Consider the following 56,527-nt stretch of genomic DNA (forward strand, 5'->3'; position numbering starts at 1 on the left):
CGAGCAGCGCGATGTCCTGCGGCGTGGTGACGATCACCGCGCCATCCACCGGCACCTTCTGCGCCAGCGTCAACTGGATGTCACCGGTACCCGGCGGCATGTCGATGAACAGGAAGTCGAGATCGTCCCACAGCGTCTGGTTGAGCAGTTGCTGGAAGGCACCGGAGACCATCGGCCCCCGCCATACCATCGGCTGATTGATATCGACCATGAACGCCATCGACATCGCCTGGATGCCGTGCGCCGTCACCGGCTTCATGCTCTTCTCGTCGATCACTTCGGGTCGGGTGTTTTCCGGCAGGCCCAGCATTCGGGCCTGGCTGGGACCGTAGATATCGGCGTCGAGAAGGCCCACGCGGTAGCCCTCCGCTGCCATGGCCAGCGCCAGATTGGCGGTGACGGTCGACTTGCCGACCCCGCCCTTGCCGGAAGCGACGGCCACGATATGCTTGATGCCCTCGATCACGAATCTCTCCTTGCAACGGTCACACCATGATTTGGCGCCCAGTATAACGAGACGTGGGGCCGATACCCTAGCGGCGCGGTCGGAATTGCTGGCGCGCCACGCCAGCAGTACCTGCGGGCAGGTGGTAGAGTAACCCGAGACCCGCCCGCGCTCGGGCGCCCCGTGACAGCCTGGAGACACAGGGATGTGCCCCACGACGCTCGCCGGCCAATCCGCGGCTCACGCCACCGCGACCTCTTCCGCCGTGATGCCCTCGCCCGCCACTCCCTGGTGGCGCGCCCCGTTCGCGGCGCCAAGGGCCGGCGGCCGGATCGACGCCATCGACCTGGCCCGCGGTTTCGCCGTCGTGCTGATGATTCTGAGCCACGGCATCAAGGGGCTGCTGCCGTTCGATCAGTTCCCCGACTGGGGCATCGTGCCGATCCATCTGATCACCAAGTTTTCCTCCTCACTGTTCGTGATCGTGTTCGGTATCGCCCTGGCCGTGGTCTTCCTGCCCCGCGTGGGAGAGACGGACTGGCCGCGCCGACGCTGGAGCCTGATCAAGCGGGGCGTGGTCGTCTGGATCTGGTACAAGATCCTCACGATCGTCGAGATGAGCCATCTCTATCCGACGGCAGATATCCTCGACGCGCTTCGGTATCAGCGCTTTCCCAGCTTCGTCGAGATACTCGGTTTCTACGCCATCGCCCTGCTCTGGATGCCGTGGTTCCTCTCCGCATGGAAGCGATTTCCCGGCTGGCTCCGACTGGCCAGCCCGATCCTGATGGCCGGGTTCGGCCTCTGGCTCGCTCGCGAGTTCGATTTCTGGGAACTGCCGCAGCTCAAGGCGCTGGTGGTCGAGCACCCGGACTACTACGTCTGGGGGCAACTGACACGCGGCCCCCTGGTGCTGCTGGGCCTGCTGATCGGGGAGTGGATGCTCTACGGCTTCGCCAGCCCCGCTGTCCGACGGGTTCTGATCGCCTCGCTCGTCGCCACCTCCGCGACGCTGTTCGCGCTGTTCTTCTGGCTCGCGCTGCCCACCCTCGACGACACCCTTGCGGCCCTGGCCCGTAACGTTGGGAAGCACCCGCCGGCGCTCGACTTCATGCTGTTCAGCCTGGGAGGGGCCCTGGCACTACTGGCAATCGCCGTGGTCGGCGGAAAGACGCTGGCGACATGGCTCAGGCCGGTGACCCTGATCGGCAGCGATGCCCTGCAGGCGTTCATCTTCCATATCAGCGTGATCTTCCTGCTGTTCCGCATCGCGCTCGGCTACTGGCACAACATCGACTACTCGACGGCTCTCGGCCTGACGCTGGCCCTGATCGTCGCCACGGCCGGCTGGATCCGACTGGTCCACTGGCTGACATCGAGACGGGGCGCTTCATGATCCCTCATCGCCGACGACGGGTACTGATCGGGTGCCTCAGCGTCCTGCTCTGGGCGCCGCCGACCCTGGCCGACGCCTGGCAGGCTCGGCTCGAGAAGCAGCTGGCGGTGATCGATCAGCGCTATCACGACCGCACGGGCACCGGGGAGATCGGCGTTCACGTTCGTCGACTCGATGACGGAGAACGAGTCGGATGGCGCGACGCGGAGCGCTGGTATTGGGCCTCGCTGGTCAAGGTCCCGGTGGCGGTGGAGTTGCTCGACCGGATCTCCAGGGACGGTGCCGATCTCGATGACACCATGACACTTCACGCCAGCGACTATGTCGACGGCGCGGGTGCCACCAACTGGGCCGCGCCCGACACCAGGATCCCCCTGCGGACCCTGCTCGAGCGAATGCTGATCGACAGCGACAACACCGCGACCGACATGTTGATGCGACGAGTGGGACTGGAAGCGGTCAATCGCCGGGCGAGATCGTTGATGGACGAAGGGATCGGCCCGATTACCACCCTGATCGACGTGAGACGACATCTCTACGGCATCTTCACGCCCAGGGCACAATCGCTGACCGGCAGGCAACTGATCGACCTGCGACAGGCCGACTTCGGCGAACCGCGCCTGATCCGGCTCGCCCAGTTGACCGATAGCCGACGGGAGCAATTTCCACCGCTCGATCTCGCCGCAGCTTACCAGCGCTATTACGCCACCGGGCTCAATTCGGGTCGGCTGGATCGCTACGCGGACATGCTGGAGAGGATCGACGAGGGCGAGGCGCTGCCCGCCGCAGCCACCGCCACCCTGCTGTCGATCATGCAGCGTGCCGACACGGGCCATCGGCGCCTGGCCGCCGGGTTCCAGCGGCAGTGGCCCTTTGCCCAGAAAACCGGAACCCAGTATTCACGCTTCTGTGATGCCGGCATCCTAGCCCCCGGGACACCGGGGGCGGTCGTCATCGTCAGTTGCCTGCGGGACGCACCCTCGCGGCGGGAGGCCGAGCGCACCTTCCAGGCCATCGGCCGCGCGGTCGAATCCAGCGGCGTGCTGGCGCACGAGGGCTTCGCGGAAGACTGAACTTCCGTCACCCCCGCTTCAGTTCCTCCTGCACCGCCAGCTTGGTGCGAATGAAGTCACTGTGAGTCACATAGAGCAGATCGGCCAGGCGGCGAATCCGGTGCTCCTCCAGCGCCGCCAGCTCATGGTCGGCGTAGGCCAGACGCCACATCGCGGCAATCAGCGCGACACGCTGATCGTAGTCGTAGCGCTCGTTGAGCAGCGAGACGTACTGGAAGTGGTCCACCGCCTCATCGACCTGTCGTTGCGCCTGCTCGACCAGTTCGTCGACGGCGACCTCGTCCAGCGAAAACTGCGTCATCAGCATCTGACGCAACATGGCCAGCTCCTCGGGATCGGTTTCGTAGTCGGCGCGCAGGATCTCGCTCAACAGCGCGGCGACCGCCAGTTGCGTCGTGATCACGTCCCGGCCGTCGGACTGCGGCGTGGCGAGAACGCGTTGAAAGAACTGCTGAACGGTGTCGAGCATTGGTCAATCCCCCTGCGGTGAACGGCGAACAATCGGGTAACGTTTTGACACCGATTGTCCCAAAGGTTCTTCCGGGCGGGCCGCGCCGACAAAAAAACCCGCAGCCAGGGGCTGCGGGTCCGATACGTCGTCAGCACTCTCGCGTCGGACTGGATGCCGGGCTCGTCACGCCCCGTGGGCTGCGAGGAACTCCTCGGTCAGCTTGAGTTCGCTGTTGGAGTTGACGCCGATCCCGCGAGTGGTCACGTTCCTGGCGATCTGCTGCGCTTCATCGAGGGAGTGCATCTCCGCCGTGCCACACTGATAGATGTTGAGTTCGGGGATCGACTTCTGGTCCGTCAGCGCCAGCACGTCTTCCATCGCGGCATTCCAGGCCGCGCCCACGGTCGCCTCGTCGACCTGTCCGATCAGGCTCATGTAGAACCCGGTACGGCAGCCCATCGGCGAGATGTCGATGATCTCGACGCCGTCGCCATTGAGATGCTGGCGCATGAAACCCGCGAAGAGATGCTCGAGGGTGTGAATGCCCCGCTCGGACAGAATCTCTTCGTTGGGAATGCAGAAGCGCAGGTCGTAGACGGTGATGTCGTCACCGCCCGGCGTCTTCATCTGTTTGGCGACACGCACCGCCGGTGCATTCATCTTGGTGTGGTCGACCATGAAGCTGTCGAGTAATGGCATGCCTTGCCTCCTTGTTGACGTGTCCGGACAGATATCTACTTTAGCACGCTAACCGGCGCTGTCATGCGCCGGCGCCCCGCGCTCACCCGTCCAGTTCGGGATAATGACGGAATATGCCGCCCTGGTTGAAATCGAGCCGCCGATCAGAGGTGAGATAGGCGGAGAGCGTCGGTCGTTGACCGACACGATCGACCAGTGCGGTCACTTCCGGTATTTCCGGTTCCAGTCTCTCCATCGCCCGCGGAAACGCATAACGCAGCCCCGTCACCACCTGAAACAGTGATAGATCGACATAGCTGTGCGCCGTCCCCACCAGATAGGGTTCGTCACCGGCGTTGGCCGCCAGCACACGTTCGAAATAGTGGAGAAATTTGGGCAGACGCTCCTGCACGAAGACCCGGGCACGCCGCTTCGCCTCGTCCTGCTGGTCCTCGTAGTAGAGCGAACTGCCGACCGGGTGGTGGGTGTCGTGAATCTCGGCGACGAAATCCGTCAGCGTCAACTGCAGTCCATTGGCCCAGACACGAGCGGACTCATCCTCCGGCACCAACTCCAGCCGGGGGGCGAGAAACTGCAGGATGTTGGCGACGTGGGAAATGACAAGCCCATCGGCCTTCAACACCGGCGGCGCGAAATGCGGCTTTCCCAGGTCGCTACCGTGGATGAATTCGCTGACGGCACCCGCGCCGCCCCCCTTGTCGGGGGACCGCTTGCCGACATCGATATAATCCGCGCCAGCATCCTCCAGCGCCAGGCGGACGAATTCGCCACGACCGGGAATGCCCGGCCAGTAGTAGAGCTCGTAGGTCATCCGTTTCCCTCCCCTTTTCGGCACCGTTCGCGTGCGTGCCGGCTGTTGGGTACATGGCGACGCGATCGTCGGCAGACAACCCCAGGCGAGCGTGATCCACCGATCGAGCACGACCCTCAGCATAGGCCAAAAAAAGCTCGAACCCGTTAGGGTTCGAGCCTCTTGTACCGTCCCACTGGCGACGACCCGCGGGCAGCCGGCCGAAGGCCGAGGACTCAGTGGCTCAGCGACACGCCACCGCCTGGCGCAGCGTGCTCTTCACCCACAGACGCTGACCGTCCGGCGTCTTGCCTTGATCGTTCCATTGTTGGGTGGTCTGGACACAGAACGAGCCGAGATCCTCGACGGCTGGGGCAGCGGCGTCGGGGCGCTCGCCACCGATCCGCAAAACATCGGTATTGTTCGACTGGTAATTGGGCGCGAAGGTGTTGGAGGCGCAACCGGCCATCGCCATGACCAAACCAGACGCCATCAAGATACGGCGAAATGCCATCGTGAATGAATCCTCGAGGGGCACCCGGCACCGCGCATCCACGTGCCCGGTTGCCTGGCGCAGCACCGGCACGATTGCCGGCAGCGCGTATTTAGCACCGTGTCCCAAGGCTGTCAATCGGCATCTGGCGTCAACGGCCCAAGGCGGGGATGGAGCATCGAGAACGTTCAGAAAAGCCCCAACTGGCGACCGGTGAGCTTTTCGAAATCCTCGCCCACGAACGGCAGGATGCCGTCGGCGACCGGTTGCAACTGACGACTGACGTAGTGTTCATAGTCGATCGTCGAACGCCGATTCTCCAGCGGCTCCGGGCCGGCGACCGTGATCACGTAGCGTATCCAGCCGCCATTCTGGTACTGGAGCGGGCGCGCCATCTGGCGATTGAACTCGTCTGCCAGGCGTGCCGCGCGCACGTGGGGCGGAACATTGCGCTGGTAGTCGTCCAGCTTGCGCCTGAGTCGCTTGCGATACACCAGTTGATCGTCGTTCTCCCCGGCCAGTGTCCGCTGCACGATCTCGCGCACGTAATCGCGGTAGGGTTCGTCGGCGAAGATCCGCCGGTAGAGCTCCCGCTGAAATGTCCTCGCCAGCGGCGACCAGTCGGCGCGCACCGACTCCAGCCCCTTGAACACCAGTCGCTCGCTGCCGTCCGCCTCGCGGACCAGGCCGGCATAACGCTTCTTGCTGCCCTCTTCGGTACCGCGAATGGTCGGCATCAGAAATCGGGTGAAGTGCGTCTCGAACTGAAGCTCCAGGGCGCTGTCGAGCTGGAACGCCTCCTGCAGATGGCGCTGCCACCAGGCGTTGACTCTGGCCACCAGCCGAGTGCCGATCGTATTCGCGGCGTCGGCCTCGTGCGCCCCGCCCAACCATACGAAGGTCGAGTCGGTGTCACCATAGATAACGGTATAACCCTCGGCTTCGATCAACTCCCGGGTACGGCGCATGATCTGGTGGCCGCGCATGGTGATCGACGAAGCCAGCCGCGGGTCGAAGAAGCGACAGCCCCGCGAGCCGAGCACGCCGTAAAAGGCGTTCATGATGATCTTCAACGCCTGGGCCAGCGGTGCGTTGCCCTCGCGCTTGGCCGCCTCGCGCCCCTCCCAGACTTGCGCCACGATCGCCGGCAGCGCATGTCGGGTGCGCGAGAAATGGGCTCCCAGGAAACCGGGCACGGCCTGCTCGGGCGAGGGGTCGGCGAGCCCCTCGACCAGCCCCACCGGGTCGATCAGAAACGAGCGGATGATCGAGGGATAGAGACTCTTGAAATCGAGCACCAGTACCGAGTCGTAGAGTCCCGGGCGCGAATCCATCACATAGCCACCCGGGCTGTCGTCGCCGTCGCGACTGCCCAGGGTCGGGGCAACGAAGCCGAGCCGATGCATGCGCGGCAGGTAGAGATGCGAAAATGCGGCGACGGAGCCTCCGCTGCGATCGGCGGAGAGCCCGGTGACGCTGGCCCGCTCGAGCAGGAAGTCGATGATCCGGGTATGCGCGAAGATCCGCGTCACCAGCTCGCAATCCTTGAGGTTGTAGCGCGCCAGCGCCGGCTTGTCCTCGGCGAACATCCGATTGATGTCGGCCATGCGCTGGTAGGGATTGTCGATCGCCTTGCCCTCGCCCAGCAGGGTCTGGGCAACGTTTTCGAGGCTGAAGGAGGGAAAGCTCCAGGTCGCCGAGCGTAGCGCTTCGATACCGTCGATCGCCAGCCGCCCCGGAATGGTGACGAAATAGTGATTGGGCTGGTGGCCATGGGCCCGCCACTCCACCGGCGCTCCGCCTCTCCCCAGCCGCAGGGCGACATTCAAGCGATCGGCGTGACGCTGCAACTGGCGCAGGTCGAACTGAATCACGCTCCAGCCGATGATCGCATCCGGGTCGAAGCGCGCGAACCAGGCATTCAGCGCGTGCAGCAGGTCGGCGCGGGAGTCGCAGTAGATAAGCTCGAAGTCGCGCTCGCGATCCGCCTCGCTGCCCGCCCCCGCCGGCGGGCCGAGCATGTAGACGATGCGCTGGCCGCAGCCGTGCAGGCCGATCGAGTAGAGCTCGCCGCGCTCGCTGGTCTCGATGTCCAGCGAGCAGAGCCTCAACTGCGGCCGATAGGCCGGCGCCGGCTTCAATTGGGCATCGATCAGCGAGCCGTCGGCCGCCTGGGTCGCCATCACCTCGACCGGCGCGGTGATGAAGCGCTCCATCAGATAGCGGTCCGGTGGCCGGATATCGGCCTCGAACAGCTCGACACCGGCGTCGGCGAGACGTCGCTCCAGGTTCATCAACTGACGATGCTGCCGACAATAGAGACCGAGCACCGGCCGGGACTCGAAGTCCTTGAGATCGAGTTCACGCAGTTCCACATCGCGCTCATGGCGAATCGAGCGTTCGGCCCTCTCGCGCTGATCGGCCGGGAGGAAAGCCACCGATGTCTGTGGCGGCAGGCGCACCCATTTCGGCCCATCGTCGGTGGCCAGCCAAAGCGACACCTCGGTGCCGGCCGGCGTATCCTGCCAATGCCGGGTCAGGATGAAGCCCCGTTGCGTCACGCTATTCGATTGCACGTCGGTCGACATCCGTTCCATTCCGTTCGAAGAGCCCTCAGAAGGAGAGCACCCACGGCAGCGCGAACCCGAGATAGACCGGTATCAGCAAGGGTGCGGCCAGTGTGGTGATCAGTACGGCGATGGCGCCCTTCTCGGGGCGAATCTCCAGTTCCATGGCGATGACCACGACATTGGCGGCCATGGGGACGGCGCCGATGAGCAGAAAGGCCAGCGCCAGCGAGTCCGAGATTCCCACGCTCATTCGCAGCAGCAGCACCATCAATAGCGTCGCCAGCGGCCAGACGACAAAGCGCACCACCACGCAGCCGGCAACGAATCGCAGGTCGAACTCCCGCCACGTCACGCGTCCCAGGGTCATGCCGATGATCATCATTCCCAGCACCGTGAAACAGTACTTGAAGTAGTCGAGCCCATCGGCAACGACATCCGGTACCTGCCAGCCCAGCGCGCTGACCAGCATGCCGGCCGCGAAGGCGTAGATCAGCGGCAGCCTTGCCAACCGGGCCAGGCTCTCTTTCACCGAGAAACGTCCCCGGGCGCTGACATAGAAACCCACCGTGAACTCGTAGAGCGAAACCCCCAGCATGCAGAAGAGATAGAGCGTCACCCCCTCTGGCGGCAGCAGCACCAGCGCGATCGGGAACCCGAAGTAACCCGTGTTGCCGGTGCCGGCGGAAAAGGCCAGCAGCGCCCGCTCCTGTTCGGCGAAAAAGCGGCTGGCCACCCCGTTGACCACGACGCATAGGCAAGTCGCCAGCAACAGCACGCTGGCCGTCAGGACCAGCTTGTCGGCGCTGGGCTGCCCCTGGGTCAGGCCATGGAAGAAAGTCAGCGGTGAAATGATGTAGACGAGCAGCGTCGCTATCGGCCGCGGATCGACCCTCAACCGTCGTGCCGCCAGCCAACCCAGCGCCACGAAGAAGAGCAGCATCCAGAGCGACTGGGAGAGATCGATTTCGGCCATCCGGGATTCCTTTAGCGACAGTCGGCGGTAACGATTTGGCCGCTAACTGTAGCACTGGAAGGCATCGTCGGTCGGCCCGGAGCGAGAGGATCGAACGCCGGCCACGCCAGCCATCAGGGGCTGAGCTCGAGACGCTCGTCGACCCGCTTTCCCGCCACGAATCGCAGAGGGTAGCGAGCACCGTGCCTGGGGCCATATACCCAGCGCTCGACCCTTACCGCGCCTTCGATGAGATGGCCGCCGCGGCGCTGCGGCAGTTCGATCACACGCGACGCCGGTGCTCCGCATTTTTGCAGGACCTGTTCGGGGGTATCGCCGTTGGCGGTCAGCCCACCCTGGCATCGCATCGCGATCACGGGATTCGCGACACTCAGCGACAGGATCACCAAGCCGATCGACGACGCCTGGCGGCCACCCCGCATGCCGGCTCGACGACCAGAGCGGGCCAAGGTCATTGGCCATGCGTCTGAGTGGTGAAACCTGGCAGGCGCTTCTGCGTCGAGGCCACGATGCAGAACAGCAGGAACACCTGGAACGGCAGCCGCCAGAACAGCACCCACTCCGGGACCTGAGGAAAAAGCTCGGGGTGCAGCCACATGTAGACGTTGGCCGGCGTCACGCAGATCGTCAGTACCACCAGCCCCCAGCCAGCCAACGCACGAAAGCGTGGCAGCAAGATACCGACGGCGCCCAGCAGCTCGAAGAACCCGCTGATCAGCACCGCCGCCTCGGGCCAGGGCAAGCCCGGTGGAATGATCGATGCGAAGGCGTCCAGCATCACGAAATGACCGATGCCGCCGATGGCGAACCAGAGGAAGACAAGGCCAAGACCGGCCGTACGCCACATGGGCTTATGAATCATGATCGCTCCCTGAACACCTCAATACCGTGAACAAAAAAAAGGCTCCAGATTGAAGCTCACTACGCTTGCTCGTTACCGCGTAAAGACTGCAGCAGCATCAATGCACTAGCCTTGGCCAGCCATACATCTCGCGAGTTGCGCCCCAGATCTCGCTCGAAGCGACCTGCCATTTCCCGGTAGCAATCGAAAAATCCCTGGCTTTTTTTCGCGAAAGCCTCGCCCAGACGGCGCTCCATACGCTGTACCGTCTCGCGCAGCTCCCTCTCGGAACGATCACTGGTGAATGGCTCGGAAGATGCTAGCCAAGAGGTATCGACCTGAGACCATTCACTCCTGAGCACTCCGTAACGGACGGAGTCGTAGTATTCGCCTTGATAATAGCGAACCTTGCGTAGGCGCCCTTCCAGACTAAAGCCGAGCTTTTCGGCGCAGGCCATCATGCCTGGGTTGCCGGACCAGGTCGTCAAGCCAATTCGCTCGACATCGAATCGGTCGAAGAGATTCGTGATCCATAAGGAAAGTGCACGGACACCGATACCTTTACCCCAGACGGAGGAGTCGTAGATCACGATACCGGCCTCCAACCATCGGGTTGCTTCGCACTCCCAGCAGAAACTGACTTCGCCTACCGGGCGCCCCTCCAAGAAGATGATCTGGGCGTCATAGCCGGCCAACAGCCGCTTGAAGCGTCCTTCCAGAAACTCATTCAACGAGGGGCGCTGATAACCGAAGTCGGGGCCGTTGAATCGAGTCCAGGTTTCATCCGAGGTCATCAAGTCGTACAGCGCGGCCCCCGATCCTGGTTCCGCGACACCCAAGGTGACATCCCGCATTGCGCCCTCCTCTTGTTTTTATCAAAGACGCCGCCACCCCATGCGGCGCTCAAGCGCGGCACCACACCCATGTACCCCACTTCAGGTGCTACAATCGGCGACCAAGTTTTCAGCCTATCCATCCCGCGGCGTCGATGCCATCGGTTCGCCGCGGGTTTCGTTACGGGAATGTTCCAGTCGCCATGTCGAACAACGCCTCGCTTTCGCGCCAGATCCTCGTCACCAGCGCGCTGCCGTACGCCAACGGCTCGATCCACCTGGGCCACCTGCTGGAGTACATCCAGACCGATATCTGGGTGCGCTTCCAGAAGAGCCGCGGCCATGAGTGCCACTATGTCTGCGCCGACGACGCCCACGGCACCGCGATCATGCTGCGTGCCGAGCAGGAAGGGATCACCTCCGAGCAGCTGATCGCCAAGGTCAGCGAGGAGCATCAGGCGGACTTCGCCCGGTTCGGCGTCGCCTTCGACAACTACCACTCGACCCATTCCGAAGAGAACCGCCTCCACAGCGAGCGCATCTACACCGCACTGCGCGATGCCGGCCACATCAGCACCCGCGACATCGAGCAGATGTACGATCCGGTCAAGGGGCTGTTCCTGGCCGATCGCTTCATCAAGGGCACCTGCCCGAAATGCGGCAGCGAGGACCAGTACGGCGACAACTGCGAAGTCTGCGGCGGAACCTACACACCGGCGGAGCTGATCAACCCGGTGTCGGCGATCAGCGGCGCAACGCCGGAAGTACGCACCTCGACCCACTACTTCTTCAAGCTGCCCAATTTTGAAGAGTTCCTGAAGCAGTGGACGCGGTCCGGCCGGGTCCAGCCGCAGATCGCCAACAAGTTGCAGGAGTGGTTCGAGGCCGGGCTCAACGAGTGGGACATCTCCCGCGATGCGCCCTACTTCGGCTTCGAGATTCCGGACGCGCCGGGCAAGTACTTCTACGTCTGGCTGGACGCGCCGATCGGCTACCTGGCCAGCTTCCAGAATCTCTGCGACCGTGAAGGTCTCGATTTCGACAGCTACTGGAAGGCGGACTCCGATGCCGAGGTCTACCACTTCATCGGCAAGGATATCGTCTATTTCCACGCCCTGTTCTGGCCGGCGATGCTCGAGGGCGCCGGCCTGCGCACGCCGACGGGGGTCAACTGCCACGGTTTCGTGACCGTCAACGGGGCCAAGATGTCGAAGTCCCGCGGCACCTTCATCAAGGCCCAGACCTACGCCGAGCATCTCAACCCGGAGTATCTGCGCTACTACTTCGCCGCCAAGCTGACCTCTCGGGTCGACGATCTCGACCTCAACCTCGAGGATTTCGCGGCGCGGGTGAACTCGGACCTGGTCGGCAAGGTGGTCAACATCGCCAGCCGCTGTGCCGGCTTCATCAACAAGCTGGGCAACGGCCAGCTCTCGGCGACCTGCGCGGAGCCGGAGCTCGTCGCCAGGTTCATCGCCGCCGGTGACGAGATCGCCGCCGACTTCGAGGCGCGTGAATTCGGCCGCGCCATGCGCAAGGTGATGGAACTCGCCGACGAGGCCAACACCTATATCGCCGACAAGGCGCCCTGGGTACTGGCCAAGGAGGGCGGCCGCGAGCAGGAGGTGATCGATATCTGCTCGGTGGGCATCAACCTGTTCCGCACGCTGATGGTCTACCTGCAGCCGGTGGTACCGGCGATGGCCGAGCAGGCTCGCGTCTTTCTGCAGGTCGAAAGCCTGAACTGGGAGAGTCGCCAGCAGGTGCTCGAAAGTCGCACCATCGGCAAGTTCAAGCCGCTGATGACCCGGGTCGAGAGCGACAAGATCGACTCGATGATCGAGTCTTCCAAGGAAGTGCTCGAGGAGGAGAAGAAATTGACTGGAAAAGCCCCCGCCGATGCCGAGTCGGGCGACGCGCCCGCCATCGAACCGATCGCCGACGAGATCACCTTCGACGACTTCATCAAGGTCGACATGCGGATCGCCGAAATCAAGAAGGCCGAGCAGGTCGAAGGCTCCAGCAAGCTGCTCAAGCTGACCCTGGACCTCGGTGGCGAGACCCGCACGGTCTTCTCCGGCATTCGCAAGGTCTACGCCCCCGAAGCGCTCGAAGGCCGGTTGACGGTGATGGTCGCCAACCTGGCGCCGCGCAAGATGCGCTTCGGTGTCTCCGAAGGCATGGTGATGGCCGCCGGCGATGAAGACGGCATATACCTGCTGTCGCCGGATAGCGGCGCCAAACCGGGTCAGCGTGTGACCTGAAGACCGGGCCCCGGCCAGCGTGACACTTGCCCACGAGCGCGCGACCCCGGTCGCGCGCTTTGTTGATCACGGACGAGCCGTCTGCTGCTGCGAGATGGCCGAGGTTGGGAGCGGCCACTTCGAGCGTCTATAATGGCCGGCTTCGAGCGCCCCGCGCCGCCCATCTGAGGCGGCGAGCAGGCCCTGTGTGCCAATGGAGAGTCATCGCTTGTCTCACCCCGCCACGATCACCGTCGAGCTTATCGACGCCGAACTGCCCCAGACCCAATGCGGCAAATGCGGCCATGACGGCTGTCGTCCCTATGCCGAGGCGATCGTGGAGGGAGAGGCCGTCAATCGCTGCCCGCCCGGCGGGGAAGCGACACGGGATCGACTGGCCGCGCTCACGGGCCGTCCGCCTCTCGAATTGATCGAGCCGCCACAGGCTCCGCTGCTGGCCGTGATTCGAGAAGCCGAGTGCATCGGCTGCACCAAGTGCATCCAGGCATGCCCCGTCGATGCGATTCTCGGCGCCGCCAAGCAGATGCATACGGTGATCGAGTCGGAATGCACCGGCTGCGAGCTGTGCGTGGCGCCCTGCCCCGTCGACTGTATCGACCTCGTCGAACATCCACGCTGGGCGGAGGCGAACAGTGATGCCGAACGGCAGCAGTATCTCGACTGGCGCGCCCGCAACGGGCGCCAACGCTTCGAGGCCCGCAACCGACGCCTGACCCTCAAGGCCGAACGGAAACGTCACAGGCGCGAACAGCGCCGCGCCGCAGCGGCACGGCAGGTGACCGAGGCGCCCGCGACATCACGTGAACGACCTGCCGATATCGACGTTACCGCTCTGAAGGCACAGATAGCGACCCTGACCGCGCGTCGAAAGCGCCTGCAGCGCCAGTTGGATAACGCCGAAGAGGCACGGCGTCCCGCGCTTCTCGAGCGCCTGGCGGGATTCGAGGAACAGCTCGACACCTTGAAGCGGCAACTCGAAACCGTGCCATCACCGAATCGGCACGCCGCACGCGATCACTGTCATATCGCCCTGGCGGCGGCGGAACAGGCGCTGCGCAAGGCGCGACAGGAGCTGGAGCATTACCGACGTCAGGGCGACCAGGCGGGCATCGCGGAGGCCCAGGACAAGATACGCGAGGCGGAACGGCTGATCTCCCTGGCCAGCCGATCGCCCGCCAACCAGCCTGCCACTGGCGCGGGCGACCATCATGGAACGAGCTCATGAATGCCACCAAGCGAGAGCAGATCTTTGCTCGCCTCAAGGCGCACAACCCCGAACCGACCACCGAGCTGAACTGGTCGACGCCGTTCGAGTTGCTGGCGGCGGTACTGTTGTCGGCCCAGGCGACGGACGTGGGCGTGAACAAGGCCACGGCAAGGCTGTTCCCGGTGGCCAATACGCCGCAGGCGATCATCGATCTCGGACTCGACGGGCTGAAGGCCCACATCAAGACCATCGGCCTCTACAACACCAAGGCCGAGAACCTGATGAAGACCTGCCACATCCTGGCCGAGCGCTACGCAGGAGATATCCCGCGCACCCGCGCCGAGCTGGAAGCGCTGCCCGGCGTGGGACGCAAGACCGCCAATGTGATTCTGAACACGGCATTCGGCGAACTGACGATGGCGGTCGACACGCACATCTTTCGAGTCGCCAACCGCACCCGCATCGCCAAGGGCAAGAACGTGCTCGAAGTGGAGCAGAAGCTGCTGCGCCATGTTCCCAAGGCTTATCTCAAGGATGCCCACCACTGGCTGATCCTGCACGGCCGCTACACCTGCCTGGCGCGCAAGCCGCGCTGTGGTAGCTGCGTGATCGAGGATCTGTGCGAATATCCCGACAAGGTCGAGATCGGCTAGTACCGATGACGGCGGTCAGGGGCTCGACTCCGGCTCCCGGCCGCTGTCCACGCTTTCCTGCTCCTGTGTCGGCACCGCCTCCTCGCCCATGGACTCGGGCGCGGTGGGCGCGGCCTCCGGCAAGCTGCTGCCATCGCCGTTCGCGGCACCGTCCGGGGCAGGGGCAGAGGATGTCTCCGCTTCCGGGGCCGTGACGCTCATTTCGGTCGCCCCGTCACGGCTGTAGACGATCTTGCGTGTGCCGCCATCGCAGCTGCCGACCACCTCGGCGCCAGCGAAGGCCTCCCCCTCCTTCACCACGCCATCATCGACCTGGGCGTTGTCGACGATCTCGAGCAGGAAGTGGCGAGCACCATTATCGCGGATGGTCTGATCGATCTGTGCCTTGAGCCTTTCGCAGGCCAGGCGCGTCTCGGGTTGCTGGTCGAACGGCGAATCGCCCTGCTGCGCCTGGGCCCAAGCGAGCGACGATGCCAGGCAAGCACTACTCAACCCCGCCACGACGGCGAACTTCCAGGTAATAACACGCATAGACACTCCTCACCCCATGGCAATGCACGAACCGCGGCCAGGACCGCCAATTCGCGCGGGAAGTACCGAGCCGATCATCCCGTCTCACCCGACGGGGAGCCGGAAGGTCTCACAACCGAAACTCGCCGCCTCTCTCGATCGCTCTCTGATAGGCCGGGCGGTCGCGCATATTCTGCAGCACTTTCTTGATATTGGGACGTCCGGAGAGGTCGGCACGACTTTCGGCCGCCAGCAACGGAAAACTCATCTGAATGTCCGCCGCGCTAAACTCATCGCCCGCGAACCACGGGTGCTGACGCAGTTCACTCTCCCAGTAATCGAGATGCATCTCGAGCTGGGGGTCGAGGAACTTCTGTCGGACCCCATTGGCCAGAAGCCTGCCGATGGGACGAATGACCGCGGGTACGGGGGGCTTGCCCAACTTCGAGAAAACCAGCTTCATCACCAACAGCGGCATCGCCGAGCCTTCGGCGTAATGTAGCCAGTAGGTGTAACGCAGCCGCTCCGGCGTACCGGCCTCCGGTACCAGGGCGTCACCGTCATAGCGGGAGACGAGATATTCGATGATCGCGCCGGATTCGGCGACGGTGTAGGCGTCATCGGTGATGACCGGCGACTTGCCGAGCGGATGGATCCGTTTCAGCTCCGCGGGCGCCAGCATGGTCTTGGGATCGCGTCGGTAGGTTCGGACCTCATACTCGACACCCAGCTCCTCCAGCAGCCACAGGATACGCTGCGACCGGGAATTTTCGAGGTGGTGAACAGTGATCATGTCAACGCTTCCTTGCCGGTTTCTTCGACTCTCCCGGCCGCCTGGGTTTGCAGCGGCCTCCGGGAACGCTCTTAACCATAGGAAGTTATCGTTGAAGCCGCCACTGACGAAAACGGCGCCCTGCAGGCGCCGTCATCGAGATCGATAGAAGGTCGTCAGTGCTGCTGCTCGAACATCTCGTCACCGACGTCATCGATATAGCGCTGACTCTTGGTGATCGTCAGTTCCACGCAACCATCTTCGCCCGGTACCACGTCCGAACGCTCGAAGCGTCGCTCCAGGGTCTCGCCGCCATCGACCGGTTTGCGAATCCACCCACTGACCCGATACTGGCCACCGGCATCCTGCGGCTCGGGCACGATCAGAAACCCCTTGTACTCGACCGGCTCGCGCTCCTGCTTGGGCGTGGTGGATCTGGCGTCGCCACCGCCCAGCAGCCCGGAAAACAGTTTCTTGAACATACGTTGCTCCCGATTCGGATGCCGACATCGCAGATATCGGCATCGGGGGTTGGGTCGGACAGCGCTAGCTCGCGGAGCGGCCCTTGCCGGCCGCGATCCGCAGACGCAGCGCGTTGAGCTTGATGAAGCCTTCTGCGTCCTTCTGGTCGTAGGCGCCGGCATCATCCTCGAACGTGGCAATCGATTCGTCGAACAGCGACTGCTCGGACTTGCGCCCGACCACCGTCGCGCTGCCCTTGTAGAGCTTCATCCGCACCACGCCGTTGACGAAGGTCTGGGTCTCATCGATGGCAGCCTGGAGCATGCGCCGTTCCGGACTCCACCAGTAACCGTTGTAGATGGTCTTGGCGTACTTGGGCATCAGCTCGTCCTTGAGATGTGCCGCCTCGCGGTCGAGCGTCAACGACTCGATGGCGCGATGCGCGCGCAGCATGATGGTCCCGCCCGGCGTTTCGTAGCAACCGCGGGACTTCATGCCGACATAGCGGTTCTCGACGATGTCGAGACGGCCGATGCCATTGTCGCCACCCAGCTTGTTGAGCTTGGCCAGCACCTCGTGCGGCTTCAGCGGTTCGCCGTCGATGGCGACGACATCGCCCTTCTCGTAGGTCAGCTCGATGTAAGTCGGCTGGTCAGGCGCGGCTTCCGGCGCCACGCTCCAGCGCCACATCTCTTCTTCCGCCTCGGCCCACGGATCCTCGAGAATGCCGCCCTCGTAGGAGATGTGCAGCAGATTGGCGTCCATCGAGTACGGTGACTTCTTCTTGCTCTTGGAGAAATCGACCGGGATGTCATTGTCCTCGCAGTACGCCATCAGCTTCTCGCGGGAGTTGAGGTCCCACTCGCGCCACGGCGCAATCACCTTGACCCCCGGCTTGAGCGCGTAGGCGCCCAGCTCGAAGCGCACCTGGTCGTTGCCCTTGCCGGTCGCCCCGTGAGAAATGGCGTCGGCGCCGGTCTCGTTGGCGATCTCGATCAGACGCTTGGCGATCAGCGGGCGCGCGATGGAGGTGCCCAGCAGGTACTCGCCCTCGTAGATGGTGTTGGCCCGGAACATCGGATAGACGTAATCGCGAACGAACTCTTCCCGCAGGTCCTCGATGTAGATCTCCTTGACCCCGAGCGCCTGCGCCTTGGCTCGCGCCGGCTCGACCTCTTCGCCCTGACCGATATCGGCGGTAAAGGTGACCACCTCGCAAGCGTAGGTTTCCTGCAGCCACTTCACGATCACGGAAGTGTCAAGGCCGCCGGAATAGGCGAGGACGACCTTTTTGACATCGGACATGCGACAGCTCCTTAGCAAGTTTGAATTGATGAGCAAGGTATGTGGTTCGTTGACGTGCGGCAATCGGCGAACGGTGCGGTCGGAAATTATAACGCTCCCGGCCAGCCACGAACACCGAGCGACGGGACGCCAATGACCGAAACTGCTAGACTCTACGCGGTTTCAGGACCACGGTTTCCTCTACACATTACCACTACCACACCAAGGGAATGGGAGTCATTGCATGTCGGACGCCAGCACGAAAGAGCTGATGGCGCAGCGTTTTCGCGGATATCTCCCGGTCGTGGTAGACGTCGAAACCGGCGGGTTCAATTCGGCAACGGATGCGATCCTGGAAATCGCCGCCGTGCCGTTGACGATGGACGATCAGGGCAACCTGCTGCCACTGGATACCATCGCCTTCCACGTCGAGCCTTTCGAGGGGGCCAACGTCGAACAGTCCGCCCTGGATTTCACCGGCATCGACCTCTCCAGCGCCTTCCGCAAGCAGATCGCCGTCAGTGAGCGTGAAGCGCTGGACGGAATCTTCAAGCCGATTCGCAAGACCATCAAGTCCCACGACTGCTCCAGGGCCATCCTCGTCGGCCACAACGCCTCATTCGACCAGGGGTTTCTCAACGCCGCGGTCAATCGCTGCAATATCAAGCGCAACCCCTTTCACCCCTTCTCCAGCTTCGACACCGCGTCGCTGTCGGCCCTGGCCTACGGCCAGACGGTCCTGGCGCGAGCCTGTCAGGCAGCCGGTATCGAATTCGACAACTCCTCGGCCCACTCGGCGAGCTACGATACCGAACGCACGGCGGAGCTGTTCTGCGCCATCGTCAACCGCTTCAAGGATCTGGGCGGCTGGAATCTGGCGATGAAGGAGCAGGGTCTCGACGACGTCTGAGCGCTGAAACGAAAGGCGCCCGTCCTGGGACGGGCGCCTTTCACGGCAACGACAATCTGCGACGTGCCGACTCAGCTGTCGCTGGAGGCCTCGGCAGCCTTGGCCGCAGCAGCCTTGACCATGGGCTCCAGCTCACCGTTCTGGTACATCTCGACGATGATGTCGCAGCCGCCTACCAGCTCGCCGTCGATCCACAGCTGGGGAAACGTCGGCCAGCTCGCGTACTTGGGCAGCTCCGACCGGATATCCGGATTGTCGAGGATGTTGACGAAGGCGAACTTCTCGCCGCATGCCATCAACGCCTGGACCGCCTGGGCAGAGAAGCCGCACTGGGGCAGCTGGGGCGATCCCTTCATGTAGAGCAGGATGGCGTTGTCACTGATCTGCTGCTTGATCGCTTCGATGGTATCGCTCATGAGACGTCCTGTAGCGGGAAGAGAGAGCCGCTGGCCCACCCTTCGCGTGTGCGCGAATATAAAAGACCGTAAGACCATTCTACTGATGACACCGACCGAAAACACCCCCGCCGATCCGTGAAGGCATTCCACGGCGTTGCGCCGCTCACGGGGTCTGGTTAGGATGATTGGCTTTCGCACGGATCGACGCTGGCCACCGACGCCCGCCCAGGGCGCGGCTTTCCCATCGCATCGATCCTGGCGCCGTCTAGCGAGACGCCCCACCGGGCGCCCCGCCCGCGGCGCTTTTTTCTTTTTCTGGTGGCAGTCGCCATGGCGGGCATGGCCACCGATCGAGTTTTCAGTGCGGCGCGCCGGGATGATGCCGCATGCCTTGAAGCCCATGTCTCAACGTCAAGACACGACAGGAATCCACCCATGAGCGCACGCCACTTTCTGACCCTTCTGGATCTCTCCGCCGAAGAGCTCGATTACCTGATCCAGCGCGGGATCACGATCAAGAACCGGCTGAAGACCAACGGTCCCGTCTACACGCCGTTCAGCAATCGCACCCTGGCGATGATCTTCGAGAAGTCCTCGACGCGAACCCGGGTCTCGTTCGAAACCGCCATGGCACAGTTCGGCGGCCATGCGCTTTTCCTGTCATCGCGGGATACCCAGCTCGGCCGCGGAGAACCGATCGCGGATACCGCGCGGGTACTGTCGGAAATGGTCGATGCGGTGATGATCCGGACTTTCTCTCACGCCGGCCTCGAGGCGTTTGCCGCCGCCAGCGCCGTGCCGGTGATCAACGCCCTGACCGACGACTATCACCCCTGCCAGCTGCTGGCCGACGTCATGACCTGGACCGAGTGCCGTGGGCCGGTCAAGGGCAAGACGGCGGTGTGGATCGGTGACGGCAACAACATGTGTCACTCCTGGATCAACGCCGCCCGGCAGTTCGATTTCCAGCTGCGCATCTGCTGTCCCGAGGGCTACGAGCCGCGCGAGGATATCGTCGCGGCCGCCGGCGACCGGGTCACGATCCTGCGCGACCCACGCCAGGCCATCAGCGGTGCCGACCTGATCACGACCGATGTCTGGGCCTCCATGGGTCAGGAGGAAGAACAGGCCAAGCGCGAGCGGGACTTCGCCGGTTACCAGGTCACCGAAGCGTTGCTGGATCAGGCCAACGAGGAGGCGATCTTCCTGCACTGCCTGCCGGCACATCGCGGCGAGGAGATCAGCACCACCTTGCTCGACGACCCACGCGCCGTGGTGTGGCAGGAAGCCGGCAATCGCCTCCATGCCCAGAAGGCGCTGATCGAGTTCCTGTTGCTGGGTCGGGTCGACTGAGCCGGGCCGACTGAGCCAACACGCCCTCATCACCGCCGGCCCTGACGCTGGCGGCGATGCCGGCTCCGCAGCGAGCCGGCCATTCAACGCTTCTTCGCCGCCTCTCCGCCGTCTATTCCCCCTGTACCGCCCGCCGTGCCAGGCGACGTCGGCGCGCCTGACGCCAGGCCAGCAGCGACACCGCAATCAGCGCGAGCGCCGCCAGCGCCCCCAGGGCCTGCCCCAGATCCCCGCTCAGGGCGGACTCTCCCAGGACCACGAAGGCCACCCCGTAAGGCCCCGTGGTCAGCAGCGCCACCGTGAGATAGATCGAGCGCGGCACACCGGCCACGCCGAGGGCGTAGTGCTTGATGAACATCGGCACGCCCGGCACCAGCTTGATCAGGAAGGTGACCCGCCAAGCGCTACGGCGATCCGCATCGAGCTCTCCCAACGCGGGAAAGCGCCGCTGGAGCAGCTGTCGCAGACGCGGGCGCAGGCGACTGTGCGCGATGGCATAGCAGAGCAGCAGATTGCACAGCGTTGCCAGCGCGGCCACGGCGAGGCCGCCGGCCACGCCAAAGCGCAGCCCGGCGACGATGAAGAAGGGGGTCATCGGCACGCCCAGTGCCGGCAGCACGATCATGGCAAGGGTGAACGGCAGCAGCTGCAGCTCCTCGAGCCAGCCGTGGGGCACGCCGCCGTACGCCGCGAACAGCACGCACAGGGCGACGCCGAGCCCCGCCGCCAGGGCCACCCGCCACCAGCGCCAGGCGGGTTTCATGGCGCGCTGCCGCCGCGGCAGAGAGCGCTGCCGCGTGGCGGCGACATCGGATCGGGCATCATCGGGGAAAGCGGAATCGGCATGTGTCATGCCTCCCGATGTAAAGCGACAAGCATGACACGCAGATGACAGCCGATGGCATCACTCGAGGTTGTCGAGCCCTTTCTCGGCCATCGCCACGGCCCGGAACAGCGCCCGGCGCTTGTTGAGCGTCTCGTTCCACTCGTCGTCGGGATTGGAATCGGCGACGATGCCGCCACCGGCCTGGACGTGCAGCTCGCCATCCTTCAGCACCGCCGTGCGGATCGCGATCGCCATGTCCATGTTGCCGTGCCAGGAGAGATAGCCAACGGCACCGGAATAGATACCACGCTTGACCGGCTCCAGTTCGTCGATGATCTCCATCGCCCGGATCTTGGGTGCGCCGGAGAGCGTGCCGGCCGGGAAGGTGGCACGCAGCACGTCCATCGCCGACATGCCTTCGCGCAGCTTGCCGGTGACGTTGGAGACGATGTGCATGACGTGGGAATAACGCTCGATCGCCATCTTGTCGGTGAGCTCGACCGTGCCGATTTCGCTGATGCGGCCGATATCGTTGCGGCCCAGGTCGATCAGCATCAGGTGCTCGGCGATCTCCTTGGGATCGGCCAGCAGCTCTTCCTCCAGCGCCTTGTCCTGCTCGGGCGTGGCGCCGCGGGGGCGCGTGCCGGCGATCGGGCGGACGGTCACCTCGCCCCCCTCCAGACGGGTCAGAATCTCGGGCGATGATCCGATCACGTGATGGTCATCGAGATTCAGAAAGAACATGTAGGGTGACGGATTGAGACTGCGCAGCGCCCGATAGAGATCCAGCGGCGGCGCCTGGTAGGGAATCGACATGCGCTGGGACGGCACGCACTGCATGACGTCGCCGGCCAGCACGTACTCCTTGATGGTCGCCACCGCGTCCTTGTAGCCCTGCTCGCTGAAGCTGGCGTGAAAGTCGTCCTCGGCGACGTCCGCACGGCCGGTACCCGGACTCAAGGTGTTGAAGGTCGCGCTGCGCAGCTTCAACTCCAGGGTCTCGAGTCGCTCGACCGCGTCGGCATAGGCGTGGGGCGACTCCGGGTCGGCATGAGTCCACAACTGGAGCCGGCCGGAGAGATTGTCGAAGACCACCAGGTCGTCGCACACCATCAGCAGGATGTCCGGCACGCCGATGGGATCGGGCTTCTCGGCAGCGAGCGCAGTACGCAGTTTCGGTTCGATATAGCGAATGGTGTCGTAGCCGAAGTAACCCACCAAGCCGCCGTCGAATCGTGGCTGGTCGTCCAGGTCAGGCACCTTGAACTTGGCCTGGAACCGCTCGATCCAGGCCAGCGGGTCCTCGACCTGACTGGCGCCGACCTGTTCGCCATCGACGATGTGCCGGACGGTCAGGCCCCGCACCTCGATACGCTCCCGACTCGGCAACCCGATGATCGAGTAGCGCCCCCACTTCTCCCCTCCCTGCACCGATTCGAGCAGGAAGGTCCAGGGCGCATCGGCCAGCTTGAGATAGGTCGACAGCGGCGTATCCAGGTCGGCCAGCACCTCGCGGGTGACCGGAATACGGTTGTAGCCGGCTTGCGCCAGCTCGGCAAAGCGATCGGGGGTCATCATGGGACCGGGCTCCAGCAGTGAGAATCAGCAATCGGCAAACGAAACGGTTCGACTGACGATCACCATCGCCAACGCGTCACGTGGCGTATCAACACGCTGGGGCTGGAAAGACGTTGGATATCCGGTCGCATGTCAAAGCTCGGTCGAGGGAAAACGGAAAGGTCGGGAGCTGCGCAAGAACGGCGCCACAACCGCCATGGCGCCGTTCAGGAAACCCTAAACGAGTTCCCCCAGCGATTCAACCACGCCATCCGGGTGGCTCGAGGCCACTGGCTCGCCATGGTTGTAGCCATACGGCACCGCCAGCGTGCGGAAGCCGGCCCGCCTTCCCGCTTCCACGTCGTGACGCGAATCCCCCACCATCAGGCACTGCGCAGGGGCGACGCCGAACTGCGCCGCCAGATGGAGCAGTGGTGCGGGATGGGGTTTCTTCTCCGCCAGCGAATCCCCGCCCAGCGTCAGGCGAAAATAGCGACGCAGCTCAAGCGCGTCGAGAATCGGGTCGATGAACGCCGCGGGCTTGTTGGTGACCAGCGTGACAATGATTCCTTTCGTCTCGAGGGATCCGAGGGCCTCGCGGACACCGGGATACACCCGGGTGCGCTTGCAGGGCGCGGTGTGATACGCCCGCAGGAAGCCGTCATGGCTAGCCGCTACCCGGTCCGCGTCCGGCTCCTCGCCCAGCACGCTGGCCAACGCCCGCTCGACCAGCTTGTACGAGCCGTTGCCCACCCAGTCGCGCACCTTGGCCTCGCCCACCGGCACCAGGCGCTGCTCGCTCAGCATCGTGTCCACCGCCGCCGCCAGATCGGGCACGGAGTCGATCAAGGTGCCATCGAGATCGAAGGCGACCAATCGGATGTCCTGAAGCGATGGGTGCATGACGGAATCCTCGAGTGAACGGGTGGAGAGGTGACACATCGCGTAGCAGCTTACCCAAAATGGCGTAAGTTTACGCAACCCACGGATGCCAAGTGTCGACGATCGGCGTATCCTCGGGCACATCTTTCGTCGCATCGACGGGTGCTCATTTCCGTGAACGTGCAGTCTCGCAATCCGATGTCGTCATCACTCGGCTCTCGGTGTGCCTGCCTTTCACCAGCCATCCTCTCCGAGCCCCCTCGAAACGCCCGGCCCGACGACCCCGGTTTCCCCGGCTGTACCCTTCTCATTTTTCCGATTTCTCGATTGGAGTTTTCCCATGACCACACCACGCATTGTCGTGGTCGGTGGCGGCGCGGGCGGACTCGAGCTGGCAACCCGCCTGGGTCGCAAGCTCGGCAAGTCCCAGCGCGCCGACATCGTCCTCGTCGACCGCAACCCCACTCACATCTGGAAGCCGCTGCTGCACGAGATCGCCACCGGCACCCTCGACTCCGGGCTCGACGAGGTCTCCTACCAGGGCCACTCCAAGAGTCACGGCTACCGCTTCCAGCGGGGTACGCTGAGCGCCATCGATCGTGACAACCGCACCCTCACGCTGGAGCCGATCCATGACCAGGACGACGCCGTCGTGCTGCCGGCCCGTGAGCTCGAGTACGACTACCTGGTGCTGTCCGTCGGCAGCGTCTCCAACGATTTCGGCACGCCCGGTGTGGCCAAGCACTGTCACTTCATCGACAGCCCGCAGCAGGCGGAGAGTTTTCGCCGCAGCATGCTCAATACCTTCCTGCGCTACAGCGATCCGGAGCGCCGGACACACCCCAAGCTGACCGTCGGTCTGGTCGGCGCGGGCGCCACCGGCGTCGAGCTGGCCGCCGAACTCTTCGGCGCCTCCCGGATGCTGCACAGCTACGGGTTCACGGCGCTCGACAGCGGCAAGCTCGAGGTCCACCTGATCGAAGCGGCACCGCGCATCCTGCCGGCCCTGCCGGAGCGGATCAGCCGTGCGGTTCACGGTGAGCTCGAGCGACTCGGGGTCAAGATCCATGTCGATACCCGGGTCACCGAGGCCAACGCCCACGGTTTCATTACCGCCGACGGCGAGCCGCTGGAGACGGACCTCAGCGTCTGGGCCGCCGGCATTCGCGCGCCGGAATTCCTGTCGCAGCTGGGGCTCGCCACCGAGCGCAACCACCAGGTCAAGGTCCACGAGACCTTGCAGAGCCTCGACGACGAGCGCATCTTCGCCTTCGGTGACTGCGCCTCCTGCCCGCAGCCCGGCGACAAGCGCGTGCCACCCCGGGCCCAGGCCGCCCACCAGCAGGCGACCCACTGCTACCACAATCTGCGTGCCGCCATGGATGGCAAGCCGCTCAAGCCGTTCGTCTACCGCGATCGCGGCTCGCTGATCTCGCTGGCCCACTTCGAGGCGGTCGGCAGCCTGATGCGTGGCGCCTCGGCGCGCAGCCTGTTCATCGAGGGCCGGCTGGCCAAACTGTTCTACGCTTCCCTCTACCGGATGCACCAGATGGCGATTCACGGCATCTTCAAGACGGGCATGACGGTCATCGTCGATGGCCTCAACCGCTACATCAGGCCGAAGATGAAATTGCACTGAGGCATCGACCCCGAAACGTCAGCGGAGAGAGATCATGGATCGTTTCTATAACGCCCCGGGCGACGTCGTCGACGAGATTCTAAGGGCGGTGGCGGCGACCGCCCCAGTGCGGGTCGCCGAGCCGGAAAGCGGCCTGCGGATCCTGATTCGGCACGATTGGGACAAGGCGGATCAGGGCCGACGCCAGGTGGCGATACTGTCCGGCGGTGGTGCCGGTCACGAGCCGGCACACGCCGGTTATATCGGCGAAGGTATGTTGACCGGCGCGATCTCCGGCAGCCTGTTCGCCTCGCCCAGCGTCGAAGCGGTACTCGCGGCCATTCGCGAAGTTTGCGGCGCGGCCGGCTGCCTGCTGGTGGTCAAGAACTACACCGGCGACCGCCTCAACTTCGGTCTCGCCGCCGAGCGGGCCCGGGGCGAGGGGCTGGACGTCGCCATGGTCATCGTCGCCGACGATGTCGCCATCGAGGACGCCCCCCAGCCTCGAGGCATCGCCGGTACCGTGCTGGTGCACAAGCTGAGCGGTCATCTGGCGAGCCGGGAACTGCCGCTGGACGTGATCCGCGAACGGGCCGAAGCGCTGTGCCAGCGCATGGGGTCGCTGGGCATGGCACTCAGCGCCGCGGCCCAGCCGGGCCAGGCGGCGGCCGAACGCTCGCCGGAGCTGGGCCTGGGCATTCACAACGAGACCGGCACGCGGGAGGTCGACCCGCACAGCGCCGACGAGGCGATGCAACTGGTACTCGAGCCGCTGCGCGACGCACTGTCCGAGCGCCAGTTGTCCGGCCCCTGGATCGCGATGCTCAACGACCTGGGGAGCTGCTCCACCCAGGAGATGGGGGTGCTCGCTGCCAGCCTGTTCAACCAACTGGGCGTCGATCAGATAGCCCATCTGATCGGCCCGGCACCGCTGATGACCTCGCTGGACATGCACGGCTTCTCGCTCACGCTGCTGCCGGCCGACGACGAGGTGGTGGAGGCACTGACGGCTCCGACGACGGCGCCGGCCTGGCCAGGGCTGCACGCCGCCCGGCTTCCCGCCCGCTTTTCGCCGGATACCCGACAGGAACATGAGGCGTTGGCCGACGATGCCCCGCAGGATCCCGCCACTTCCGCCCTTCTGGAGCGAGTCATCGCGACCCTGCGCCAATCACGCGCGGAACTCGATGCGCTGGATGCCAAGAGCGGCGACGGCGACGCCGGCGCCAGCATGGAGAGCGGCGCCGAGTCGATCGCCAAGGCGTTATCGGCCCGGCGGCTCAACACCGAAGCCCTGCCATTGATGTTCGCCGGCATCGGCCAGCTCCTTTCCCGCGACATGGGTGGTTCCAGCGGCGTCCTGCTGTCGATCCTGTTCACTGCAGCGGCGGCTTCGCTGGACCAGCGCGGCGATCTGCAGGAGGCACTGGCCGCCGGTGTCGAGAAGATGCAGGCCTACGGCGGCGCCAGGCCCGGCGATCGCACCATGCTCGACGCCCTGGTGCCCGCCATCGAATCGCTGCAGCGGGGGGAGACGCTGTCCCAGGCAGCGCAGGCCGCTCGCGATGGCGCCCAGGCTACCGCCCAGCTCGTTCGCGCCAACGCCGGTCGCTCCGCCTATGTGCCGGAAAGCGCGCTCAGGGGCATCGTCGACCCCGGCGCCGAAGCCGTGGCAAGGGTGTTCGAGGCGTTGACCCATGACCGAGATGCCTGAAGTCGAATCGACCGCCGACCGGGAGATCATCATCCCGCCGGGCATGGAGCGATTGGCAGAGCGAGCAGGCTACGCGCCGGCCATACGCGTCGGTCGCACCCTCTACTGCGCCGGCCAAGTCGGACGAACGCCGGCGCTGGAGGTTATCTCGGACCCTGAAGCCCAGTTCCAGGCGTGCTGGGAGAATCTGCGCAGTGTTCTCGCCGCCGGCGGCTGTACGTTCGACGACATCGTCGACATGACGACCTACCACGTGGACCTGCATCGCCACATGGAAGTGTTCCGAAAAGTGAAAGACGCGGCATTCCCCCGGGGCACCTGCGCCTGGACGGTCATCGGGGTCGCCGATCTCGCTCATCCCGGGCTACTGGTCGAAATCAAGTGTACCGCCGTGCAGCCGGCCCGACTCGGCGACTAGCCGAGGCTGGCCGGCGGCCACCAGTCCGGCAGCAGGGCCTGGGCCTCGCGCCGGGCGAAGCGGTCGTCCAGCAGGTGGATCACGCCCTCGTCCTGGGGCGAGCGAATCACGCGTCCGGCGGCCTGCACCACCTTCTGCATGCCGGGGAAGAAGTAGGCGTAGTCGTAGCCACGACCGTAGAGTGCCTGCAGGCGCGCTCTCATCTGCTCGTTGACCGGGTTGACCTGGGGCAGTCCCAGGGTCGCGACGAAGGCGCCGATTAGGCGATCGCCGGGTAGATCGATGCCCTCGCCGAAGATCCCGCCGAGCACCGCGAACCCCACCCCCACTCCGCCGCTCTCGAAACGTGCCAGAAACGCCTCGCGATCGGCATCATTCATCCGCGCGGCCTGCCGCCACAGCGGCAAGTCGGGATGGCGCTCGGCCACGCGATCGGCGACCCGCTCGAGATAGGCGAAGCTCGAGAAGAATGCCAGGTAGTTGCCGCGTCGTCGACGGAACTGGGCGGCGATACGGTCCGCCAGCGGGGTCAGGGATGACTCACGGTCAGCGTAACGGGTCGATAGGCGGGCGGCGATCTGCACCTCGAGCTGGGAGTCGTGAAACGGCGAACCCAGCGATAGCCACGGCGCATCCGGTGCCACGCCGAGCAGATCGCGATAATAGGCTTCCGGCGCCAGCGTGGCGGAGAACAGGGTACCGCCATGGGCCGCGGCGAATCGCGGCGCCAAAAACGGTGCCGGCACCACATTGCGTAACGTCACCTCCGCCCCTGCGCGTCGCTGGCGCCCGCGGGGCGCCTGACGGGTCACGTCGCAGATCGAATGCGCGCCAAAGACATCGGCGACCCGGCAGAAATGCTGGGCATCGAAGGCGAATCGCTGCAGCTCGCTGTCGAGCGCGATCGGCTGCTCGCTCTGATACTCGACGACCTGCGACACCGCTTGCTGCAGCGCCCCGATCAGCTTGCCGGGCAGCGTCTCGATCACCCGGTAGTCGGCGTCACTCTCGTCCGCCAGCGCCTGCCAGATGGCGGCCACCCGCGAGAACGGCCGCTTTAGAGGCGCCGGCAACGTCGGCTTCAGGCGCCTGAAAGCGCCGTGATCCAGCGTCGCGCTGTACATGCCGCGCCCGCGCGCGACCAGATTGTGGGCCTCGTCGACGAGCACGCCCACCCGCCACTGCTGCTGCTGGCTCAGGGCATAGAGCATGGCGTGGAAATCGAACCAGTAGTTGACGTCGCCGACCACGACATCGGCCCAGCGCGCCATCTCCTGACCGAGGTAATAGGGGCAGATGGCGTGGGCGAGCGCGGTATCCCGCAGCCCGGCACGATCGAGCCAGCCGCGCTCGACCGCCGCTGCGCGGGCCGCGGGCAGGCGATCGTAGAAACCGGCGGCCAGCGGGCAGGCGTCGCCGTGACAGGCCTTGTCGGGATGCTCACAACTCTTGTCACGAGACGTCAGCGTCAGCACCCGCAGGGGCAGCGCCCCGCTCTCGGCGGCCGCGGCGACACTCGGCCCGGCTGCGCCGTGGCGACGGTGGTCCGCGCCCAGCGTTTGCAATGCCTCGAGGGCGAGTCGCTGCCCGGTATTGCGCGCCGTCAGGAAGAAGACCTTGTCCAACGGCTCGCCGGGCATCGCCTTGAGCAGCGGGAACAGTGTCCCCAGGGTCTTGCCGATGCCGGTGGGCGCCTGCAGCATCAGCCAGCGGCCGGTATGAATGGCCTTGTAGACGGATTCGGCCAACGGCCGCTGGCCCTGGCGGAAACCGGCATGAGGAAAGCGGAGCGACCTCAGGGCGTCGTCCCGGCGGCGGCGGTGCGCCAGCTCCTGCTGCGCCCAGGCCAGGAAAGCCTGGCAGTGGGTCTCGAACTCGGCCCGCAGGACCCCGGCGGAGCATGGTTCGCTCAGGGCCGTCTCGCGCTGGCTGACGATGTCGAAGTAGACCAGCGTCACCGTGAGTTGATCCAGCCCGCGCTCGGCACACAGCAGGTGTCCATAGGTCTTGGCCTGGGCCCAGTGCAGCGCGCGCTGATTGGCCGGCTGACGGGAAAGGTCGCCGCGATGGGTCTTGATCTCCTCCAGCCGATTGGCGTCGGGATCGTAGCCATCGGCACGCCCGCGTACCTCCAGGTGATGATAGCTGCCGCTCAAGGCAATCTCGCGCTCGTAACGCTCCCCGCGGCGCTCCGCGACGAGTTGATGGCCGGCGATCCCCTCCTGTGCCGAGGGCGACGGCGTGAAGCGAAGATCGAGGTCGCCTCGCTTGGCCGCGAACTCGCACAGCGCCCGAACGGCGATCCGATAGCTCAAGAGTCGCCCCCGGCGACGGCCGTATCGGAACCGGACAGGCCTGGCGCCTCGATATCGCCCTCGGGGTCCCAACTGACGTAGCAGACACTGACCGGCATGTCGTGTCGGGCGCAGAACTCCAGCCAGCGCTTCTGGTTGTCCTGCAGGCGATCGCCGGGCCCCTTCACTTCGATCATGCGATAAGCCGGCGCAGTGGCGTCCTGCGTCGCCTGGGAGGGATCCCCGCCCTGCGGCCAGAACTGGATCAGGTCCGGCATCCCGGCGCGGTTGGCACGGACGTCGCCGAGCAGCCGCTCGAACCAGAGCCGCAGGTGGCGCGCCGGGATGCACTGGAGGGCCAGCTCCAGCAGGTGATCGTCGAGCGCCTCCCAGAACACGAAGGGTGACTGGGTCCCCCACTTCTCGCGGTAGCGTCGACGGATGATCGCGGCGTGGTCGCCCGTCTCGAGCGCTGCCAGGCAGTCGTCGAACCGGTCGCGCCGGCGCGCCTGGAAGTCCGCCTCGAACAGATCCACCGGCCCCGAGTGAAACGGATGGAAGAACGCGCCGGGCAGTGGCGCGAAGATCGCATCCCAGCAGAGCAGCCCGAACAGGCCATTGACGAGCGCGTTCTCGACGTAGCAGACCGGCGCCTCGTCACGGCAGAGATGCCGGGCCACCGCCCGCTCGACGCTGGCGGCGCGAGGTAGCACCAGGTCCAGACGTGGCGGCTCTGCCGCTTCCGGCCGGCGCCCCGGCGCCTGACCGAGCTTGCGACGAAGCCGGGGCAGCACCCGTTCCAGCGCCTGATGCTCCGCCGCGCTGACGGGGTCGGCTGCCGCCCGTTCCGCCAGCGCCAGCGCCGCTGCCGTCGCCTGCTGCGCCTCCAGCACCCGAACCTGGCGAAGCCGCGCCTCCGGTGCCGAACTTTCCCGGTAGAGACTCAGCGCCTGGTCGAGCTCACCCTGGCGCTCGAGGCGGTAGGCCAACTTGTAGATCAACCGCCCCCGGCGCCGCTCCAGCCACTCATTGACAAACGGCTCGCGTGGAATATCGGCCAGCAGCGACGCCATCGCCTCATCGGCCTCGAAGCGCTCCCGGCAGCGGTGCAGGTGATGATAGGCCTCCAGTTCCTGGCGTCGGGAAAACGCCCGCGAGGTTGCCTCCAGCTCGACGGTCTCGAAACGGTAGACGCCGAGCTCCGCCAGCACGAACTCCGACCACTGCTGGCGCAGATTGCCGAAGAACATCAGCCGGAAACGCTCGCACATCGCATCGACGCCCAGCCGGTAGTGACGGTCCTCGAGCTCGGGGGCCCACTCGGCCAGGGGGCGAGGCTCGGGAGACGCCGCCTGCAGCGCCGTCAGCCATGCCCCCTTGGCGGCGCTCCGGGAGACACCGAGGCTCGCTAGCCAGCCGCCCAGGTGCGCAGCGATCTCCGGCCGGGTCGTCAGCGCGAACAGCACCTCCGGCGACAGCGGCGCGCCCTCCTCGATCCAGCCGGCCGCGATCAGCGGCCCGGCCGCCGCCGGCGTATCGCCGATCTCGGCATAGTCGAGGCGGCTGGCGCGAAAATCGACGCCCCGACGCATGATCATCCTGACCAGCAGCGCCTGGGAAGGCTGGGGCAGGCGTTCGAAATCATCGATGAAAGCGGCTTCGTCGACACTCAGCACGTCGGCGTAACGCGACGTCAGCCAGTCGAGCACGCGGCGGAAATTGGCGAGATAGTAGAGCGGGTCTTCGAGCGTCGGCAGCGCCATGGCGTCCCCAGTGTCGGACTCAAAACACTGGCTAAGTATACAGACCTGTCACTGCCGTTCGAAGTCTTGCAGCCTATTACTCTCCCAGCCCCGCCTTGAGCTCCTGCCAGAGACGACGGTAGGCGTGGGTGGCGCGACTGCGTGGCGCCAGGTCGGCCAGCGGACTGCACTCCAGGCTCATGCGTTCGACGTCGCTGGCGTAGGGAATCCAGGTTTGCATCGGCGCCCCGATGGCGGCCGGCGGTGCCTCGAGCCACTCGCGGTGCAGCGTCCGACGTCGGTCGACCAGGTTGAAGAACGGCGTGAGCCGCTGGCGCTGGCGTTTCTTGAGGTCGAGATGATCGACCATGCGCGAGAAGGCCTGGACCGACAGCGGGCTGGGAATGGTCGGCACCAGGATGCGATCGGCGGCACGGATGAGTTGTTCAGCCAGCGTGGAAAGCCCGGGCGGGCAGTCCAGCACCATCAGCGCATACTCCTCGCTGAACGGCGCGATCAGCCGCTTGAGGTGCTTGCCGCCATCGGCGTTGTCATCGAGCAGGCGATCGAGATCACGCAACCGAATATCCGCCGGCAACAGATCGAACCGCTCCCACGGCGTGTGCTGGACCTGCTCGCCCAGCGGGGATTTCCCCGCCAGCAGCTTGCCGACCTTGCGGCTCATGCCGTTTTCCCCGCCGAGTATCCAGGTGGCGGCACCCTGCGCATCGAGGTCCCACAACAGAACCGGCAGACCGTCGCGGTTGGCTTCCCGGGCCAGATTGACGGCGGCCGAGCTCTTGCCGACGCCGCCTTTGAAATTATGCAGGGCCACCACTTTCATGATCGAGACATTTCCCTGAGTCGCCGGATAGTGTCTCGGATTCTACGGGGTGGGCGGATCCACGGAGATGACGTTTCGATGACAAGATGATGACAACGCCTGACGCTCGAGCCAACGCCGTTTGCCGGCGGCGCTGAGTCGCTTGATCGCCGCCTCGAGCCTGAGCGCATCACCGTGACTGCCGACCGCCTGGGCGTGGCGCAGGGTCAGCGGCCCCTTGCCACGCAGCGCACGCGCGCCCTTGCCGTTGACGTGCTGAGCGAAACGCCGCTCGATATCGGTGGTGATGCCGGTATAGAGCGAGCCGTTGGCCATCTCGACGAGATAGAGATACCACTGTCGTGACGGCGCGTCCGTTGCCGGGTCGGCTGACATCGACACTGGTGCTCAGTGCCCGGCCAGCGCCGAGCGCATCCTGCCGATCACGCCGTCGTAGCGATGGGCATCATCGAGGCTGCGGGCCTTGAAGATCGCCGAGCCGGAAACGAAGGTGTCGGCCCCCGCCCCGGCGATCTCGGCAATGTTGTCCGGCCCCACGCCACCATCGACCTCCAGCCGAATCGGCAATCCGCTGGCGTCGATACGCCGGCGCGCCTCCCTGAGCTTGTCCAGCGCGGCGGGGATGAAGGACTGGCCGCCGAAGCCGGGGTTGACGCTCATGATCAGGATCATGTCGACCTTGTCCATCACGTAGTCCAGGTAGGAGAGCGGCGTGGCCGGATTGAACACCAGCCCCGCCTTGCAGCCGTGGCTGCGGATGAGCTGCAGCGAGCGGTCGATGTGCTCGGAAGCCTCGGGGTGGAAGGTCACGTAGCTGGCACCGGCATCGATGAAGTCGCCGATCAGCCGGTCCACCGGCTTGACCATCAGATGGCAGTCGATTGGCGCGGTGATGCCGTGCTTGCGCAACGCCTCGCACACCATCGGCCCCATCGTCAGGTTGGGCACGTAGTGGTTATCCATCACATCGAAATGAATGATGTCGGCCCCCGACGCCAGCACGTCATCGACCTCCTGCCCCAGGCAGGCGAAGTTGGCGGAGAGAATCGAGGGGGCAATCTTGAAATCGCGCATGAGCGGGGAATCCTTGTGCTGGCTGGCTTCTGCCGCCCATTCTAGCGCACGTATCTCGACGTTTGGCGGGCGGGACGCAAAACCGCCTCGCTGGCGACACCAGCGAGGCGGTTCGATCGAGCTGTCGGCGAGGATTCAATCCACGAAGTCGGGCTTGCTGCTCTGGCGATCCTCCGGCAGCGACTTGCGGACCTCCGCGACCTGATCGGCGGTCACCTCACCGCCGTGGTTGCCCCAGGCGCCACGAACGAAGGTCGCCAGCTGCGCGGTCTCCTCGTCGGAGAGCCGCCAGCCGAAGTCCGGCATCGCCAGCGCTTCCGGTTTGTCGGGCGTCGATGGCAGCCGCGCCCCGGCCAGAATGACGTGAACGAGCCCGGTGGGATCGTCGGCGTTGACCAGTTCGTTGTCCACCAGCGAGGGGAAGACCTGTGGCGCGCCCTGACCGTTGGCGAAGTGACAGGCGTTGCAGTTATCCAGATAGAGCCGCGCGCCCGGCTTGCCCTCGACATCGGCGGCGGTGAGCATCTTCTCGGTCTGTTCCGGCGTCGTCTCGCTGCGGGTCGACTTCTCACCGTCGGCGGCACGCGGCAGAGACTTGAGATAGGCCGCCATCGCATGCAGATCCTCGTCGCTCAGATGCGACGTGCTGTTGGCGACGACCGAGGTCATCTCGCCGGTCACCGCGCTGTGATCGTTACGCCCGGTGGCGAGGTAGGCGACGATGTCGTCGGCGCTCCAGTTCTGCAGCCCTCGTCCGCCATCGTCGTCACCGCCACCGCCACGCAGGTTGGGCGCCCACCACCCCTCCAGCGTCTCGCCGGTCAGATAGGCATCGTCGCTGTCATCCAGCGCCTTCTCCTGGAACAGCAGGCCGCGAGGCGTGTGGCAACTGCCGCAGTGACCCAGCCCCTGGACCAGATAGGCGCCGCGCGCGAGCTGCTCACTCTGACCTGATTTGGGCTCGAAGGTGTCGGCGTCGGCGAACATCCAGTTCCACAGACTGATGCCCCAGCGCTGGTTGAACGGGAAGCTGACATCGCTCTCCGGCGCCTTCTCGGCGACAGGTTCGACCCCCTGCATGAAGTAGGCATAGAGGGCGTCGATATCGTCGTCGGTCAACTTGGCGTAGGAGGGATACGGCATCGCCGGATACAGGTTGGCGCCATCGGCGCGCTTGCCCTCGCGCAGCGCGGCGGCAAACTCGTCCCGCGAATAGTTGCCGATGCCCGCTTCCGGGTCGGGGGTGATATTGGTCGAGACGATCGTGCCGAACGGGCTTTCGATCTTCAGCCCGCCGGCGAAGGGCTTGCCTTCCGGCGCCGTGTGGCAGGCCACGCAGTCACCCGCTCGCGCGAGATACGCCCCACGCTCGACCTCGCTCTGCTGCGCCGCCATGGCGATCGTCGCCGTTCCCAGCACACCGCACCCGATGAGTGCGGGCATCCAGTATCGATGAATCATGATCGCACTCCTTAGGCTTGAACCAGTGGTCCGGGATTGGGCAGGTACTGCTCGCGGATCGCCTTGGCCGCCCAGTACGTCAGCCCGCCGACCAGCCCGGTCGGGTTGTACTGGATGTTCTGCGGGAAGGCACTGGCACCCATCACGAAGACGTTGTGAACGTCCCAGGTCTGCAGATAGCGGTTGAGCACGCTGGATGTCGGGTCGGTCCCCATGATCGCGCCGCCCACGTTGTGGGTGGTCTGGTAAGGCCGGACGTCGTACTGGGAGTCGAAATCCTTGAACGACAGCTTGTAGTCGTCCGGCTTCAGGGCCTTGGAGAGGATATCGATCTTCTGCTTCATGAACTGGGTCATGCGCACGTCATTGTCCTTCCAGTTGAAGGTCATGCGCATCAGCGGGCGACCGTGATCGTCGGTGTAGGTCGGATCGAGATCCAGGTAGCAGTCGCGATAGGACATGTTGCTGCCGTGGGAGCCGATGGTCATGGTATGACCGTAGGTCTCCTGGACCGCCTGCTTCCATTGCGCGCCCCAGCTGGGAGCGCCCTTGGGCAACGGCATGTTGCGAATCGGCTGGCCGTTGGTCATGGCCGCGCTGAAGTAGGATCCGCCGATGAACCCCGCCTGGCCGAAATCGATCTGCTCGACGCCGAAGTCGTTGAGCACCTCGGCGTTGGCCCCCGCGCCGATGAACGGGTTGAACTCCTTGTCCTTGAAGTAGAGCGTGGCGCCGCCGTTCATCTGATAGGCGTAGTTCTTGCCGACCACCCCTTCGCCGCTGATGGGGTCGTAGGGCTTGCCGATGCCGGAGAGCAGCAGCAGATGCACGTTGTGCAGCGAATAGGCGCCCATGATCACCAGATCGGCCGGCTGGATCACCTCGTCGCCGTTCTCGTCGATGTAGGTGACACCGGTGGCGGTCTTGCCGTCACTGGCGAGATTGACCTTCATCACCTCGCAGTTGGCGCGATAGGCGAAGTTCTTGCGCTGCTTGAGCGCACCCAGCACGCAGGTCTGCGGCGACGACTTGGAGTAGTTGAGGCAGCCGTAGCGCTCGCAGAACCCGCAGTAGTTGCACGGTGCCAGCTGCATGCCGTAGGGGTTGGTGTACGCCTCGGAGGCGTTGGCCGCGGGCATCGGGAACGGGTGCAGCCCCTGCTCGGCAGCCATGTCGCGGAACAGGGTGTCGTTGAGGGTCCGCTTCATCGGCGGCATGGGATACTCGTCGGAGCGCCAGCCTTCGAAGGGGTTGCCACCCTCCTGGATCTCGCCGTTGAGGTTGCCGGCCTTGCCGGCGATGCCGGCGACTTTCTCGAAGAAGTCGAAATGCGGCTCGAGCTCGTCGTAACTGACCCCGAAGTCCTGGATGGCCATCTCTTCGGGAATGGTATCCGCGCCGAACGTCTCCTCGACGTAGCTCTTCAACCGCAGCTCCTGCGGCTGCGGACGCCAGGTATGCCCGTTCCAGTGCGTCCCGGCACCGCCGACGCCGTTGCCCGGCAGAAACGATCCCAGGCTACGATACGGCACCGCCAGATCCCGGACCCCATGGCGGACGGTGAGCGTGCTCTTGGCCGGGCGCTGCATCAGTTGATAGCGAACGCCGTAGGTCAGCTCATCGGCCATCTTGGGATAGGCGAAATCGGGCACGGTATCCTGATCCGGGCCGCGCTCCAGCGCGAGAACGCTGAGACCTTCATCGGTCATCTCCATGCCCATGATCGAATTGGTCCAGCCGAGGCCGATCAGTACGACATCCACATGCGGGTTGGTCTTGGCCACGATCTATCCCCTCTCTCCGGTAAGGCTGACCGGACCGAGCGGATAAGCCTTGTTGTGTTGTTCGACCCACTCCAGGTATGAGGCACGCGCGCCAGGGAAGCCGATGAACTTCCACGACGCCATGTGCTTGTTGCCCCCATGGATCGGGTCGGCGAAATAGCCTTCCTTGGTGTTCTGCAGCAGAAACGCGAAGAACTGCCCGGAAGAGACATCGTCGAACTCGATCTCCCCTTTCTCCAACTGCGTCAGTATCTGGGTCTGGGTGTCGGCGTCGAGCGCTGCGAACCCCTTGCCGTGATTGTCCTGGCAATGGCGCCCCGTTGCCGCGATCCCCTTGCGATAGACCTCCCGCGGCGCCAGTGGCGACTGATAGCCGAACAGCGGCGAAACGTCCGGGTGAAACGGCCCTTTCATGTACCAGTCCGTCGCATGGCCGAATTTGCCCTCCATCTGCTGGTCGATGAAGATCGGCACATTGGTCTCGAGCGCCCCCGGACCTTCGCCATCGCTGGGGATCAGGCGATCGCAGGCGGCCAGAATGAATCGCCACTCGTCGGCATCGAAAAACGTCGGCTGATAGGCGTCGAGATTGGCGGGGGGCTCCGCGGCCGCGGCGGTCAGCGATACGCCACTGCCGACGGTCACCGCTGGAATCATCATCAGCGATCCCTTGATGAATCCCCGACGCGACGCGTTCTTGAGCTCTGAGCTCATGGTTATCTCCTTCACAGTCCGGGTGAAGCACAGCGTTCGGCTCGTTGGCTCCGAGCCTTGTTATCGACCAACGGCGGTCAGGCGCCGCTGTTCGGGCAGTTCATAACTGCCAGTTATTTGTTAATTCCTCTGAATGACATGCGACAAATTATCACACCTAAAACTGCTTAGCACGGGAATCAAATACCCGAAAACGACATTCATGACGAAAAATTTCTATACTGCCCAAGGCGTTAATCGAGCGCTCAACAGGTTTCACGATTCAGCTCAGCCATGACAACAATCGCATTTCGAGGGTAACCGCATGCCGAGACTCACCCCCGCCAAGAACTATCCTCGCCGGGTCGCCGGACTCTGCGTCTTCTGCCTGACCTTCGCCTATTCGGTGGCCTCGCTGGGTCAGGCCGCCATTCTCGAGGGCGAGCGTTTCCATCCCCAGGTCGGCGAGCACGGGATGGTCGCCACCAGTCACTACCTCGCCTCACAGATCGCTCACGAGGTTCTCGAGGATGGCGGCAACGCGGTCGATGCGGCCGTCACCGCCGGTTTCGCGCTGGCAGTGACCCAGCCCCGATCGGGCAATATCGGCGGCGGCGGATTCATGCTGATCTCCGACGAAAAGAGCGACAAGGTCATCGCCATCGACTACCGCGAGAAGGCGCCCGCCGCGGCCTACGAGACCATGTTCCAGAACGAACAGGGCGAGGCCGTCTCCGAACTCTCGCGCTATACCCACAACGCCTCCGGCGTGCCCGGCACCGTGGCCGGCCTGGCGATGGCGCTGGACCAGTACGGTACGATGACGCTTGCCGAGGCGCTGGCGCCCGCGATCCAGCTGGCGGAGGAAGGGTTCATCATCCCGCCACGTTTCGCCGAGGGGCTCGAGCAGTCCCAGGATCGGCTAAAACAGTGGGAGTCGACGCGCAAGGTGTTCTACAAGCCGGACGGCTCGCTCTATCGTCCCGGTGAGCGGTTTCGCCAGCCCGATCTTGCCGCGACGCTCAAGCGTATCGCCGAGAACGGTCCGCGGGAGTTCTACGAGGGCGAGACGGCACGCCTGATCACCGCCGAGATGCAGAATCACGGCGGCCTGATGACGGCACAGGATCTCGCCGACTACCAGCCGACGATTCGCGAACCCGTCCACGGCAACTACCGCGGCTACGACGTCTATGCGATGAGCCCTCCCTCCTCCGGCGGCGCGCATATCGTGCAGATGCTCAATATCCTCGAGGGCTACGACATTCACGCCATGGGCTTCAACTCGGCGCGCACGATCCACGTCATGAGCGAGGCGATGAAGCGCGCCTACGCCGACCGCGCCGAATACCTGGGCGACACCGATTTCGTCGATGTCCCGCTCGAAGGCATCACGTCCAAGTCCTACGCCGAGGAACTGCACAACCAGATCGACCTCGACCGGGCCACGCCCAGCAGCGAGATCGCCGCGGGAGATCCGCTGCCGTACGAGTCCAACGAGACCACCCACTTCTCGATCGCCGACGACAGCGGCCTCGCCGTCTCCAACACCTATACCATCAACTTCAGCTACGGCGCGGGCATCGTCGTCGACGGCGCCGGCTTCCTGCTCAACAACGAGATGGACGACTTCTCCGCCAAGCCCGGCACCCCCAATGCCTACGGCCTGATCGGCGGGGAAGCCAACAAGATCGAACCGGAAAAGCGAATGCTCTCCTCGATGACGCCGACCATCGTCAAGAAGGACGGCAAGAACTTCCTGGTGACCGGCAGCCCGGGGGGCTCGCGCATCATCACCACCACGCTGCAGGTGGTGATGAACGTGATCGACCATGGCATGAACATTCAGAGCGCAGTCAGTGCGCCTCGGATCCACGACCAGTGGTTGCCGGACGAGATCCGCATCGAGGACGGCATCAGCCCGGATACCATCGCCCTGCTCGAGGCCATGGGCCACAAGGTCAGCCAGCAGGAGGCGATGGGCGCGGCACAGTCGATCCTGATCGAGGACGACGGCACCTTCACCGGCGGAGCCGACCCGCGACGCTCGACCTCGTCGGCGATGGGCATTTGAGTCATGAGAGATACCAAGTCCCGGATCGGCTCCGTACAGCACCGAGCGGATGATGCCGGGCGGTGGTCATGCTGACCGCGCCCGCTCGGCACATCCTCGGTCTGTTGGCGCTCGTCGTCATGCCACTCGGCGCCGCCGCCCAATCGACGAGCGGCGAACGCATCACGCTCGCCGCCAGCGAACCCGAACGCGTGATCGAGGCTCGGCTAAGCGGCGACCAGACCGCCGAGTATCGCGTCGCCGCAAAGCAAGGCCAGATCCTGTCCGTGGACCTGGATGCCTCCCGCGACAGCGTCTACTTCAATATCAAGTCGAACGACGGCGGCGAGTTCCTGTTCGCGGGGATGATGGCGGGCAACGTCGCGGATGTCGCCCTGCCGGAAACCGGCGACTATCTCGTTCAGGTGTTCCTGGTCCGCGCGGCCGCACGGCGTGACGAACAGGCGAGCTACACGCTGACCATCGGTGTCGGCGAACCGGGCGAGGCCCCGACGGCCGAGGCGAACAGGGACAGCGCCGAGCCCGCAGGAACCCACCGACCCGAGGCAATGGACGGGCCGAAATACTGGCAGGTGGAGCTGGAAGACGCGACGACCCGGCTCAACGTCCGGTCGGGTCCTGGCCGGCAGTACGCCATTGCCGGCCAGTTGGCCAATGGCGAAACCCTAGAGAATCTTGGCTGCCGTCTGAGCGGCGCCGATCGCTGGTGCCACGTTCGCGCCGCGGGTTCGGGGCTCCGCGGCTGGGCCGCCGGGCGATTTCTGGTCGAAGGAAGCCAGCCATCGGCGTCGAGCTCCTCGAGAGGCGACACCGAACTTGAAGGTCTGAACAGCAGCGACCACGACTTCGACGCCACGGGTACGGTCGACTGCGTGCTGGAACCGGGCCAACCCGCCCAGCGCTGCCCTTTCGGCGTGATTCGCGACGGGCCCGGCAATGCGGGCATCTGGATCGCCATGCCTCCAGGCCAGGACTCGAAAGGCTCGCTGCATATCCTGTTCGAGACCGGCATGGTGACTGCAATCAATCATGGCGGTGACAGCGGTAATGGCAGTAATGCCGGCGCGGATTACATCGCCAGAAAGATCGGCGATCACTACCAGATCGATACCGGCATGCGCCAATTCGTGATTCCCGGGGCCGTCGTCTACGGCCAGAAGGCCAAAGCCGATGACGACGGGGTTGACGGGGAGACGGCTGATGACGGTGACGATGCGGTTGATGACAGTGCCGGAGATGACCGTGCCGCCAATGACCCTCAAGGCAGCGACTAGCCGCTACGACAGGCGTTCCCGATGCCCATCGTCCTGATTGCCATTGCCGAGTGGTTCGGTACCGCCCTGTGGTTCACGCCCAACGCCGTGATCGGCGACCTTCAGACCGCCTGGAATCTCGCGCCGGCCGACCTGGGCTGGCTGACCGGCGCCGTCCAGATCGGTTTCCTGGCCGGTACGCTCGGGATCGGCCTGAGCGGACTTGCCGACCGCGCCCCCGCCAGCCGTCTGTTCGCGCTGTCGTGCCTGATCGGCGCGCTCTCCAATGCGCTGCTGCCTTACGCGGGCGGGCTCTGGCCAGCCGTGGGGTTGCGCGTGGTGACCGGGCTGGCGTTGGCCGGCATCTACCCCATCGGGATGAAACTGATGGTGGGCTGGGCGCCAGGACGAACCGGGCTCGGGCTGGCGTGGCTGGTCGGCATGCTGGTCCTGGGCACCGCGATGCCCCATCTGCTGGCCGGGATCGAGTGGGGAGGCAGCTGGCGGGCGACGCTGTGGCTCGCTTCCCTGCTCGCGCTGCTGGCGGCGGCCATCGTCTGGCAGTTGGGCGATGCCGCTCCCCACGGACGGAGTGCCCCACCGCCGAGATCGCGCCTGGCCGGACTGGCCGCCTTCGGCATCGCCGATTTCCGCCGCGCCGCCAGCGCCTACTTCGGGCATATGTGGGAGCTCTACACGCTCTGGACGCTGATTCCACTACTACTGGTGGCGGCGAACCCCGAGCTCTCCCCGCGGGCGCTGTCGCTGTTGGCGTTCGCCCTGATCGCCGTCGGCGCTCCCGGCTGCTGGCTGGGCGGCTGGTTGAGCCAGCGCCTCGGCAGCCGCCGGGTCGCGACCCTGGGACTGGCCGGCTCGGCGATGGGCTGCGCGCTATACCCGTGGCTGGCGTCCCATCTCGGCTTCGTCGCCCTGAGCGCGTACCTGGCGGCGTGGAGCCTGCTCGCGGTGATCGACTCCCCGCAGTTTTCCGCCCTCTCCGCCAACGCCTGCCCGCCCGGGCTGGTCGGTAGCGCATTGACGCTCCAGAACGCCATCGGCTTCGCCATCTCCGCCCTCTCGATCGGCCTGCTGGTACCTTGGCTCCCTGCGCTGGATGCGACGATCGCGTGGTGGCTGCTGCCCGGTCCGCTGCTGGGGCTGATCGGTTTGCGACGCTTGGGTCAGCCATCCGGCCGGGGATGAGTGTGGTGCCACCACCCGTGGTAAGCGACGGGTCGTCGATTCGCCCCCGCGGGAGCTTATAGAGTTACCGCGCAAAGTTATAAAAAATTGATCTAAGTAAACGAATTGTCATTCCATTAGGATTTATCTAGCCTTGCCGGCATCGCTAATAATCCGTAGGGAACAGATTATGCTCGGGCTCTCCAGACCTCGCTCACTCTTCGCGGCATCCACCCTCGGCCTGGCCTTGACGCTGGGTGCCCTGTCGCCGGCCCAGGCCCAGGATCAGCCGCGCGAACTGCTCAACTCCTCCTATGACATCGCCCGCGAGCTGTTCGCCGCGATCAATCCGAAGTTCATCGACTGGTGGCAGGAGCAGCACGACGAAACCGTCGGCGTCAAGCAGTCCCATGGCGGCTCCTCGACCCAGGCCCGTTCGATCATGCAGGGGCTGCGCGCCGATGTGGTGACGTTCAACCAGGTCACCGATGTCAACGTGCTCGCCGACGCAGGCCTGGTCGCCAAGGATTGGCAGGAGCGCTATCCGAACAACGCCTCGCCCTACTACTCCACCACCGCGTTCCTGGTGCGCAAGGGCAACCCCAAGCAGATCGAGAACTGGGACGATCTCGCCCGTGATGACGTCTCGCTGGTGTTCCCCAACCCCAAGACCTCGGGCAACGGTCGCTATACCTACCTGGCGGCCTGGGGCTATGCCGACCAGGCCTTCGATGGCGACGAGGCCAAGATCGAGGATTACATGAAGACGTTCCTCGGCAACGTCGAGGTGTTCGACACCGGCGGTCGCGGCGCCACGACGACCTTCGTCGAGCGCGGAATCGGCGACGTCCTGATCACCTTCGAGTCCGAGGTCAACAACATCCGCAACGAGTACGGCAAGGACGACTACGAGGTGGTGGTACCCCCCGTCAGCATCCTGGCCGAATTCCCGGTGGCGGTGGTCGACGAGTACGCCCAGCGCAACGGCAATGAAGATCTGGCCAAGGGCTATCTCGATTACCTCTACACCGAGGAGGCGCAGCGCCTGCTGGCCGGATTCAACTACCGCGTCAACGACGAGAAGGTCGCCGCCGAGTTCAGCGACCAGTTCCCGGAAACCGAACTGCTGCGCGTCGAAGACGTCTTCGGCAGCTGGCCCGAGGCGATGCAGACGCACTTCTCGAGCGGCGGTGAACTGGATCAGCTCCAACGCCGATGATCGCCCAGGCCCTCATGCGGCGCCGCGAACGCCGGGTGCTCCCCGGCTTCGGGCTCTCCCTCGGCGTCTCGCTGACCTTCGTTTCGCTGGTCCTGCTGCTGCCCCTGACCAGTCTGGTGGGGCAGCTTTCGCAGCTGAGCTGGTCGCAGTACTGGTTCCTGATCACCGACCCGAGGCTGCTGGCGAGCTACGCCGTCACGCTGTTCGGCGCCGGGGTCGCGGCGCTGTTCAACGCGGCGTTCGGCTTGCTGATGGCGTGGGTGCTGGTGCGCTACGAATTTCCCGGCAAACGCCTGGTCGACGCGCTGATGGACCTGCCGTTCGCGCTGCCCACGGCGGTGGCCGGCATCACCCTGGCAACGCTCTACTCCAGTAACGGCTGGATCGGGCGGCTGCTGGAACCGTGGGGGATCTCGGTCTCCTACACCTGGATCGGCATCGCCCTGGCGATGGCGTTCACCAGCATTCCCTTCGTGGTACGCACCGTGCAGCCGGTACTGGAGGATCTTCCCGCCGAGGTGGACGAGGCCGCGATGACGCTCGGCGCCAGCGATGGGCACGCCTTTCGGCGCGTCATCCTGCCCTACCTGTGGCCGGCGCTGGTCACCGGCACCGGGCTCGCCTTCGTGCGCTCGTTGGGGGAATTCGGCGCGGTGATCTTCATCGCCGGCGGCAAGCCCTACGAAACCGAGATCACCTCGCTGATGGTCTTCGTCAAGCTGCAGGAGTACGACTACGCCGGTGCCTCGGCGGTGGCGTCGATCGTGCTGGCCACTTCGCTGGCGCTGCTGCTGGCGATCAACCTGTGGCAGGGCCGCTTCATCAAGCGACTGCATGGAGGGCGCGGCTGATGATTCGTATCGGTGATGCACCGCGTGTCCGCCGCCTGCTGATCGGCACGGCGCTGACGTTGACCGCGCTGTTCCTGCTGCTGCCGCTGGTGGCGATCTTCGCCCAGGCGCTGATGAGCGGCATCGACGTCTACTGGCAGAATCTGAGCAGTGTCTACACCCTCTCCGCCATCGGCCTCACGCTGCTGGTCGCGGCGATCACGGTACCGGTCAACCTGGTCTTCGGGGTGTTTCTGGCCTGGCTGGTGACGCGCTTCGACTTTCCCGGCCGGCGCCTGCTGCAGACGCTGATCGACATCCCGTTCGCGGTCTCGCCGGTGGTCGCGGGTCTCGTCTACCTGCTGCTCTATGGCCGCAACGGCTGGCTTGGCGGCTGGCTCGACGCCCACGACATCCAGATCATGTTCGCCTGGCCGGGCATCGTGCTGGTGACGCTGTTCGTCACCTGCCCGTTCGTCGCTCGCGAACTGATCCCGCTGATGCAGACGCAGGGGTCGCGCGAGGAAGAAGCCGCCGTCACACTCGGCGCTTCCGGCTGGACGATCTTCCGTCGCGTCACGCTACCGAACATCCGCCACGCCCTGCTCTATGGCGTGATCCTGACCAACGCCCGCGCCGTCGGCGAGTTCGGCGCGGTGTCGGTGGTCGCCGGGGCGATCCGTGGCCAGACCAACACCCTGCCGCTACAGGTCGAACAGCTCTACCAGGACTACAACACCGTCGGTGCCTTCACCAGCGCATCGCTGCTGGCATTGCTGGCACTACTGACGCTGGCCGCTAAGGCCGCACTCGAATGGCGCGCCGCGCGCCGGGAGACCGCGACATGAGTATTCGCATCTCACAGATCGACAAGCGCTACGGGCGCACCCGCGCCCTGGAACCCATCGACCTCGACATCCACGATGGCGAGCTGATCGGGCTACTCGGCCCCTCCGGTTCCGGCAAGACCACGCTGCTGCGCATCGTCGCTGGCCTGGAACAGGCCGACGGCGGCTCGATCCACTTCGGCGACCGTGACGTGACCCAGGTCCACGTGCGCGACCGGCGCATCGGCTTCGTGTTCCAGCACTATGCGCTGTTTCGCCACATGACCGTATTCGACAACGTCGCCTTCGGTCTCACCGCCATGCCGCGATCCCGGCGCCCCTCCAGCGGCGAGATCCGTAGCCGGGTCATGCAGCTGCTGGAAATGGTCCGGCTGCAGGACTTCGCCCGGCGCTTCCCGGCGCAGCTTTCCGGCGGCCAGCAACAGCGCGTCTCGCTGGCCCGCGCCCTGGCGCTGAAACCCGACGTGCTGCTGCTCGACGAACCCTTTGGCGCGCTGGACGCCAAGGTCCGCCAGGAGCTACGCCGTTGGCTGCGTCATCTCCATGAAGAACTCCACTTCACCAGCCTGTTCGTGACCCACGATCAGGAAGAGGCGCTGGAGCTGTCGGATCGGGTGGTGGTGATGAGCAATGGTCGGGTCGAGCAGATCGCCACGCCGGATACCCTCTATCGCCAGCCCGCCAACCAGTTCGTGTTCGAGTTCCTGGGCGACGTCAACCGGCTCGAAGGCGATGTCGAAGCCGAAGTCCTGACCTGCGGCGACGCTCGCGTTGCGGTACCCGGCGTCGAGAATGGCCGCCAGGAACTGCTGCTCCGGCCTCACGAGATCCGGCTGGGAGAGCAGCCCGATGCCCGCGCGCACCTTCCGGTCAGCGTCACGGCTGTCGTTCCGGTCGGCGCGGAAGTCCGTCTCGAGCTGGAGGCCGACTGGCTCGGCGAACCCTGGCTGGCCACCATTAGTCACGCCGAGTTCGAGCGCCTGGACGTGAAACGAGGCAAACGCCTTTTCGCCCAGCCCAGCCGCCTGCATCGCTTCGATACGCCACGACCGCAGACCCTGGCACCGCTGGCGACTTCCTGAATCGAGCCGGCGAGCCGAGATGCGTCCACTGGCGTTCCGGAAACGGACGAGCGGTGTCTATAATGGGCCTGTCCGTTCCCATGATTCGAGAGGTTCACCGTTATGCGTCAATGGTTTGCACTCAAGTGCACGGCCACCATGCTGCTGCTCGGCCTGCTGACGGCGTGCGCGCAGAGTCCCCAGATCCTGTCCGTGAATCCCAAGGTGAGCGGCGACTTCCCGCACACCGGCAACGGGCAGTCGGTCGCCCTGGAAGTGGTCGACGGACGAGACAGCAGCGTCATCGGCACCCGTTCGGGAACGGCCTCGGCGACCTCGACGATCACCGTCGAAGCCCACGACGTGATTCCCAAGATTCGAGCTCAGGCCGAGAACGCCCTGCGCAGCATGGGATTCAACCCGACCAGCCAGAACAGCGGCGGCCCCGCCCTGACGCTGACCCTGTCGGAGCTGAACTACGCTCGCGGTACCGCCGAGCAGCCGCTGCTGGGCGCCTCCCAGTTGCAGGCGATCATCCAGGCAGAAGTCGATAACGGTGGCAACACCTACACCGGTCGCTACACCGCCAAGCGCTCACAGAGCTACGCGCTCAAGCCGGACTGGGATACCAACAATCGCATGGTCAGCGAGCTGTTGAGCAATGCCCTGGACCGGACGTTCCGCGATCAGCAGCTGGCCAACCTGCTGGCCCGCTGACCCTCCCCGGGAGAGCGCCTCAGCGGCGCGGCGGCCGGAACGACGAACCGCCTGTCACGGTAACGTGGCAGGCGGTTCGTCGTTTACGGGTGTTCGTCGCGGGAGCGGTTGGAATGCGCCTGACGGACAGGGCCGCGTCGGGTCAGTTGCCAGACGCTCTCGACCAGACCATCGGCGGCGGTGGCGACATCGCAGAGCACCAACTCGAAGTTCGGCGCCATCAACGCCTCGACCTCGGCATGAGTCACGCTGAATGGCGGGCCGCGGCAGGGGTCGTCATGGGTCAGGGTGATCAGCAGCCCGCGCGTGCCGGGCAGCAACAGCTGCGCCAGATGGTGGGCGTAGCGTTGACGCGTGGCGGGTGGCAGCGCGATCAGCGCGGCCCGGTCGTAGAAACCGGCGAGCTCGGCGGCCTGCTCCACCTGGAAATGGAAGAAATCGCCACACCACAGCTCGATACGCCCCAGGCGGGTACACTCGAAGCCGGATTGGCGATAGCGTAGCGCCGTCCGCCTCTTCCCCGCGCTGCACGGCTCTTCCGCCACGAACTGTTCGATGGCCAGCGGCGACAGCTCGATTCCCAGCACCGGATTGCCGCGCTCGACCAGCCAGCGCATGTCCTGACTCTTGCCGCACAGCGGCACCAGCACCTTGGCGCCGGCACGCAACTCGAGCCGACCCCAGAACCCCTCCAGTGCCGGGTGCGGCGCCTGGAGATGGAATCCGATGCGTCCCTGGCGCCAGCGCTCCAGCCAGTCCGCCCCACTCATGCCGTTCCCCTTCGGAAACTCAGAACCAGCGGTCGCGCTTGCGACGGCGGCGCGGCAGATGCGGGACGATCAACCCCAGAATCAGGCCCGCCCCGGCGACACCGCCACCGTACATGAAGTAGCGCATCAGCAGATCCTCCTCCTGGGTATCCAGACGCGCCTGCATCTCGCGCATCTTGCTTTCCGCCTGGGAGTAGGCCTGGTTGAGCTGGTTGTTGGTAGCCTGAAGCTCATCGACCTGCGCCTGGCGGTCCTTCAGGTCGTTGCGCATATCGGCGACCCGCTGGTTCCACTCGTCGTCGATGCCGTCGAGACGCGTGGTCAACTGATCGACCTTCTTCTGCAGCGCCGGCAGTTGCTGCTGGGCGCTGGGCTGATCCTGGATGAACTGGGACTGTACCCACACCTCGTCGCCATCCGGCCCGCGGACCTGGGTGTAGTCCCCCTGGGTCTGCAGCACCGTCACGGGATCGCCACTGGTGAGCGTCCCGACGATACGATAGCCGTCGGTCGGGCCGCTGCGCACGAAAGTGGTCAGGGAATCGCTGACCCAATGGCCATCCTGCGCCATGGCGGAAGCGGAGAACAGGGCGGCGCTCAAGGCACAGCCCATGACTAGATTTCGGATTTTCAACATATCGTCGTGATCTTAAGTGGCTAATCGATAACGGTTGGGCATCTCTTCACGCAACGATGAATCGGGCGACGATGAGACCACACCTCGCGTCCTGCGAGGGCGGTGATTCAGTCATCCACACTTTCTGTGGATAACCATTTGGACAACTTGCGTAACAGTGGCGCCATTCGCCGGCTACCCCGGCATTCGCGACAAACTGATGAAAAACTAACCAATTCATGAGGTTTCGAGTTGCCGTCTCAACCATCGTCCCTGGGGGGCCAGGCCATGGGCCGGGGAAACTCGGTCACGTTGCCTTCGGCCTTGACCGCCTTGGCCACGCCTCCTCGCTCCACCTCGTCGATACGCACGATCGCACTGTAGGGTATGTAGCTGCGATTGACGCCATCGAAGGTTCGGCGCAGTTTTTCCGCGCCGGGATCGACCACCACCTTGGACTGATCCTCGAACACGAAAGACTCGACCTCGATGAATCCCCACAGATCGCTTTGGAAGATCTCCCTGGCGTAGAGTTCCCACACCTCACCCTGATTGTGAAACACTACCCGATAGATCGGCTTGCTGGGCATAGACGAACGGCTCTCTCGATAACATCGGCCACGCTCACGAGCATTCGTTCCCGGACCATGGCGTCGCAAATAGGCGCAAGGGTACCACAGCCGCCACACCATGCGAGCGACACGGGTTGGCTGTATCGCTCCATCGCCCGTATAATGCCGCGTTCTCGAGGAAGCACGGCCCGGCAGCGACTCCACGCCGGCAGCCGGTTCCGGCGACTTATTTTTCTCATCCTCCACGGGGCATCGGTGACGCGCGCATGGCCGCAGCAACGCAACCTATGACGAAGAAGCTGTTCATCAAGACCCACGGCTGTCAGATGAACGAGTACGACTCCGCCCGTATCGCGGACCTGCTCGGCGAATCTCATCGTCTGGAACTCACCGACAAGGAGGGTGAGGCCGACGTCATCCTGCTCAACACCTGTTCGATTCGCGAAAAGGCCCAGGAGAAGGTGTTTCACCAGCTCGGGCGCTGGAAAAAGCTGAAGGCCGCGAATCCGGACCTGGTCATCGGCGTGGGCGGCTGCGTGGCCAGCCAGGAAGGCGAGAACATCCGCAAGCGCGCACCGCATGTCGACATGGTGTTCGGCCCCCAGACCCTGCACCGGCTGCCGACCATGCTCGACGCGCGCAGCAAGAGCGCGACGCCGATCCAGACGGTGGACGTCACCTTCCCCGAGATCGAGAAGTTCGACCACCTGCCCAAGCCGAAATCCGACGGTGCCACCGCCTTCGTCTCGATCATGGAAGGCTGCTCCAAGTACTGCACCTTCTGCGTCGTCCCCTACACCCGGGGCGAAGAGGTCTCGCGCCCCTTCGAGTCGGTGATGGAAGAGGTCGTGCATCTAGCCGACCAGGGCGTTCGCGAAATCAACCTGCTGGGCCAGAACGTCAATGCCTACCGCGGACTCGACGCGAGTGGCGACGAGATCGATCTGGCGGAACTGATCGCCTGCGTGGCGGCGGTGGACGGCATCGACCGTATCCGCTTCACCACCTCGCACCCGGTCGAATTCTCCGACAGCCTGATCGAGGCCTACGGCGAGATCCCGGAGCTGGTCAGCCACCTCCATCTGCCGGTGCAGTCGGGCTCGGATCGTATCCTGGCCGCGATGAAGCGCGGGCACGGCCGTGACATGTACATCGACAAGCTCGAGCGCATTCGCGCCCTGCGCCCGGACATCAGCTTCTCCTCGGACTTCATCATCGGCTTCCCCGGCGAGACCGACGCCGACTTCGAGGACACCATGGACCTGATCCATCGGATCGGCTTCGATGCGTCGTTCAGCTTCATCTACTCGAAACGTCCCGGTACGCCCGCCTCCAGCCTGCCGGACGAGACGACGCAGGAGACCAAGAAGCAGCGCCTGGCGATCCTGCAGGACCGACTCAACCAGCAGACCCAGCAGATCAGCCGGCGCATGGTCGGCAACCGCGAGCGGATTCTGGTGACCGGCTTCTCGCCCAAGGACCCCGGGCAACTGTCGGGACGGACCGAGAACAACCGCGTCGTCAATTTCCGGGCCGAGGATCCGACCTCGCTGATCGGCTACTTCGTCGATGTCACCATTACCGAAGCACTGCCCAACTCGCTGCGCGGCGAGCTGGCTTCCCCTCAGCGACATTGACCCGACGGGAGGGAAGGCGCGGCCGTCCCGCCTTTCCTCGACCCGGCCGCCGTTCTCGCATCGCCCGTCGCTCCGGATCATCCCGGCCGAGCGATATCGAACCGACTTGATCACGATCATTGCCCCGACCGGAAGCGGCGCAGTAAGCTGACGACACTTTCCCACTCCAACGGATCTCTTTGCGTTGACCCAAGACCAGCAGTCCGACAACCGCATCGTGTCCCTGACACTCGAACCCAACGACCCCATGCGTCTGGCCAATCTCTGTGGCCAGCGCGATGAGCACCTGAAGCTCGTCGAAGCGCGCATGGGCGTGACCCTGCGCAATCGCGGCAACGTCTTTCAGCTCGCAGGCCCGGATGCCGGCGTCAAGGCGGCGGCGAACGTGCTCGAGCATCTCTATCGCGAGACCGAAGCCGACGAGCTGACGCCGGACACGGTCCACCTCTACCTGCAGGAATCGGGCATCGAGGCGATGGAGGAGGAGACCGGCGATATCGAAGCCGGCGGCCTGCTGATTCGCACGCCGCGGACGCTGATCAAGCCGCGCGGCTTCAACCAGCAGGGTTATGTCGCCAGCATTCGCCGCCACGACATCAATTTCGGCATCGGCCCGGCAGGCACCGGCAAGACCTATCTCGCGGTGGCAGCGGCGGTCGAAGCGCTGAACCGCCAGGAAGTGAGGCGCATCCTGCTGGTACGCCCGGCCGTCGAGGCCGGCGAGAAGCTCGGCTTCCTGCCCGGCGACCTGGCCCAGAAGATCGATCCCTATCTGCGCCCGCTCTACGACGCCCTCTACGAGATGCTGGGCTTCGAGCACGTCAACAAGCTGATCGAGCGCCAGATCATCGAAATCGCGCCGCTGGCCTACATGCGCGGACGCACGCTCAACAACGCCTTCATCATCCTCGACGAGAGCCAGAACACCACGCGCGAGCAGATGAAGATGTTCCTGACGCGCATCGGCTTCGGCTCGACCGCCGTCATCACCGGCGACGCGACGCAGGTCGATCTGCCGCGTGGTTCGAGCTCGGGGCTGATCCACGTCCTCGAGGTGCTGCGCGATACCGCCGGTATCGGCATCACCCAGTTCGCGCCCAAGGACGTCGTCCGCCATCCGCTGGTGCAGCGGATCATCGAGGCCTACGACATCCACGAGGCGACGGAGGAAGCGGCCCAGCGACAGCGTCGCGAGGATCGCCGCCAGGCGCGTCTCGATGCCGAGACCCAGCGGGATCACGACGACTCATGACCCTCGAGATCGACCGCCAGGTCGCCGTCGGCGACGAGGCCGAAACCGAATTGCCCGAGGCGGCCGACCTCGAGCTCTGGATGACGGCAGTGCTCGAGCACGAGGCGGATTCGCGCAGCGAATTGACCGTCCGCTTCGTCGAATGCGACGAGAGCCGGCAGCTCAATCACGCCTACCGAGGGAAGGATAGCCCGACCAACGTGCTCTCCTTCCCGTTCGAAGCCCCTCCCGGGATCGAGCTCCCGCTGCTCGGCGATCTGGTCATCTGCCACGAGATCGTGGTGCGTGAAGCGCGGGAACAGGGCAAGTCAACCCATGACCACTACGCCCATCTGGTAATACATGGCGGCTTGCATTTGCTCGGCTATGACCATATAGATGACGAGGAAGCCGAGCGAATGGAGGCGCTGGAGCGTGCGCTACTCGCCCGGTTCGGCATTGCGGACCCCTATCGCGACACCGATCCGATACCCGATGCCTAGATTTCGACACCCAACTCCGACACTCAGTGCCATGCCGACACCGACGAGATCTTCCTGCCCTCACTGGGAACGATCAAGCGAGACCCCGGCCCCGACGGCCGAACAGCCTGACGAGCCTCCGCCTGGCCGCCTCCGGATTGCGGACGGCCCCCTCTGGATATCGATCATCGATTCGACGCCTCCCGTCATCGGGTGCGCGCGTGCCGTGGCGTCGTCATCACCCAGCCGGACACCCCGGAGCGATATCACTTCCCCCTTCCGTGCGTCATCCGAGGACAAGAGACCACAGTCATGAGCGAAGACCGATCGAGTAGCCAGGGCAGTCGATCCTGGCTTGAAAAACTCATCAGTACCTTCTCCAGCGATTTCGATGAACCCAGCTCCCGCGAGGAGCTACTCACCTTCCTGCGCGAGGCCGGCCCCCGGCTCAACCTGGATCAGGATGCACTGACCATCATCGAGGGCGCCTTTCAGATCAGCGACCAGCAGGTGCGGGAGGTGATGATTCCTCGCTCCCAGGTGACCGCCATCAGCGTGGCGCAGCGACCGGAAGACTGCCTGCCGGTCATCCTGGAAACCGCGCACTCTCGCTATCCGGTGACCGATGACAATCTCGACGACGTGCTCGGGATCCTGCTGGTCAAGGACCTGCTGCCGTTGCTCAAGGGCAACAGCCAGGAACGCGAAGCCTTCGAGCTGCGCGACGTGCTGCGCCCGGCGATGTTCGTACCGGAGTCCAAGCGGCTCAACAGCCTGCTCAAGGAGTTCCGCGATACCCACAACCACATGGCGATCGTGGTCGACGAGTACGGCGGGACCGCCGGCATCGTCACCATCGAGGACATCCTCGAGCAGATCGTCGGCGATATCGAGGACGAGCACGATACCGATGAAGAGGAAGACATCCGCGACATGGGCGACGGTACCTTCGCCGTGCGCGCGTTGACGCCGATCGAGGACTTCAACGACCACTTCGATACCGAGTTCTCCGATGATGAGTTCGATACCGTCGGCGGGCTGATCATGCAGCGTTTCGGCCATCTCCCCGGCCGCAACGAGCACACCGACCTCGGCGCGTGGCGGTTTACCGTTCTCAATGCCGACAACCGTCGCATCCGGCTGCTGCAAGCCAAGCCGGTGCCGGCCGAGGTCGAGAGTGAGCCCTCGCGCCAGATCGAGAGCTGATCGATCCCGCCTTCGCGGGTCGCAACCAGCTGGCGCATTTGAGCGGCAACTTTGATATAAGGGGCACTTTTCACAAGGAGTGCCCCTGACATGCTGCAAGCCAAGCCGTTGATTTCCGCCCGCCGCCCGTGGCCTGGCTATCTCGCTGCACTGGTCGCCGGCGGGTTCTCGACGCTCTCCTTCGCGCCCTTCCATCTGTGGTGGCTGGGGCCGATCGCGGTGGCCCTGATGTACCTCGGCCAGCATCGCCTGAGCGTCGGCCAGGCGGCACTTCGCGGCTGGCTGTTCGGCGTCGGGCTATTCGGCACCGGCACTTCCTGGGTCTATGTCTCGATCCATGACTACGGCTACACCGGCGTGCCCCTGGCGCTGTTTTTGACGGCGCTGTTCGTCGCCACGCTGGCGCTGTTCCACGCCTTCGTCTTCGGCCTCTACCGCCGCTTCACCGCGCCTCGACTCGCCTTTCTCAGCTTCGCCGGCGTCTGGGTGCTGGGGGAAGCCTTTCGCAGTTGGGCCTTCACCGGCTTTCCCTGGCTGCTGCTGGGCAGTGCCCAGGTCGACTCCCCCTTGGCGCCGTGGGCGCCTGTCGGCGGCGTCTACCTGCTGTCGTTGATCGTCGCCCTGACGGGAACGCTGCTGGTCGAGTTCTGCCGTCGGCGCTGGTGGGCGATCGCCCCCATCGCCCTGCTCTGGCTGGCCCCGCTGGCGCTGCCCGGCCAGTGGACCGCGCCGGCGGCGGATCCGCTGCGGGTGGCGCTGCTGCAGGGCAATCTACCCCAGCTTTCCAAATGGAGCGCCGAAGGACAGCGCAACGCCGTCAACACCTATACCCGCATGACCCGCCAGCAACCCGACGATGTCGACATCATCGTCTGGCCCGAGACCGCGCTGCCGATGTTCGAGCGCCAGGCCCGTCTGTTCATGGCACGCCTGCAGTCGACGCTGCCACCGCAGACCTCGCTGCTCACGGGTATCGTTCAGCGTGACGAGGCCGGGCGCTACTACAATGCGATTACCGGCGTCGGCGATGTCCGCGGCGAGTATCGCAAGAGCCATCTGGTGCCGTTCGGCGAATTCCTGCCGCTGGATTTCCTGCTTCGCGGGATCATCGACTTCTTCGACCTGCCGATGTCGGACTTCGCGGCGGGTGCCGACTCCCAGCCGCCGATCCTGACCCATGGCGTCGCCATCGGCAGCGCCATCTGCTACGAAATCGTCTACCCGGACCTGGTCGCCGAGCGAGCGCGAGATGCCAACGTCCTGCTGACGGTCTCCAACGATACCTGGTTCGGCCGCTCGATCGGGCCGTTGCAGCACCTGCAGATGGCACGCCTGCGAGCGCTCGAGAACGGTCGCTACGTCGTCCGCGCCACCAGCAACGGCGTCACCGCGATCATCGACGATCAGGGCCATCTGCGGGAGCGCGCGCCGCAGTTCGAGGCTGCCAGCGTCGTCGGCGAGATCGTCCCGATGACCGGACTGACGCCGTTCACGCGCACCGGTAGCTGGCCGACCTGGCTACTCTCGCTGCTGCTGCTGGCACCGGCGCTGGTCTGGAGGACCCGCCAGCCATCTTGAGACGATCCGTCGGCGAGGCCGCCACCCACGGGATTCCCCTCGAATCCGGCGGGTGGCGGCGTCGTCTTTTCGACACGATCCCCCGCACCAGCCACTCCGCGCTTCCCTCTTCCCTTTTCCCTCATCCCTCTTTTCTCTTCCCCCCTACATTCGCTTCCGCTTTTCCAATATGCGACGCACGTTTATCGATTGGTTCCGAGCCGAGGCTTGCCACTTGCCTCCGGCAGACCGATAGCGTTGGATGGAGGTCTTCACTTCCGGTCATCGAGTCCGTCATGACACTGCCACTGGTCTCCCCCGACGATATCCGCAGCGCCTTCTCGCAAGCCATGTCCGACATGTATCGCCAGGAGGTGCCGCAGTATGGCGATTTGCTGGAACTGGTCGCCGACATCAACCGCAAGGCCCTCGAGGCGGACCCGGCGCTGGCCGCCCAGTTGGGTGCCCACGACGAGACCTCTCGCCTGGACGTCGAGCGCCACGGCGCGATTCGGGTGGGCACCGCTGACGAGCTGTCGATGCTCAGGCGCGTCTTCGCACTGATGGGCATGTTCCCGGTGAGCTACTACGATCTGTCGGCGGCCGGCGTACCGGTGCACTCCACGGCATTCCGGCCCATCGACGAGGCGTCGCTCAAGCGCAACCCGTTCCGGGTATTCACCTCGCTGCTGCGCCTGGAACTGATCGAAGAGGACGGGCTGCGCCGTCGGGCCGCCGCGATTCTGGCCGAGCGCGACATCTTCACGCCCGGCGCCAGGGAGCTGGTCGCCATCGGCGAACGCCAGGGCGGTTTCGACCGTGACCAGGCCGAACGCTTCGTCGGCGAAATCCTCGAGACGTTCCGCTGGCATCGCGACGCGACCGTCGATCACGACACCTACCGGGCGCTGCACGACGCGCATCGGCTGGTGGCCGACGTGGTCTGCTTTCGCGGCCCGCACATCAATCACCTCACCCCGCGAACGCTGGATATCGACGCCGCCCAGGCCGCGATGCCGAGCTACGGGATCACGCCCAAGGCGGTCATCGAGGGCCCGCCACGGCGCGAGTGCCCCATCCTGCTGCGCCAGACCAGCTTCAAGGCGCTGGAAGAGCCGGTGCGTTTCGCCGCCAGCGACGAGAATGGCACCCATACCGCCCGCTTCGGCGAGATCGAGCAGCGCGGTGCGGCGCTGACGCCCAAGGGCCGGACGCTCTACGACGAGCTGCTGACCCGTTCGCGGCAGGCACCGACCGCGGCCGACAATACGGCCCATCAGCGTCAGTTGAGCGAGTGCTTCTCGGCGTTTCCCGACGACCTGCAGACGCTGCGACGCGACGACCTCGCCTACTTTCGCTATCGGGTCAGCGATAGCGGCCGCCAGCGACTGGCCGAGGGTGAACCGGTGCCCGCCTCGCTCGACGCCGCCATGGCGGCCGACTGGATCGACGCCACGCCGATCACCTACGAGGATTTCCTGCCGGTGAGCGCTGCCGGCATCTTTCAGTCGAACCTGGGCGATGCACAGCATCAGGCCTATGCCAGCGAATCCAACCAGAGCGCCTTCGAACTGGCGCTGGGCAGGCCGGTCCACGACCAGTTCGAGCTCTATGGCCGGCTGCAGGCGGACTCGCTGGAGCGGGTCCGGCAACAGCTGGGGCTGGAGGCGTGAGGGCCACCGCACAGGAGGCGTCGTGGCCAGAACAGTTCTCGTCGCCTGAATGGCGATAGCCATTCACCGGTCGCCATAGGCTGGGAGCTTCGCTCGAAATCCATGGAGACTGGCAATGGCAACGGTCAACAACAACAATGCGACCGCTTCGGCCTCGACCGACGTCGATCTGGCCACCCTACGCAAGGTGATCGCGGCGTCGGCAATCGGCAATTTCGTCGAGTGGTTCGACTTCGCCGTCTACGGCTTTCTGGCCGTAGTCATCGCGCAGCATTTCTTTCCCCCCGGCGACGACTCACTGGCACTGCTACAGAC

The 56,527-nt window shown here is 64.9% G+C and carries 54 protein-coding genes (2 of these 54 cut by a window edge); 25 read left to right on the plus strand and 29 right to left on the minus strand.

The window, feature by feature from the left end; translation table 11 throughout:
* Nucleotides 1-466: the 5' portion of an iron-sulfur cluster carrier protein ApbC gene (gene apbC / locus AAGT95_RS17810; protein ID WP_342594666.1), read on the minus strand. The gene continues 338 nt to the left of window position 1, outside the view; only the first 466 of its 804 coding nucleotides appear in the window; its start codon is at nt 464-466; the stop codon falls past the left edge of the window.
* Nucleotides 467-650: 184 nt separating this feature from the next.
* Here apbC and AAGT95_RS17815 point away from each other — a divergent pair, with 184 nt between their 5' ends.
* Nucleotides 651-1,841 carry a heparan-alpha-glucosaminide N-acetyltransferase domain-containing protein gene (locus AAGT95_RS17815; RefSeq protein WP_342594667.1) on the plus strand — a complete coding sequence of 397 codons (1,191 nt, stop codon included), beginning with the start codon at nt 651-653 and terminating at the stop codon, nt 1,839-1,841.
* Nucleotides 1,838-2,914: a serine hydrolase gene (locus tag AAGT95_RS17820; RefSeq protein WP_342594668.1), complete on the plus strand. Its 1,077-nt coding sequence runs from the start codon at nt 1,838-1,840 to the stop codon at nt 2,912-2,914. The genes AAGT95_RS17815 and AAGT95_RS17820 overlap by 4 nt, the downstream gene beginning before the upstream one ends.
* A 7-nt stretch (nt 2,915-2,921) precedes the next feature.
* On the opposite strand, the gene AAGT95_RS17825 is transcribed toward AAGT95_RS17820, so the two are convergent.
* The 9 genes from AAGT95_RS17825 to AAGT95_RS17865 form a co-directional block, all read right to left on the minus strand.
* A complete protein-coding gene (locus AAGT95_RS17825; RefSeq protein WP_110599207.1) occupies nt 2,922-3,383 on the minus strand; it encodes a TerB family tellurite resistance protein in 462 nt (153 codons plus the stop codon).
* A gap of 165 nt (nt 3,384-3,548) precedes the next feature.
* Nucleotides 3,549-4,064, minus strand: a complete 516-nt coding sequence (luxS, locus tag AAGT95_RS17830; RefSeq protein WP_110599205.1) for an S-ribosylhomocysteine lyase — start codon at nt 4,062-4,064, stop codon at nt 3,549-3,551.
* An 82-nt stretch (nt 4,065-4,146) separates the two neighbouring features.
* Nucleotides 4,147-4,875 (minus strand): glutathione S-transferase, encoded by a 729-nt coding sequence (locus tag AAGT95_RS17835; RefSeq protein ID WP_342594669.1) that lies wholly within the window; start codon nt 4,873-4,875, stop codon nt 4,147-4,149.
* A gap of 223 nt (nt 4,876-5,098) precedes the next feature.
* Entirely contained in the window at nt 5,099-5,368 is a 270-nt protein-coding gene (locus AAGT95_RS17840) for a hypothetical protein (RefSeq protein WP_342594670.1), read from the minus strand.
* Nucleotides 5,369-5,535: 167 nt separating this feature from the next.
* Nucleotides 5,536-7,935, minus strand: a complete 2,400-nt coding sequence (locus tag AAGT95_RS17845) for a DNA polymerase II (protein WP_342594671.1) — start codon at nt 7,933-7,935, stop codon at nt 5,536-5,538.
* Between the two features lie 25 nt (nt 7,936-7,960).
* Entirely contained in the window at nt 7,961-8,890 is a 930-nt protein-coding gene (locus tag AAGT95_RS17850; RefSeq protein WP_110599197.1) for an AEC family transporter, read from the minus strand.
* Nucleotides 8,891-9,003: 113 nt separating this feature from the next.
* Nucleotides 9,004-9,312, minus strand: a complete 309-nt coding sequence (locus AAGT95_RS17855) for a DUF2845 domain-containing protein (protein ID WP_342594672.1) — start codon at nt 9,310-9,312, stop codon at nt 9,004-9,006.
* Between the two features lie 29 nt (nt 9,313-9,341).
* Complete coding sequence (locus AAGT95_RS17860) at nt 9,342-9,752, minus strand: hypothetical protein (protein WP_342594673.1); 411 nt, start codon at nt 9,750-9,752, stop codon at nt 9,342-9,344.
* 59 nt (nt 9,753-9,811) lie between these two features.
* Nucleotides 9,812-10,585 (minus strand): GNAT family protein, encoded by a 774-nt coding sequence (locus tag AAGT95_RS17865; RefSeq protein WP_342594674.1) that lies wholly within the window; start codon nt 10,583-10,585, stop codon nt 9,812-9,814.
* A gap of 182 nt (nt 10,586-10,767) precedes the next feature.
* Between AAGT95_RS17865 and metG the strand changes: the two genes are divergently transcribed.
* From metG to nth, 3 genes are all read left to right on the plus strand, one after another.
* Entirely contained in the window at nt 10,768-12,828 is a 2,061-nt protein-coding gene (metG, locus tag AAGT95_RS17870; protein ID WP_342594675.1) for a methionine--tRNA ligase, read from the plus strand.
* A gap of 208 nt (nt 12,829-13,036) precedes the next feature.
* Nucleotides 13,037-14,053 (plus strand): RnfABCDGE type electron transport complex subunit B, encoded by a 1,017-nt coding sequence (locus tag AAGT95_RS17875; RefSeq protein ID WP_342594676.1) that lies wholly within the window; start codon nt 13,037-13,039, stop codon nt 14,051-14,053.
* Nucleotides 14,050-14,688 carry an endonuclease III gene (gene nth / locus AAGT95_RS17880; RefSeq protein WP_110599186.1) on the plus strand — a complete coding sequence of 213 codons (639 nt, stop codon included), beginning with the start codon at nt 14,050-14,052 and terminating at the stop codon, nt 14,686-14,688. The genes AAGT95_RS17875 and nth overlap by 4 nt, the downstream gene beginning before the upstream one ends.
* 15 nt (nt 14,689-14,703) lie before the next feature.
* On the opposite strand, the gene AAGT95_RS17885 is transcribed toward nth, so the two are convergent.
* From AAGT95_RS17885 to AAGT95_RS17900, 4 genes are all read right to left on the minus strand, one after another.
* Entirely contained in the window at nt 14,704-15,219 is a 516-nt protein-coding gene (locus AAGT95_RS17885) for a DUF1161 domain-containing protein (protein WP_342594677.1), read from the minus strand.
* Nucleotides 15,220-15,328: 109 nt separating this feature from the next.
* A complete protein-coding gene (locus AAGT95_RS17890) occupies nt 15,329-15,991 on the minus strand; it encodes a glutathione S-transferase family protein (RefSeq protein WP_110599183.1) in 663 nt (220 codons plus the stop codon).
* Between the two features lie 155 nt (nt 15,992-16,146).
* Complete coding sequence (locus tag AAGT95_RS17895) at nt 16,147-16,452, minus strand: HlyU family transcriptional regulator (RefSeq protein ID WP_342594678.1); 306 nt, start codon at nt 16,450-16,452, stop codon at nt 16,147-16,149.
* A gap of 64 nt (nt 16,453-16,516) precedes the next feature.
* Entirely contained in the window at nt 16,517-17,737 is a 1,221-nt protein-coding gene (locus AAGT95_RS17900; RefSeq protein WP_110599179.1) for an argininosuccinate synthase, read from the minus strand.
* A 223-nt stretch (nt 17,738-17,960) separates the two neighbouring features.
* Between AAGT95_RS17900 and rnt the strand changes: the two genes are divergently transcribed.
* A complete protein-coding gene (gene rnt / locus AAGT95_RS17905) occupies nt 17,961-18,626 on the plus strand; it encodes a ribonuclease T (protein ID WP_110599177.1) in 666 nt (221 codons plus the stop codon).
* Nucleotides 18,627-18,697: 71 nt separating this feature from the next.
* Here the strand turns inward: rnt and grxD are convergent, their stop codons facing one another.
* Nucleotides 18,698-19,042: a Grx4 family monothiol glutaredoxin gene (grxD, locus tag AAGT95_RS17910; protein ID WP_110599175.1), complete on the minus strand. Its 345-nt coding sequence runs from the start codon at nt 19,040-19,042 to the stop codon at nt 18,698-18,700.
* 417 nt (nt 19,043-19,459) lie between these two features.
* Between grxD and argF the strand changes: the two genes are divergently transcribed.
* A complete protein-coding gene (gene argF / locus AAGT95_RS17915) occupies nt 19,460-20,377 on the plus strand; it encodes an ornithine carbamoyltransferase (protein ID WP_110599173.1) in 918 nt (305 codons plus the stop codon).
* A gap of 112 nt (nt 20,378-20,489) precedes the next feature.
* Here the strand turns inward: argF and AAGT95_RS17920 are convergent, their stop codons facing one another.
* From AAGT95_RS17920 to AAGT95_RS17930, 3 genes are all read right to left on the minus strand, one after another.
* Nucleotides 20,490-21,230 carry a VTT domain-containing protein gene (locus AAGT95_RS17920; protein WP_342594679.1) on the minus strand — a complete coding sequence of 247 codons (741 nt, stop codon included), beginning with the start codon at nt 21,228-21,230 and terminating at the stop codon, nt 20,490-20,492.
* Nucleotides 21,231-21,281: 51 nt separating this feature from the next.
* A complete protein-coding gene (trpE, locus tag AAGT95_RS17925; RefSeq protein WP_342596545.1) occupies nt 21,282-22,778 on the minus strand; it encodes an anthranilate synthase component I in 1,497 nt (498 codons plus the stop codon).
* 219 nt (nt 22,779-22,997) lie between these two features.
* The gene (locus AAGT95_RS17930) at nt 22,998-23,663 is read right to left on the minus strand and encodes a phosphoglycolate phosphatase (RefSeq protein WP_342594680.1); all 666 of its coding nucleotides are present in this window, start codon (nt 23,661-23,663) and stop codon (nt 22,998-23,000) included.
* A 319-nt stretch (nt 23,664-23,982) separates the two neighbouring features.
* Between AAGT95_RS17930 and AAGT95_RS17935 the strand changes: the two genes are divergently transcribed.
* From AAGT95_RS17935 to AAGT95_RS17945, 3 genes are read left to right on the plus strand one after another with little or no spacing between them, the layout of a single operon-like run.
* On the plus strand, nt 23,983-25,281 hold the full coding sequence (locus tag AAGT95_RS17935) for an NAD(P)/FAD-dependent oxidoreductase (protein WP_110599166.1): 1,299 nt from the start codon (nt 23,983-23,985) through the stop codon (nt 25,279-25,281).
* Between the two features lie 34 nt (nt 25,282-25,315).
* On the plus strand, nt 25,316-26,974 hold the full coding sequence (locus AAGT95_RS17940) for a dihydroxyacetone kinase subunit DhaK (RefSeq protein WP_342594681.1): 1,659 nt from the start codon (nt 25,316-25,318) through the stop codon (nt 26,972-26,974).
* Nucleotides 26,958-27,392 (plus strand): RidA family protein, encoded by a 435-nt coding sequence (locus tag AAGT95_RS17945; protein WP_342594682.1) that lies wholly within the window; start codon nt 26,958-26,960, stop codon nt 27,390-27,392. The genes AAGT95_RS17940 and AAGT95_RS17945 overlap by 17 nt, the downstream gene beginning before the upstream one ends.
* Here AAGT95_RS17945 and AAGT95_RS17950 read toward each other — a convergent pair.
* From AAGT95_RS17950 to AAGT95_RS17985, 8 genes are all read right to left on the minus strand, one after another.
* A complete protein-coding gene (locus AAGT95_RS17950) occupies nt 27,389-29,707 on the minus strand; it encodes an ATP-dependent DNA helicase (protein WP_342594683.1) in 2,319 nt (772 codons plus the stop codon). The genes AAGT95_RS17945 and AAGT95_RS17950 overlap by 4 nt on opposite strands.
* Nucleotides 29,704-31,449 (minus strand): VRR-NUC domain-containing protein, encoded by a 1,746-nt coding sequence (locus AAGT95_RS17955; protein ID WP_342594684.1) that lies wholly within the window; start codon nt 31,447-31,449, stop codon nt 29,704-29,706. Before AAGT95_RS17955 ends, AAGT95_RS17950 begins: the two co-directional genes overlap by 4 nt.
* Nucleotides 31,450-31,525: 76 nt before the next feature.
* Nucleotides 31,526-32,272: a ParA family protein gene (locus AAGT95_RS17960; RefSeq protein ID WP_110599157.1), complete on the minus strand. Its 747-nt coding sequence runs from the start codon at nt 32,270-32,272 to the stop codon at nt 31,526-31,528.
* Nucleotides 32,273-32,314: 42 nt separating this feature from the next.
* A complete protein-coding gene (locus AAGT95_RS17965) occupies nt 32,315-32,647 on the minus strand; it encodes a GIY-YIG nuclease family protein (RefSeq protein ID WP_342594685.1) in 333 nt (110 codons plus the stop codon).
* Nucleotides 32,648-32,659: 12 nt separating this feature from the next.
* A complete protein-coding gene (rpe, locus tag AAGT95_RS17970; protein ID WP_110599152.1) occupies nt 32,660-33,346 on the minus strand; it encodes a ribulose-phosphate 3-epimerase in 687 nt (228 codons plus the stop codon).
* A 135-nt stretch (nt 33,347-33,481) separates the two neighbouring features.
* Nucleotides 33,482-34,807, minus strand: a complete 1,326-nt coding sequence (locus AAGT95_RS17975) for a cytochrome c (RefSeq protein ID WP_342594686.1) — start codon at nt 34,805-34,807, stop codon at nt 33,482-33,484.
* 11 nt (nt 34,808-34,818) lie between these two features.
* Nucleotides 34,819-36,591 (minus strand): GMC family oxidoreductase, encoded by a 1,773-nt coding sequence (locus AAGT95_RS17980; RefSeq protein WP_110708694.1) that lies wholly within the window; start codon nt 36,589-36,591, stop codon nt 34,819-34,821.
* 3 nt (nt 36,592-36,594) lie between these two features.
* On the minus strand, nt 36,595-37,305 hold the full coding sequence (locus AAGT95_RS17985) for a gluconate 2-dehydrogenase subunit 3 family protein (RefSeq protein WP_342594687.1): 711 nt from the start codon (nt 37,303-37,305) through the stop codon (nt 36,595-36,597).
* Between the two features lie 304 nt (nt 37,306-37,609).
* Here AAGT95_RS17985 and ggt point away from each other — a divergent pair, with 304 nt between their 5' ends.
* From ggt to AAGT95_RS18025, 8 genes are all read left to right on the plus strand, one after another.
* Complete coding sequence (gene ggt / locus AAGT95_RS17990) at nt 37,610-39,358, plus strand: gamma-glutamyltransferase (RefSeq protein WP_342594688.1); 1,749 nt, start codon at nt 37,610-37,612, stop codon at nt 39,356-39,358.
* Between the two features lie 68 nt (nt 39,359-39,426).
* Entirely contained in the window at nt 39,427-40,632 is a 1,206-nt protein-coding gene (locus tag AAGT95_RS17995; protein ID WP_342594689.1) for an SH3 domain-containing protein, read from the plus strand.
* Nucleotides 40,633-40,653: 21 nt separating this feature from the next.
* Nucleotides 40,654-41,814 carry an MFS transporter gene (locus tag AAGT95_RS18000; protein ID WP_342594690.1) on the plus strand — a complete coding sequence of 387 codons (1,161 nt, stop codon included), beginning with the start codon at nt 40,654-40,656 and terminating at the stop codon, nt 41,812-41,814.
* Nucleotides 41,815-41,983: 169 nt separating this feature from the next.
* Nucleotides 41,984-43,012 carry a thiosulfate ABC transporter substrate-binding protein CysP gene (cysP, locus tag AAGT95_RS18005; protein WP_342594691.1) on the plus strand — a complete coding sequence of 343 codons (1,029 nt, stop codon included), beginning with the start codon at nt 41,984-41,986 and terminating at the stop codon, nt 43,010-43,012.
* Entirely contained in the window at nt 43,009-43,863 is an 855-nt protein-coding gene (cysT, locus tag AAGT95_RS18010; protein WP_342594692.1) for a sulfate/thiosulfate ABC transporter permease CysT, read from the plus strand. The genes cysP and cysT overlap by 4 nt, the downstream gene beginning before the upstream one ends.
* The gene (gene cysW, locus AAGT95_RS18015) at nt 43,863-44,690 is read left to right on the plus strand and encodes a sulfate ABC transporter permease subunit CysW (RefSeq protein ID WP_110599136.1); all 828 of its coding nucleotides are present in this window, start codon (nt 43,863-43,865) and stop codon (nt 44,688-44,690) included. Before cysT ends, cysW begins: the two co-directional genes overlap by 1 nt.
* On the plus strand, nt 44,687-45,772 hold the full coding sequence (locus tag AAGT95_RS18020) for a sulfate/molybdate ABC transporter ATP-binding protein (RefSeq protein ID WP_342594693.1): 1,086 nt from the start codon (nt 44,687-44,689) through the stop codon (nt 45,770-45,772). Before cysW ends, AAGT95_RS18020 begins: the two co-directional genes overlap by 4 nt.
* Nucleotides 45,773-45,874: 102 nt before the next feature.
* Nucleotides 45,875-46,468 (plus strand): YajG family lipoprotein, encoded by a 594-nt coding sequence (locus AAGT95_RS18025; RefSeq protein ID WP_110599131.1) that lies wholly within the window; start codon nt 45,875-45,877, stop codon nt 46,466-46,468.
* Nucleotides 46,469-46,551: 83 nt separating this feature from the next.
* On the opposite strand, the gene AAGT95_RS18030 is transcribed toward AAGT95_RS18025, so the two are convergent.
* The 3 genes from AAGT95_RS18030 to AAGT95_RS18040 form a co-directional block, all read right to left on the minus strand.
* Nucleotides 46,552-47,238 carry a thiopurine S-methyltransferase gene (locus tag AAGT95_RS18030; RefSeq protein ID WP_342594694.1) on the minus strand — a complete coding sequence of 229 codons (687 nt, stop codon included), beginning with the start codon at nt 47,236-47,238 and terminating at the stop codon, nt 46,552-46,554.
* Nucleotides 47,239-47,257: 19 nt separating this feature from the next.
* On the minus strand, nt 47,258-47,851 hold the full coding sequence (locus tag AAGT95_RS18035; protein ID WP_240612321.1) for a TIGR04211 family SH3 domain-containing protein: 594 nt from the start codon (nt 47,849-47,851) through the stop codon (nt 47,258-47,260).
* A gap of 263 nt (nt 47,852-48,114) precedes the next feature.
* Nucleotides 48,115-48,444: a DUF1820 family protein gene (locus AAGT95_RS18040; protein ID WP_110599125.1), complete on the minus strand. Its 330-nt coding sequence runs from the start codon at nt 48,442-48,444 to the stop codon at nt 48,115-48,117.
* Between the two features lie 269 nt (nt 48,445-48,713).
* Between AAGT95_RS18040 and miaB the strand changes: the two genes are divergently transcribed.
* From miaB to AAGT95_RS18075, 7 genes are all read left to right on the plus strand, one after another.
* Complete coding sequence (miaB, locus tag AAGT95_RS18045) at nt 48,714-50,063, plus strand: tRNA (N6-isopentenyl adenosine(37)-C2)-methylthiotransferase MiaB (RefSeq protein WP_110599123.1); 1,350 nt, start codon at nt 48,714-48,716, stop codon at nt 50,061-50,063.
* A 247-nt stretch (nt 50,064-50,310) separates the two neighbouring features.
* Nucleotides 50,311-51,315 carry a PhoH family protein gene (locus AAGT95_RS18050; RefSeq protein ID WP_110709312.1) on the plus strand — a complete coding sequence of 335 codons (1,005 nt, stop codon included), beginning with the start codon at nt 50,311-50,313 and terminating at the stop codon, nt 51,313-51,315.
* Nucleotides 51,312-51,797 carry an rRNA maturation RNase YbeY gene (gene ybeY / locus AAGT95_RS18055; protein ID WP_110708687.1) on the plus strand — a complete coding sequence of 162 codons (486 nt, stop codon included), beginning with the start codon at nt 51,312-51,314 and terminating at the stop codon, nt 51,795-51,797. Before AAGT95_RS18050 ends, ybeY begins: the two co-directional genes overlap by 4 nt.
* 291 nt (nt 51,798-52,088) lie before the next feature.
* A complete protein-coding gene (locus AAGT95_RS18060; RefSeq protein ID WP_342594695.1) occupies nt 52,089-52,982 on the plus strand; it encodes an HlyC/CorC family transporter in 894 nt (297 codons plus the stop codon).
* A 90-nt stretch (nt 52,983-53,072) separates the two neighbouring features.
* A complete protein-coding gene (gene lnt / locus AAGT95_RS18065; protein ID WP_342594696.1) occupies nt 53,073-54,560 on the plus strand; it encodes an apolipoprotein N-acyltransferase in 1,488 nt (495 codons plus the stop codon).
* Nucleotides 54,561-54,835: 275 nt separating this feature from the next.
* Nucleotides 54,836-56,212, plus strand: a complete 1,377-nt coding sequence (gene hglS / locus AAGT95_RS18070) for a 2-oxoadipate dioxygenase/decarboxylase HglS (protein ID WP_342594697.1) — start codon at nt 54,836-54,838, stop codon at nt 56,210-56,212.
* Between the two features lie 115 nt (nt 56,213-56,327).
* Nucleotides 56,328-56,527: the 5' portion of an MFS transporter gene (locus AAGT95_RS18075; protein WP_110599113.1), read on the plus strand. Its footprint extends 1,171 nt past the window's final position; only the first 200 of its 1,371 coding nucleotides appear in the window; it begins with the start codon at nt 56,328-56,330; its stop codon lies beyond the right edge, outside the window.

This window comes from Salinicola lusitanus, from assembly GCF_038648475.1.
Taxonomy (GTDB): domain Bacteria; phylum Pseudomonadota; class Gammaproteobacteria; order Pseudomonadales; family Halomonadaceae; genus Salinicola; species Salinicola lusitanus.

What these genes read in the sequence shown, in the direction of transcription:
- AAGT95_RS17815 (WP_342594667.1), top strand. Translation starts at nt 651, where the DNA reads ATGTGCCCCACGACGCTCGCCGGCCAATCCGCGGCTCACGCCACCGCG.
- AAGT95_RS17820 (WP_342594668.1), top strand. Translation starts at nt 1,838, where the DNA reads ATGATCCCTCATCGCCGACGACGGGTACTGATCGGGTGCCTCAGCGTC.
- AAGT95_RS17825 (WP_110599207.1), bottom strand. Translation starts at nt 3,383, where the DNA reads ATGCTCGACACCGTTCAGCAGTTCTTTCAACGCGTTCTCGCCACGCCG.
- luxS (WP_110599205.1), bottom strand. Translation starts at nt 4,064, where the DNA reads ATGCCATTACTCGACAGCTTCATGGTCGACCACACCAAGATGAATGCA.
- AAGT95_RS17835 (WP_342594669.1), bottom strand. Translation starts at nt 4,875, where the DNA reads ATGACCTACGAGCTCTACTACTGGCCGGGCATTCCCGGTCGTGGCGAA.
- AAGT95_RS17840 (WP_342594670.1), bottom strand. Translation starts at nt 5,368, where the DNA reads ATGGCATTTCGCCGTATCTTGATGGCGTCTGGTTTGGTCATGGCGATG.
- AAGT95_RS17845 (WP_342594671.1), bottom strand. Translation starts at nt 7,935, where the DNA reads ATGTCGACCGACGTGCAATCGAATAGCGTGACGCAACGGGGCTTCATC.
- AAGT95_RS17850 (WP_110599197.1), bottom strand. Translation starts at nt 8,890, where the DNA reads ATGGCCGAAATCGATCTCTCCCAGTCGCTCTGGATGCTGCTCTTCTTC.
- AAGT95_RS17855 (WP_342594672.1), bottom strand. Translation starts at nt 9,312, where the DNA reads ATGCGGGGTGGCCGCCAGGCGTCGTCGATCGGCTTGGTGATCCTGTCG.
- AAGT95_RS17860 (WP_342594673.1), bottom strand. Translation starts at nt 9,752, where the DNA reads ATGATTCATAAGCCCATGTGGCGTACGGCCGGTCTTGGCCTTGTCTTC.
- AAGT95_RS17865 (WP_342594674.1), bottom strand. Translation starts at nt 10,585, where the DNA reads ATGCGGGATGTCACCTTGGGTGTCGCGGAACCAGGATCGGGGGCCGCG.
- metG (WP_342594675.1), top strand. Translation starts at nt 10,768, where the DNA reads ATGTCGAACAACGCCTCGCTTTCGCGCCAGATCCTCGTCACCAGCGCG.
- nth (WP_110599186.1), top strand. Translation starts at nt 14,050, where the DNA reads ATGAATGCCACCAAGCGAGAGCAGATCTTTGCTCGCCTCAAGGCGCAC.
- AAGT95_RS17885 (WP_342594677.1), bottom strand. Translation starts at nt 15,219, where the DNA reads ATGCGTGTTATTACCTGGAAGTTCGCCGTCGTGGCGGGGTTGAGTAGT.
- AAGT95_RS17890 (WP_110599183.1), bottom strand. Translation starts at nt 15,991, where the DNA reads ATGATCACTGTTCACCACCTCGAAAATTCCCGGTCGCAGCGTATCCTG.
- AAGT95_RS17895 (WP_342594678.1), bottom strand. Translation starts at nt 16,452, where the DNA reads ATGTTCAAGAAACTGTTTTCCGGGCTGCTGGGCGGTGGCGACGCCAGA.
- AAGT95_RS17900 (WP_110599179.1), bottom strand. Translation starts at nt 17,737, where the DNA reads ATGTCCGATGTCAAAAAGGTCGTCCTCGCCTATTCCGGCGGCCTTGAC.
- rnt (WP_110599177.1), top strand. Translation starts at nt 17,961, where the DNA reads ATGTCGGACGCCAGCACGAAAGAGCTGATGGCGCAGCGTTTTCGCGGA.
- grxD (WP_110599175.1), bottom strand. Translation starts at nt 19,042, where the DNA reads ATGAGCGATACCATCGAAGCGATCAAGCAGCAGATCAGTGACAACGCC.
- argF (WP_110599173.1), top strand. Translation starts at nt 19,460, where the DNA reads ATGAGCGCACGCCACTTTCTGACCCTTCTGGATCTCTCCGCCGAAGAG.
- AAGT95_RS17920 (WP_342594679.1), bottom strand. Translation starts at nt 21,230, where the DNA reads ATGACACATGCCGATTCCGCTTTCCCCGATGATGCCCGATCCGATGTC.
- trpE (WP_342596545.1), bottom strand. Translation starts at nt 22,778, where the DNA reads ATGACCCCCGATCGCTTTGCCGAGCTGGCGCAAGCCGGCTACAACCGT.
- AAGT95_RS17930 (WP_342594680.1), bottom strand. Translation starts at nt 23,663, where the DNA reads ATGCACCCATCGCTTCAGGACATCCGATTGGTCGCCTTCGATCTCGAT.
- AAGT95_RS17935 (WP_110599166.1), top strand. Translation starts at nt 23,983, where the DNA reads ATGACCACACCACGCATTGTCGTGGTCGGTGGCGGCGCGGGCGGACTC.
- AAGT95_RS17940 (WP_342594681.1), top strand. Translation starts at nt 25,316, where the DNA reads ATGGATCGTTTCTATAACGCCCCGGGCGACGTCGTCGACGAGATTCTA.
- AAGT95_RS17945 (WP_342594682.1), top strand. Translation starts at nt 26,958, where the DNA reads ATGACCGAGATGCCTGAAGTCGAATCGACCGCCGACCGGGAGATCATC.
- AAGT95_RS17955 (WP_342594684.1), bottom strand. Translation starts at nt 31,449, where the DNA reads ATGGCGCTGCCGACGCTCGAAGACCCGCTCTACTATCTCGCCAATTTC.
- AAGT95_RS17960 (WP_110599157.1), bottom strand. Translation starts at nt 32,272, where the DNA reads ATGAAAGTGGTGGCCCTGCATAATTTCAAAGGCGGCGTCGGCAAGAGC.
- AAGT95_RS17965 (WP_342594685.1), bottom strand. Translation starts at nt 32,647, where the DNA reads ATGTCAGCCGACCCGGCAACGGACGCGCCGTCACGACAGTGGTATCTC.
- rpe (WP_110599152.1), bottom strand. Translation starts at nt 33,346, where the DNA reads ATGCGCGATTTCAAGATTGCCCCCTCGATTCTCTCCGCCAACTTCGCC.
- AAGT95_RS17975 (WP_342594686.1), bottom strand. Translation starts at nt 34,807, where the DNA reads ATGATTCATCGATACTGGATGCCCGCACTCATCGGGTGCGGTGTGCTG.
- AAGT95_RS17985 (WP_342594687.1), bottom strand. Translation starts at nt 37,305, where the DNA reads ATGAGCTCAGAGCTCAAGAACGCGTCGCGTCGGGGATTCATCAAGGGA.
- ggt (WP_342594688.1), top strand. Translation starts at nt 37,610, where the DNA reads ATGCCGAGACTCACCCCCGCCAAGAACTATCCTCGCCGGGTCGCCGGA.
- AAGT95_RS17995 (WP_342594689.1), top strand. Translation starts at nt 39,427, where the DNA reads ATGCTGACCGCGCCCGCTCGGCACATCCTCGGTCTGTTGGCGCTCGTC.
- AAGT95_RS18000 (WP_342594690.1), top strand. Translation starts at nt 40,654, where the DNA reads ATGCCCATCGTCCTGATTGCCATTGCCGAGTGGTTCGGTACCGCCCTG.
- cysP (WP_342594691.1), top strand. Translation starts at nt 41,984, where the DNA reads ATGCTCGGGCTCTCCAGACCTCGCTCACTCTTCGCGGCATCCACCCTC.
- cysT (WP_342594692.1), top strand. Translation starts at nt 43,009, where the DNA reads ATGATCGCCCAGGCCCTCATGCGGCGCCGCGAACGCCGGGTGCTCCCC.
- cysW (WP_110599136.1), top strand. Translation starts at nt 43,863, where the DNA reads ATGATTCGTATCGGTGATGCACCGCGTGTCCGCCGCCTGCTGATCGGC.
- AAGT95_RS18020 (WP_342594693.1), top strand. Translation starts at nt 44,687, where the DNA reads ATGAGTATTCGCATCTCACAGATCGACAAGCGCTACGGGCGCACCCGC.
- AAGT95_RS18025 (WP_110599131.1), top strand. Translation starts at nt 45,875, where the DNA reads ATGCGTCAATGGTTTGCACTCAAGTGCACGGCCACCATGCTGCTGCTC.
- AAGT95_RS18030 (WP_342594694.1), bottom strand. Translation starts at nt 47,238, where the DNA reads ATGAGTGGGGCGGACTGGCTGGAGCGCTGGCGCCAGGGACGCATCGGA.
- AAGT95_RS18035 (WP_240612321.1), bottom strand. Translation starts at nt 47,851, where the DNA reads ATGGGCTGTGCCTTGAGCGCCGCCCTGTTCTCCGCTTCCGCCATGGCG.
- AAGT95_RS18040 (WP_110599125.1), bottom strand. Translation starts at nt 48,444, where the DNA reads ATGCCCAGCAAGCCGATCTATCGGGTAGTGTTTCACAATCAGGGTGAG.
- miaB (WP_110599123.1), top strand. Translation starts at nt 48,714, where the DNA reads ATGACGAAGAAGCTGTTCATCAAGACCCACGGCTGTCAGATGAACGAG.
- AAGT95_RS18050 (WP_110709312.1), top strand. Translation starts at nt 50,311, where the DNA reads ATGCGTCTGGCCAATCTCTGTGGCCAGCGCGATGAGCACCTGAAGCTC.
- ybeY (WP_110708687.1), top strand. Translation starts at nt 51,312, where the DNA reads ATGACCCTCGAGATCGACCGCCAGGTCGCCGTCGGCGACGAGGCCGAA.
- AAGT95_RS18060 (WP_342594695.1), top strand. Translation starts at nt 52,089, where the DNA reads ATGAGCGAAGACCGATCGAGTAGCCAGGGCAGTCGATCCTGGCTTGAA.
- lnt (WP_342594696.1), top strand. Translation starts at nt 53,073, where the DNA reads ATGCTGCAAGCCAAGCCGTTGATTTCCGCCCGCCGCCCGTGGCCTGGC.
- hglS (WP_342594697.1), top strand. Translation starts at nt 54,836, where the DNA reads ATGACACTGCCACTGGTCTCCCCCGACGATATCCGCAGCGCCTTCTCG.